At 71.0% G+C, this 57,671-nt stretch carries 44 protein-coding genes and 3 pseudogenes; 29 read left to right on the top strand and 18 right to left on the bottom strand.

The genetic code is table 11. The features are described from left to right. Positions 1 to 392 precede the first annotated feature (392 nt). Both OG875_RS06180 and OG875_RS06175 read left to right on the top strand, forming a co-directional pair. Positions 393 to 689 (top strand): DUF4193 domain-containing protein, encoded by a 297-nt coding sequence (locus OG875_RS06180; protein WP_023538148.1) that lies wholly within the window; start codon positions 393 to 395, stop codon positions 687 to 689. Between the two features lie 12 nt (positions 690 to 701). Beyond that, a pseudogene (locus OG875_RS06175) lies at positions 702 to 1,616 on the top strand (hypothetical protein); the annotation flags it as partial. A gap of 7 nt (positions 1,617 to 1,623) precedes the next feature. Here the strand turns inward: OG875_RS06175 and OG875_RS06170 are convergent. Continuing rightward, on the bottom strand, positions 1,624 to 2,151 hold the full coding sequence (locus OG875_RS06170; protein ID WP_330173222.1) for a DUF3093 domain-containing protein: 528 nt from the start codon (positions 2,149 to 2,151) through the stop codon (positions 1,624 to 1,626). Between the two features lie 66 nt (positions 2,152 to 2,217). Here OG875_RS06170 and OG875_RS06165 point away from each other — a divergent pair, with 66 nt between their 5' ends. The 7 genes from OG875_RS06165 (at position 2,218) to OG875_RS06135 (ending at position 8,921) form a co-directional block, all read left to right on the top strand. Next, the gene (locus tag OG875_RS06165; protein WP_330177614.1) at positions 2,218 to 2,829 is read left to right on the top strand and encodes a PaaI family thioesterase; all 612 of its coding nucleotides are present in this window, start codon (positions 2,218 to 2,220) and stop codon (positions 2,827 to 2,829) included. Further along, the gene (dut, locus tag OG875_RS06160; RefSeq protein ID WP_330173221.1) at positions 2,826 to 3,359 is read left to right on the top strand and encodes a dUTP diphosphatase; all 534 of its coding nucleotides are present in this window, start codon (positions 2,826 to 2,828) and stop codon (positions 3,357 to 3,359) included. The genes OG875_RS06165 and dut overlap by 4 nt, the downstream gene beginning before the upstream one ends. Position 3,360: 1 nt before the next feature. Then, positions 3,361 to 4,134: a DUF3710 domain-containing protein gene (locus OG875_RS06155; protein ID WP_330173220.1), complete on the top strand. Its 774-nt coding sequence runs from the start codon at positions 3,361 to 3,363 to the stop codon at positions 4,132 to 4,134. Between the two features lie 273 nt (positions 4,135 to 4,407). Beyond that, positions 4,408 to 6,951, top strand: a complete 2,544-nt coding sequence (locus OG875_RS06150) for a sensor histidine kinase KdpD (protein WP_330173219.1) — start codon at positions 4,408 to 4,410, stop codon at positions 6,949 to 6,951. Positions 6,952 to 6,980: 29 nt separating this feature from the next. Next, complete coding sequence (locus OG875_RS06145) at positions 6,981 to 7,703, top strand: response regulator (protein WP_330173218.1); 723 nt, start codon at positions 6,981 to 6,983, stop codon at positions 7,701 to 7,703. Between the two features lie 33 nt (positions 7,704 to 7,736). Further along, on the top strand, positions 7,737 to 8,123 hold the full coding sequence (locus OG875_RS06140; RefSeq protein WP_330173217.1) for an OB-fold nucleic acid binding domain-containing protein: 387 nt from the start codon (positions 7,737 to 7,739) through the stop codon (positions 8,121 to 8,123). A gap of 3 nt (positions 8,124 to 8,126) precedes the next feature. Then, positions 8,127 to 8,921, top strand: coding sequence for a DUF3159 domain-containing protein (locus OG875_RS06135; RefSeq protein WP_330173216.1), 795 nt, complete (start codon positions 8,127 to 8,129; stop codon positions 8,919 to 8,921). A gap of 479 nt (positions 8,922 to 9,400) precedes the next feature. On the opposite strand, the gene OG875_RS06130 is transcribed toward OG875_RS06135, so the two are convergent. Together OG875_RS06130 and OG875_RS06125 are read right to left on the bottom strand one after the other, a co-directional pair. Then, complete coding sequence (locus OG875_RS06130; protein ID WP_330173215.1) at positions 9,401 to 10,072, bottom strand: potassium channel family protein; 672 nt, start codon at positions 10,070 to 10,072, stop codon at positions 9,401 to 9,403. Further along, positions 10,072 to 10,740, bottom strand: a complete 669-nt coding sequence (locus OG875_RS06125) for a potassium channel family protein (RefSeq protein WP_330173214.1) — start codon at positions 10,738 to 10,740, stop codon at positions 10,072 to 10,074. The genes OG875_RS06130 and OG875_RS06125 overlap by 1 nt, the downstream gene beginning before the upstream one ends. 297 nt (positions 10,741 to 11,037) lie before the next feature. Between OG875_RS06125 and OG875_RS06120 the strand changes: the two genes are divergently transcribed. The 3 genes and pseudogenes from OG875_RS06120 to OG875_RS06110 all read left to right on the top strand — a co-directional run. Further along, positions 11,038 to 13,104, top strand: coding sequence for an APC family permease (locus OG875_RS06120; protein WP_330173213.1), 2,067 nt, complete (start codon positions 11,038 to 11,040; stop codon positions 13,102 to 13,104). Positions 13,105 to 13,164: 60 nt separating this feature from the next. Then, entirely contained in the window at positions 13,165 to 14,529 is a 1,365-nt protein-coding gene (locus OG875_RS06115; protein WP_330173212.1) for a class I SAM-dependent RNA methyltransferase, read from the top strand. Positions 14,530 to 14,928: 399 nt separating this feature from the next. After that, a pseudogene (locus OG875_RS06110) lies at positions 14,929 to 15,660 on the top strand (transcriptional regulator); the annotation flags it as partial. A gap of 63 nt (positions 15,661 to 15,723) precedes the next feature. On the opposite strand, the gene cutA reads toward OG875_RS06110, so the two are convergent. The 3 genes and pseudogenes from cutA to OG875_RS06095 all read right to left on the bottom strand — a co-directional run. Next, positions 15,724 to 16,050, bottom strand: coding sequence for a divalent-cation tolerance protein CutA (gene cutA / locus OG875_RS06105; RefSeq protein ID WP_330173211.1), 327 nt, complete (start codon positions 16,048 to 16,050; stop codon positions 15,724 to 15,726). Between the two features lie 326 nt (positions 16,051 to 16,376). Further along, positions 16,377 to 17,078 (bottom strand): hypothetical protein, encoded by a 702-nt coding sequence (locus OG875_RS06100; RefSeq protein WP_330173210.1) that lies wholly within the window; start codon positions 17,076 to 17,078, stop codon positions 16,377 to 16,379. Between the two features lie 83 nt (positions 17,079 to 17,161). Further along, a pseudogene (locus OG875_RS06095) lies at positions 17,162 to 17,650 on the bottom strand (transposase family protein); the annotation flags it as partial. Positions 17,651 to 18,212: 562 nt separating this feature from the next. On the opposite strand from OG875_RS06095, the gene OG875_RS06090 reads away from it, so the two are divergent. Then, positions 18,213 to 19,070, top strand: coding sequence for a hypothetical protein (locus OG875_RS06090; protein ID WP_330173209.1), 858 nt, complete (start codon positions 18,213 to 18,215; stop codon positions 19,068 to 19,070). 266 nt (positions 19,071 to 19,336) lie between these two features. Here OG875_RS06090 and OG875_RS06085 read toward each other — a convergent pair whose 3' ends face one another. From OG875_RS06085 to OG875_RS06065, 5 genes are read right to left on the bottom strand one after another with little or no spacing between them, the layout of a single operon-like run. Continuing rightward, a complete protein-coding gene (locus OG875_RS06085; protein ID WP_330173208.1) occupies positions 19,337 to 19,993 on the bottom strand; it encodes a contact-dependent growth inhibition system immunity protein in 657 nt (218 codons plus the stop codon). Between the two features lie 13 nt (positions 19,994 to 20,006). Continuing rightward, a complete protein-coding gene (locus tag OG875_RS06080; RefSeq protein WP_330173207.1) occupies positions 20,007 to 20,306 on the bottom strand; it encodes an RNase A-like domain-containing protein in 300 nt (99 codons plus the stop codon). Positions 20,307 to 20,364: 58 nt separating this feature from the next. Beyond that, the gene (locus tag OG875_RS06075; protein WP_330173206.1) at positions 20,365 to 20,925 is read right to left on the bottom strand and encodes a hypothetical protein; all 561 of its coding nucleotides are present in this window, start codon (positions 20,923 to 20,925) and stop codon (positions 20,365 to 20,367) included. 26 nt (positions 20,926 to 20,951) lie between these two features. Further along, a complete protein-coding gene (locus tag OG875_RS06070; protein ID WP_330173205.1) occupies positions 20,952 to 22,721 on the bottom strand; it encodes an RNase A-like domain-containing protein in 1,770 nt (589 codons plus the stop codon). Then, complete coding sequence (locus OG875_RS06065) at positions 22,721 to 23,026, bottom strand: WXG100 family type VII secretion target (RefSeq protein ID WP_330173204.1); 306 nt, start codon at positions 23,024 to 23,026, stop codon at positions 22,721 to 22,723. The genes OG875_RS06070 and OG875_RS06065 overlap by 1 nt, the downstream gene beginning before the upstream one ends. Positions 23,027 to 23,259: 233 nt before the next feature. Between OG875_RS06065 and OG875_RS06060 the strand changes: the two genes are divergently transcribed. After that, positions 23,260 to 23,646 carry a WXG100 family type VII secretion target gene (locus tag OG875_RS06060; protein ID WP_330173203.1) on the top strand — a complete coding sequence of 129 codons (387 nt, stop codon included), beginning with the start codon at positions 23,260 to 23,262 and terminating at the stop codon, positions 23,644 to 23,646. A 426-nt stretch (positions 23,647 to 24,072) separates the two neighbouring features. Here OG875_RS06060 and OG875_RS06050 read toward each other — a convergent pair whose 3' ends face one another. Beyond that, on the bottom strand, positions 24,073 to 25,065 hold the full coding sequence (locus OG875_RS06050; protein ID WP_330173202.1) for a LacI family DNA-binding transcriptional regulator: 993 nt from the start codon (positions 25,063 to 25,065) through the stop codon (positions 24,073 to 24,075). 327 nt (positions 25,066 to 25,392) lie between these two features. Here OG875_RS06050 and OG875_RS06045 point away from each other — a divergent pair, with 327 nt between their 5' ends. The 6 genes from OG875_RS06045 (at position 25,393) to OG875_RS06020 (ending at position 39,992) form a co-directional block, all read left to right on the top strand. Next, positions 25,393 to 27,117 carry a discoidin domain-containing protein gene (locus OG875_RS06045; RefSeq protein WP_330173201.1) on the top strand — a complete coding sequence of 575 codons (1,725 nt, stop codon included), beginning with the start codon at positions 25,393 to 25,395 and terminating at the stop codon, positions 27,115 to 27,117. A 171-nt stretch (positions 27,118 to 27,288) separates the two neighbouring features. Further along, the gene (locus OG875_RS06040; protein ID WP_330173200.1) at positions 27,289 to 28,659 is read left to right on the top strand and encodes a DUF1996 domain-containing protein; all 1,371 of its coding nucleotides are present in this window, start codon (positions 27,289 to 27,291) and stop codon (positions 28,657 to 28,659) included. An 859-nt stretch (positions 28,660 to 29,518) separates the two neighbouring features. After that, a complete protein-coding gene (locus OG875_RS06035) occupies positions 29,519 to 30,100 on the top strand; it encodes a beta family protein (RefSeq protein ID WP_330173199.1) in 582 nt (193 codons plus the stop codon). A gap of 613 nt (positions 30,101 to 30,713) precedes the next feature. Continuing rightward, positions 30,714 to 32,987 (top strand): hypothetical protein, encoded by a 2,274-nt coding sequence (locus tag OG875_RS06030; RefSeq protein WP_330173198.1) that lies wholly within the window; start codon positions 30,714 to 30,716, stop codon positions 32,985 to 32,987. Between the two features lie 88 nt (positions 32,988 to 33,075). After that, a complete protein-coding gene (locus OG875_RS06025; RefSeq protein WP_330173197.1) occupies positions 33,076 to 39,165 on the top strand; it encodes a hypothetical protein in 6,090 nt (2,029 codons plus the stop codon). A gap of 329 nt (positions 39,166 to 39,494) precedes the next feature. Beyond that, complete coding sequence (locus OG875_RS06020) at positions 39,495 to 39,992, top strand: GNAT family N-acetyltransferase (RefSeq protein ID WP_330173196.1); 498 nt, start codon at positions 39,495 to 39,497, stop codon at positions 39,990 to 39,992. A 214-nt stretch (positions 39,993 to 40,206) separates the two neighbouring features. Here the strand turns inward: OG875_RS06020 and OG875_RS06015 are convergent, their stop codons facing one another. Next, on the bottom strand, positions 40,207 to 41,208 hold the full coding sequence (locus OG875_RS06015; RefSeq protein ID WP_330173195.1) for an ArsR/SmtB family transcription factor: 1,002 nt from the start codon (positions 41,206 to 41,208) through the stop codon (positions 40,207 to 40,209). 334 nt (positions 41,209 to 41,542) lie between these two features. Between OG875_RS06015 and OG875_RS06010 the strand changes: the two genes are divergently transcribed. Together OG875_RS06010 and OG875_RS06005 are read left to right on the top strand one after the other, a co-directional pair. Further along, entirely contained in the window at positions 41,543 to 42,094 is a 552-nt protein-coding gene (locus OG875_RS06010) for a hypothetical protein (protein WP_330173194.1), read from the top strand. Positions 42,095 to 42,331: 237 nt separating this feature from the next. Further along, positions 42,332 to 43,189: an aldo/keto reductase gene (locus OG875_RS06005; RefSeq protein WP_330173193.1), complete on the top strand. Its 858-nt coding sequence runs from the start codon at positions 42,332 to 42,334 to the stop codon at positions 43,187 to 43,189. 40 nt (positions 43,190 to 43,229) lie between these two features. Here the strand turns inward: OG875_RS06005 and OG875_RS06000 are convergent, their stop codons facing one another. The 3 genes from OG875_RS06000 to OG875_RS05990 are packed head-to-tail and all read right to left on the bottom strand — an operon-like array spanning position 43,230 to position 47,660. After that, positions 43,230 to 44,705: an extracellular solute-binding protein gene (locus tag OG875_RS06000; RefSeq protein WP_330173192.1), complete on the bottom strand. Its 1,476-nt coding sequence runs from the start codon at positions 44,703 to 44,705 to the stop codon at positions 43,230 to 43,232. Continuing rightward, on the bottom strand, positions 44,702 to 47,185 hold the full coding sequence (locus OG875_RS05995) for a substrate-binding domain-containing protein (RefSeq protein ID WP_330173191.1): 2,484 nt from the start codon (positions 47,183 to 47,185) through the stop codon (positions 44,702 to 44,704). Before OG875_RS05995 ends, OG875_RS06000 begins: the two co-directional genes overlap by 4 nt. Positions 47,186 to 47,189: 4 nt before the next feature. Further along, a complete protein-coding gene (locus OG875_RS05990; protein ID WP_330173190.1) occupies positions 47,190 to 47,660 on the bottom strand; it encodes a hypothetical protein in 471 nt (156 codons plus the stop codon). A 188-nt stretch (positions 47,661 to 47,848) separates the two neighbouring features. On the opposite strand from OG875_RS05990, the gene OG875_RS05985 reads away from it, so the two are divergent. Both OG875_RS05985 and OG875_RS05980 read left to right on the top strand, forming a co-directional pair. After that, on the top strand, positions 47,849 to 48,460 hold the full coding sequence (locus OG875_RS05985; RefSeq protein WP_330173189.1) for a GNAT family N-acetyltransferase: 612 nt from the start codon (positions 47,849 to 47,851) through the stop codon (positions 48,458 to 48,460). Between the two features lie 326 nt (positions 48,461 to 48,786). Further along, positions 48,787 to 49,620: an NAD(P)H-binding protein gene (locus tag OG875_RS05980; protein WP_330173188.1), complete on the top strand. Its 834-nt coding sequence runs from the start codon at positions 48,787 to 48,789 to the stop codon at positions 49,618 to 49,620. Between the two features lie 334 nt (positions 49,621 to 49,954). On the opposite strand, the gene OG875_RS05975 is transcribed toward OG875_RS05980, so the two are convergent. Then, the gene (locus OG875_RS05975) at positions 49,955 to 50,341 is read right to left on the bottom strand and encodes an SH3 domain-containing protein (protein ID WP_330173187.1); all 387 of its coding nucleotides are present in this window, start codon (positions 50,339 to 50,341) and stop codon (positions 49,955 to 49,957) included. A 910-nt stretch (positions 50,342 to 51,251) separates the two neighbouring features. Here OG875_RS05975 and mptB point away from each other — a divergent pair. After that, a complete protein-coding gene (mptB, locus tag OG875_RS05970) occupies positions 51,252 to 52,685 on the top strand; it encodes a polyprenol phosphomannose-dependent alpha 1,6 mannosyltransferase MptB (RefSeq protein WP_330173186.1) in 1,434 nt (477 codons plus the stop codon). After that, a complete protein-coding gene (locus tag OG875_RS05965; protein WP_330173185.1) occupies positions 52,682 to 53,974 on the top strand; it encodes a glycosyltransferase 87 family protein in 1,293 nt (430 codons plus the stop codon). The genes mptB and OG875_RS05965 overlap by 4 nt, the downstream gene beginning before the upstream one ends. Here OG875_RS05965 and OG875_RS05960 read toward each other — a convergent pair. Further along, positions 53,904 to 54,854, bottom strand: coding sequence for a lysylphosphatidylglycerol synthase transmembrane domain-containing protein (locus OG875_RS05960; RefSeq protein WP_330177613.1), 951 nt, complete (start codon positions 54,852 to 54,854; stop codon positions 53,904 to 53,906). The two genes, OG875_RS05965 and OG875_RS05960, sit on opposite strands and share 71 nt — an antisense overlap. Positions 54,855 to 55,274: 420 nt before the next feature. On the opposite strand from OG875_RS05960, the gene OG875_RS05955 reads away from it, so the two are divergent. The 3 genes from OG875_RS05955 to OG875_RS05945 all read left to right on the top strand — a co-directional run bounded on the left by OG875_RS05955 (position 55,275) and on the right by OG875_RS05945 (position 57,495). Next, positions 55,275 to 55,742: a hypothetical protein gene (locus OG875_RS05955; RefSeq protein WP_330173184.1), complete on the top strand. Its 468-nt coding sequence runs from the start codon at positions 55,275 to 55,277 to the stop codon at positions 55,740 to 55,742. A 269-nt stretch (positions 55,743 to 56,011) separates the two neighbouring features. Then, entirely contained in the window at positions 56,012 to 56,665 is a 654-nt protein-coding gene (locus OG875_RS05950; RefSeq protein WP_330173183.1) for a hypothetical protein, read from the top strand. Positions 56,666 to 56,943: 278 nt separating this feature from the next. Continuing rightward, the gene (locus OG875_RS05945) at positions 56,944 to 57,495 is read left to right on the top strand and encodes a hypothetical protein (RefSeq protein ID WP_330173182.1); all 552 of its coding nucleotides are present in this window, start codon (positions 56,944 to 56,946) and stop codon (positions 57,493 to 57,495) included. Positions 57,496 to 57,671 lie beyond the last annotated feature (176 nt).

Genomic DNA, 57,671 nt, shown 5'->3' with positions numbered 1-57,671 from the left:
ATATTCGCTCCGAACCGGAGCGAAGTTCGCTATGCGCGGAATTTTCGGGACCCGGTCCTGGTTGGGGCCCTGTGTGATCGATCACAGGGGCGAATTCAAGCCTCGCACTCTCTGTGATCAAGCCCCGTATGGAAAGCCGGGAAAATCCTGGTTTCCAGGGGCGGTGATCACGGGAAGTACACGGGGTGGCGCCCGTGAAGTACGACATTCGGACCGTGTACGGTCCGGTTCGCCACCCAATACCGATCACTCGCGAAGTGTCCGGTTGGGTGTCGATTGAGTAACAGACCTTGATGTGAGGCAAAATCTCCGCCTCAGGTCGGGCACAAGTCCGGCCTCTCACGCGTTACGTGCGCTGAGACACCGATGACACCCAGAGGGGGAGAAGAGATATGGCAACGGATTACGACACCCCACGCAAGACCGATGACGACGTCGATTCCGACAGCCTTGAGGAACTGAAGGCCCGTCGGAACGACAAGTCGACATCCGCGGTCGACGTGGACGAGTTCGAGCAGGCCGAAGGGCTCGAACTGCCCGGGGCGGACCTCTCCAACGAGGAGCTGTCGGTTCGTGTACTGCCCAGGCAGGCCGACGAGTTCACCTGCATGAGCTGCTTCCTGGTCCACCACCGCAGTCAGCTGTCCCGGGAGAAGAACGGTCAGCCGATCTGCCGCGACTGCGACTGAGAGCGGTCGGCCGTGGCAGGTGACACCCCGTCCAGGAAACGGCGTTTCCGGCGCAAAGGCGCGCCGGAGGCGTACCAGCACGGCCAGGGCCCGGCAGATGGCGTCACGCCCGCTGCCGAGCACTCCGCCCTCCTGCCCCGCACCGGCGGCTCCGACGACGACGGGCGAGGTCTCCCGGCCTCGCTCGAATCCGCCCCCCGGGACCACGACGGGCCCGCCACCGGGCGCCTGAGCAGGGTCCGGCGGGGCATACAGAAGGGCGGCGCGAGCGCCAGGAGCGCGCTGGCGCATGTCGCCGACCGGATCATCGACAACACCCCGCGTATCCCCGTCCGTGATCTGGCCACGCTCCGGCGGCAGTTCCCGGGCCTCGGACCCGAGGAGCTGGCCGACAAACTCGTCGCGGGAGCGGCGAACAGCAGCTCGACGGTCGGCGCCGGGATCGGCGCCGTCGCGATGATGCCCGTACCGCCCGCGATGCCGGCCGAACTGGCCGCGGAGATCACGGCCGTCGCCGCGATCGAACTGAAACTCGTCGCCGAACTGCACGAGGTCTACGGGCTGCGACCGCCCGGCACCCTCAAGCAGCGCAGCACCGCCTATCTGACCGCGTGGACCGAGGAACGCGGCGTCGACCTCACCAAGCCCGCGACGCTCAACTCGGCGCTCACCGGCCGGATGAAGCGCGAACTGCGCCAGCAGATCATGAAGCGCACGATCCGCACCCTGCCGAACCTGATGCCGTTCATGATCGGCGCCGCCGTCGGCGCGATGATGAACCGGCGCGACACCCAGAAGGTCGCCGAACACATCCGCAAGGACCTGCGCACCCGGCAGGTCTCCTGGGACGCCCTGCCCGCCCTCCCGCCGCTGGAACAGCCGGAGGTGCTGCCGCCCCGAACTCCCGAAGGAGCTGGGCCGTTAGGGCCTGACGTCAGGCCCTGTCCTGCCGCGATTCCGGTCCGTCCGCCGTCCCCGCCCCGCCCGTCCGCGGCACGGCGCTCCCGGTGTCCCGTGCCGCCTCCAGGGCCGCCGCGAGCGCCCGGGGCCTGCGGGTCGACAGATAGAGGTACGGGGTCGGGTCGTCGGGGTCGTCGACCACCACCCGCAGCGCCGTCGGGACGTAGCTGCGCAGCAGCATGAAGGCGCGCGGATCGGCCTTGTACGTACGCCAGGCACGCGCCTCGTCGCCGCCCAGCACCTCCGCGTCGCCGAGCGCCGCCACCGGAATCCGCGCGTCGCCCGCCACGAGCGAGCCGGCCACCACCCGGATCCGCGCCGATCCGTACGAACTGACCGCCAGGGCCGCCAGCAGCCCCGTCACGACCAGCGCCCCCAGCATCGGCACCGTACCCAGCGGCATCAGGACGAGACCGCCCGCGAGACCGAACAGGGCACTGATCGCCCACCAGGACCCCGGTGCGGTGAGACGTTCGTCGAAAGGCGCCACGGCTTGCTCCATGGGCCAAGCTTGGCACGGTGCGACCGGCGGGTAGCCGCGCGGGTAAGGTCTGCGCCTGTGAGTACTGTGCCCTCCGGAGGGAAGTCCCTCCGATCCGCCGCCCGGTCCCCGGCCCTGACACCCCCGGCCGACGCCCAGGAGCCGCGACGGCACCCCGAGGCACCCGCCCCCGGCGAACCCCTCGGCTCGCACTACGCGCACTGCTTCGGCTGCGGCGACGAACAGCCCCACGGCCTCCATCTGCGCGCCACGGCCGGCGAAGGCGTCACGATCACCGCCGAGTTCACCGTCGGCCCCGCCCACCAGGGCGCCCCCGGACTCGCCCACGGCGGCGTGCTCGCCACCGCGCTCGACGAGTCGCTCGGCGCGCTCCACTGGCTGCTGCGCGTGGTCGCCGTCACCGGGAAGCTGGAGACCGACTACGTACGCCCCGTCCCCGTGGGCAGCACGCTGTTCCTGGAGGCCGAGGTGACCGCCGTGAGCGGCCGCAAGATCTTCTGCTCCGCCACCGGCCGCCTCGGCGGCCCCGGGGGGCCCGTCGCGCTGCGCGCCCACGCGCTCTTCGTCGAAGTCAAGATCGACCACTTCATCGACAACGGCCGCCAGGAGGAGATCCGGGCGACGATGGCCGATCCCGACCAGGTCAGGCGCGCCCGCGCCTTCGAGGTGAACCCGTGAACCGTGCCCCCGGCACCCCTGCCCCCCCTGTCGACGTGCTGATCCGCCGGACCGACCCGGAGGTGCCGCTGCCCGCGTACGCGCACCCGGGCGACGCCGGCCTGGACCTGGTGACCACGGAGGCCGCCGATCTCGCTCCGGGCGAACGCGCCGTTCTGCCCACCGGGGTTTCCCTCGCACTCCCCGACGGGTACGCCGCCTTCGTGCATCCCCGTTCCGGGCTCGCCGCCCGCTGCGGGGTGGCCATGGTGAATGCCCCGGGGACGGTGGATGCCGGGTACCGTGGGGAGATCAAGGTGATCGTGGTCAATCTCGACCCGCGCGAGACGGTGCGGTTCGAGCGGTTCGACCGGATTGCCCAACTGGTCGTCCAGCAGGTCGAGAAGGTGCGCTTCCACGAGGTCGCGGAGCTTCCCGGCTCGGCGCGGGCCGAGGGGGGCTTCGGGTCCACCGGCGGTCATGCCGCGGTGGGCGGTTCACAGGGCGGGAATCGATACGCATCGGTCGTATCCGACCGGGAAGGACAGTGACGTGTTCGGACGTCGCAAGAAGAGCGGAGCCGCCGAGGACACGGCGGGCGAGGCCGAGCAGGTCGTCGACGACATCGGCGCCGATGACGCGGAGGACGGGGCCGCCAAGCCCCGCCGGGTGAGTCTTCCCCCGGCTCCCCGGCCCGACGGGCCGTGGGACATCTCCGAGGTCTCCAGGCCCGACGAGGGCCGCGTCGACCTGGGCGGCATCTTCGTCCCCGGGGTCGACGGCATGGAGCTCCGCGTGGAGGTGGCGGGCGACGCGATCGTCGCGGCCACCGTCGTCGTGCGCGACAGCGCCGTACAGCTCCAGGCGTTCGCCGCCCCCAAGAAGGAGGGCATCTGGGGCGAGGTCCGCGAGGAGATCGCCTCGGGCATCACCCAGCAGGGCGGCATCATCGACGAGGTCGAGGGCCCCCTCGGCTGGGAGCTGCGCGCCCAGGTGCCCGTACAGCTCCCGGACGGCACCGGCGGCGTGCAGCTCGTACGCTTCGTCGGCGTCGACGGGCCGCGCTGGTTCCTGCGCGGCGTGATCTCCGGGCAGGGCGCGGTGCAGCCCGAGGCCGCCGGGCTGCTGGAGCAGATCTTCCGGGACACGGTCGTCGTACGCGGCGAGGGCCCGATGGCGCCCCGTGACCCGATCGTCCTGAAGCTGCCGGACGACGCGCAGATGGTTGCCGAGGGCGTCCAGCAGGCCGAGGAGCAGGAAGGTTCCCGCTTCGCCGGGGGCATGGGGCAGCTCCAGCGGGGCCCCGAGATCACCGAGGTGCGCTGAGCGGAGGACCCGGGCTCGCCCCCGTGACCCCCGCCGGGCACACTCCGGCACACGCGCCGTCGGGCCGCGCTCCCCACCGGGGGGCGCGGCCCGACGCCGTGCGGCCCCCGTCGTACGAGACGACGCCGGCCAGGGCACTCCGGGTCCGTCAGAATCGTGTCAAGACGTACCCCCGTCCCGCCGGATGTCCGATTTCGCCGCACTCCGGGCAGTACTTTCGGTCCGGTGAGGCCGTGACGGGACGCCGCGGCCCGGTGGGAAGACAATGGGGCCATGGCACGCGGCAAGCTGAGGATCTACCTGGGCGCGGCACCGGGCGTCGGCAAGACGTACGCGATGCTCTCCGAGGCGCACCGGCGCGTCGAGCGCGGTACCGACTGCGTCGTCGCGTTCGTCGAGCACCACAGCCGCCCGCGCACCGAGGTCATGCTCCAGGGCCTCGAACAGATCCCCCGCCGCGAACTCCCGCACCGGGGCACCGTCTTCACCGAGATGGACGTCGACGCGGTCCTGGAGCGCCGCCCCGCCGTCGCGCTGGTGGACGAGCTGGCCCATACCAATGTGCCGGGCTCCCGCAACGCCAAACGCTGGCAGGACGTCGAGGAACTCCTCCAGGCCGGCATCGACGTCGTCTCCACCGTCAACATCCAGCACCTGGAATCACTCGGCGATGTCGTCGAGTCGATAACGGGAGTACGGCAGCGGGAGACCGTCCCCGACGAGAAGGTCCGGCGCGCCGACCAGATCGAGCTGGTCGACATGTCGCCCCAGGCGCTGCGCCGCCGCATGGCGCACGGCAACATCTACCAGCCCGACAAGGTCGACGCCGCCCTCTCCCACTACTTCCGCCCCGGCAACCTCACCGCCCTCCGGGAACTCGCCCTGCTCTGGACCGCCGACCGGGTCGACGAATACCTCCAGCAGTACCGGGGCGAGCACAACATCCGCACCACCTGGCAGGCCCGTGAACGCATCGTCGTCGGCCTCACCGGGGGCCCCGAGGGCCGTACGCTCATCCGCCGCGCCGCCCGCATGGCCGCCAAGGGATCCGGCAGCGAGATCCTCGCCGTCTACATCGCCCGCAGCGACGGACTCACCTCCGCCTCGCCCAAGGAACTCGCCGTCCAGCGCACCCTCGTCGAAGACCTCGGCGGCACCTTCCACCACGTCATCGGCGACGACGTGCCCTCCGCGCTGCTGGAGTTCGCCCGCGGCGTCAACGCCACCCAGATCGTCCTCGGCTCCAGCCGCCGCAAGACCTGGCAGTACGTCTTCGGGCCCGGCGTCGGCGCCACCGTCGCCCGCGAGTCCGGCCCCGACCTCGACGTCCACATCGTCACCCACGAGGAGGCCGCCAAGGGCCGGGGACTGCCCGTCGCGCGCGGCGCCCGCCTCGGCCGCTCCCGGATCGTCTCCGGCTGGCTGGCCGGCGTCGTCGCCCCCGTCCTGCTGACCCTGCTGCTCACCGCCCTGGACGACACCCTGGGCCTGGCCAACGACGTCCTGCTCTTCCTCTTCCTGACCGTCCTCGCCGCGCTCCTCGGCGGGCTGCGCCCGGCCCTCGCGTCGGCCGCCGTCGGCTCGCTCCTGCTGAACTTCTACTTCACCCCGCCCACCCACAACCTCACCATCCAGGACCCCCGCAACCTGGTCGCCATCGTGATCTTCTTCGCCGTGGCGGTCGCCGTCGCCTCCGTGGTCGACCTCGCCGCCCGGCGCACCCACCAGGCCGCCCGGCTCCGCGCCGAGTCCGAGATCCTGTCGTTCCTGGCGGGCAGCGTGCTGCGCGGCGAGACCACCCTGGACGCCCTGCTGGAGCGGGTACGGGAGACGTTCTCCATGGAGTCCGTCGCCCTGCTCGAACGCGCCGGCGACGTCGACCCGTGGACCCGGGCCGGCAGCGTCGGACCCCGGCCCGTCGACCGCCCCGACGCCGCCGACGTCGACATGCCCGTCGGCGACCACATGGCCCTCGCGCTCTCCGGCCGGGTGCTGCCCGCCGAGGACCGGCGGGTGCTGTCCGCCTTCGCCGCCCAGGCCGCCGTCGTACTGGACCGCCAGCGCCTGGTCGGCCAGGCCGAGGACGCCCGCAGACTCGCGGAGGGCAACCGGATACGCACGGCCCTGCTCGCCGCCGTCAGCCACGACCTGCGCACCCCGCTCGCCGCCATCAAGGCCGCCGTCACCTCGCTGCGCTCCGACGACGTCGAATGGTCCGACGAGGACCGGGCCGAACTCCTCGAAGGCATCGAGAACGGCGCCGACCGGCTCGACCACCTCGTCGGCAACCTCCTCGACATGTCACGCCTCCAGACCGGCACCGTCACCCCGCTGATCCGCGAGATCGACCTGGACGAGGTCGTCCCCATGGCGCTCGGCGGGGTCCCGGAGGACAGCGTGGACCTGGACGTCCCCGAATCGCTGCCGATGGTCGCCGTCGACCCCGGACTGCTGGAGCGCGCCGTCGCCAACATCGTCGAGAACGCCGTCAAGTACAGCCCCCAGGACACCCGCGTCACCGTCGCCGCCAGCGCGCTCGGCGCCCGCGTCCAGGTCCGCGTGGTGGACCGGGGCCCCGGCGTCCCCGACGACGCCAAGGAACGCATCTTCGAGCCCTTCCAGCGCCACGGGGACGCCCCGCGCGGCGCCGGCGTGGGCCTCGGCCTCGCTGTCGCCCGGGGCTTCGTGGACGCCATGGACGGCACCCTGACCGCCGAGGACACCCCCGGCGGCGGACTGACCATGGTCATCGATCTCACGGCCGTACCGGGCCCCGCCCGGACCGGCCCCGAACTGCCCGCCCGGGTCGTCTCATGACCGGCGGCCCAGCAGAAAGGCAGGCCACCATGGCGCCTCCCGCCGGGGGAGAGACCCGCGCACCCGTGCGGGTGCTCGTGGTCGACGACGAGCCGCAGATCGTGCGCGCGCTCGTGATCAACCTGAAGGCCCGCAAGTACGAGGTCGACGCCGCCGCCGACGGCGCGAGCGCCCTGGAACTCGCCGCCGCCCGCCACCCCGACGTCGTCGTCCTCGACCTCGGCCTGCCCGACATGGACGGCGTGGAGGTCATCCGGGGCCTGCGCGGCTGGACCCGGGTACCGATCCTGGTGCTCTCCGCCCGCCAGACCTCCGACGAGAAGGTCGAGGCGCTGGACGCGGGCGCCGACGACTACGTCACCAAGCCGTTCGGCATGGACGAACTCCTCGCCCGGCTGCGCGCCGCCGTCCGCCGAGCGGAGCCCGTCGGCACGGCCGAGGACGGCGGTGTCGCGCTCGTCGAGACGGACGGCTTCACCGTCGACCTGGTGGCGAAGAAGGTGCACCGGGAGGGCCGCGACGTACGGCTCACCCCGACCGAGTGGCACCTGCTGGAGGTCCTCGTACGCAACACCGGCCGCCTCGTCAGCCAGAAACAGCTCCTCCAGGAGGTCTGGGGGCCCTCCTACGGCACGGAGACCAACTATCTGCGGGTCTACATGGCCCAGCTCCGCCGCAAGCTGGAGGCGGACCCCTCGCACCCCAGGCACTTCGTCACCGAGCCCGGCATGGGCTACCGGTTCGACCGATGATCCGGGCCCCGCGGACCCCGGTACGCTTCACCCATGAGTGCTGAGAAGCCGACCGGCCGCTTCCGCCGGATGCTCGACCGGCTCTCCAGCTCCCAGGAGGACCTGGAATCCGAGGAGCTGCGGTCGGACACGCGCGCGTCGGGCTGTACGCGCATCAGTGACTGCGGCGACCGCCAGATAGTCAAGGTGACTGGTACGTTGCGGACGGTCACCCTGCGCCCGCGGGCCGGTGTGCCCGCCCTGGAGGCCGAGTTGTTCGACGGCACCGCGCCGCTGGACGTGGTGTGGCTGGGCCGGCGCTCCATCGTGGGCATAGAGCCGGGCCGCAAGCTCATCGCCTCCGGCCGTATCTCCATGAGCCACGGCCGCAGGGTGCTGTTCAACCCCACATACGAACTCCGACCGCTCGGACAGGAGTAGCCGGTGACGTCCACCGACAAGCCAGCCGCGACCGACCCCACGCACGCGCCCGGCGCGCCCCACACGCCCGGAACGCCCGCCGACCCCGGGGGCGCCGACCGGCAGACCGACGCCGAGGCCAGGGCGGTGACCGAGGCCGCGCTCTTCGAGGCGTTCGGCGGCGTGCGCGGCATGGTGGAGACGGTCGTTCCCGGACTGCTCTTCGTCACGATCTTCACGATCAACAAGGACCTGCACGTCTCGGCGATCGCCGCGCTCGCGGTGTCGCTGCTGCTGGTCGTGGTCCGGCTGGTCCGCCGCGACACCGTGAAGCACGCCTTCAGCGGCGTCTTCGGGGTCGCGTTCGGCGTGGTCTTCGCGATGATGACCGGCAACGCCAAGGACTTCTACCTGCCGGGCATGCTCTACACCCTGGGTCTGGCGGTCGCGTACATCGCGACCAGCGCCGCCGGAGTTCCCCTGCTGGGGCTGATCCTGGGACCGGTCTTCAAGGAGAACCTGTCCTGGCGTACACGCAACCCGGGCCGCAAGTCGGCGTACACGAAGGCGAGTTACGCGTGGGGGTTCATCCTCCTCGCGAAGTGCGCGATCCTCTTCCCGCTCTACTGGTGGGCCGACACCACGCAGTTGGGCTGGGTGCTGGTGTCGCTGAAGATCCCGCCGTTCCTGCTGGCCGTGTATCTGACGTGGATCTTCCTGGCGAAGGCGCCGGCGCCGATCGACGTGTTCGCCGAGATGGAGGCGGAGGAGGAGGCGGAACGCGCGGCGAAGGCGGCGCGCGCCTCGGAGGAGCGGTAGCGGGACTGCGTTGGTGCGGGCGGGGTGCGGCGGCTCCGGAGGGATATGTCCGGACGGCGTGATGTACGGCGCGCGCATGGCTCGCCGGACCCGACGACCCCGCTTGTTCACGCGCCCCACATCGGCCTGAGTGTCCGAACACACCCTCCTGCGGCCCCCGCCCCCTCACGCCGTCACGGCGCGCCGTTCACGCCCCCCGGGGCCTGCGGGGTCGAAGGGGGACGCGCAGGGGTCGTGTCCGGACACTCAAGCGTGATGTGTGGCGACGCGGACCGTCACCACGTATGACCGCTGGGCGCCGTACATCATGCCGTCCGGACACGACCCCGGAGCGGCACCCGGCCACCACGGCAAGCACCCCGGCCCGGTCGGCGCTCGATGCCGAAACGACCCGTGCGGGCCCCGCTCCGGCACGCAGCACCCGCCTCCGCCCCGCCCCGCCCCGCCACAGCGCCAAGCACAGCGCCAAGCGCCAAGCGTCACGCGTCGTCGCGCCGCACCGACAGCAGCTCCTCCAGCTGCTCCTCCCGCGCCTGCGCCGCCACGAACAGCAGCTCGTCGCCCGCCTCCAGCGTCTCCTCCGGGTGCGGTGTCAGTACCCGCGAGCCCCGGATGATCGTCACCAGCGTCGTGTCCTCCGGCCAGGTCACGTCCCCGACCTGGGTGCCGGTCACCGCAGACTCCGGCGGCAGCGTCAGCTCCACGAGGTTCGCGTCGCCGTGGCTGAAGCGCAGCAGCCGTACGAGGTCGCCGACGCTCACCGCCTCCTCCACCAGCGCCGACATCAGACGCGGCGTCGACACGGCGACGTCCACGCCCCACGACTCGTTGAACAGCCATTCGTTCTTCGGGTTGTTGACGCGGGCGACCACCCTCGGTACGCCGTACTCCGTCTTGGCCAGCAGCGAGACGACCAGGTTGACCTTGTCGTCACCGGTCGCCGCGATCACGACGTTGCAGCGCTGGAGCGCCGCCTCGTCGAGCGAGGTGATCTCGCACGCGTCGGCCAGCAGCCACTCCGCCATCGGCACCCGCTCGACCGAGATGGCGGTGGGCGCCTTGTCGACCAGCAGGACCTCGTGGCCGTTCTCCAGCAGTTCTCCCGCGATGGACCGACCCACCGCGCCCGCTCCGGCAATCGCGACGCGCATCAGTGACCGCTCTCCTCAGGACCCTCGGCGAACGCCGCCTCGACCTTCTCGATGTCGTCCGTACGCATCATCACGTGGACGAGGTCGCCCTCCTGGAGAACCGTCTGCGAGGTGGGCAGCATCGCCTCGCCGAGCCGGGTGAGGAACGCGACACGTACGCCCGTCTCCTCCTGGAGGGTGCTGATCTTGTGCCCGATCCAGGCCGCCGACGTGTGGACCTCGGCGAGCTGGACGCCGCCGCTCGGGTCGCGCCACAGCGGTTCCGCGCCGGACGGCAGCAGCCGCCGCAGCATCTGGTCGGCGGTCCAGCGGACGGTCGCGACGGTCGGGATGCCGAGCCGCTGGTAGACCTCGGCCCGCCGGGGGTCGTAGATGCGCGCGGCGACGTTCTCGATGCCGAACATCTCGCGGGCCACCCGGGCCGCGATGATGTTCGAGTTGTCGCCGCTGCTGACCGCCGCGAAGGCGCCCGCGTCCTCGATGCCCGCGTCGCGCAGGGTGTCCTGGTCGAAGCCGACACCGTTGACACGCCGTCCGCCGAAGCCGGAGCCGAGCCGGCGGAACGCCGTGGGGTCCCGGTCGATCACCGCGACCGTGTGCCCCTGCCGCTCCAGGCTGGTGGCGAGCGCGGCTCCCACTCGGCCGCAGCCCATGATGACGATGTGCACGTCCTCTTTACCCCGCAGTCCTGTTCGCCGTGCTGACCTGCGTAAACACCTGGTTCACTCTTCCTTCTCCGGGCGCCGGGCCATGGACGGGACAACCGTACGGGGCGTCACCCGGTGATGAGCTTATGCGTCCGTGTCCGCCGCGCCGCCACCCGTGCCGGGCAGGGCGGCGGGGGACCGCGCCGCGGGGACCCGGCGGGAGCCCCACCCGTACCTCCGCACCCCGTGCCCCCGGCCCCGCCCCGGGGCGGGGTGGTGCTTCGTACCGCGTACGGCGGACCGCTTACCATCCTCATCGTGCCGAAACTGACCGACGTGCCCAAACGAATCCTGATCGGGCGGGCGCTGCGCAGCGACAGACTGGGAGAGACCCTTCTTCCCAAACGCATCGCGCTGCCCGTCTTCGCCTCCGACCCGCTGTCCTCGGTGGCCTACGCGCCGGGAGAAGTCCTCCTGGTGCTCTCCGTCGCGGGCGTCTCGGCGTACCACTTCAGCCCCTGGATCGCGGCGGCCGTCGTGGTCCTGATGTTCACCGTCGTCGCGTCCTACCGGCAGAACGTGCACGCCTACCCGAGCGGCGGCGGCGACTACGAGGTCGCCAACACCAACCTCGGCCCCAAGGCCGGCCTCACCGTCGCGAGCGCGCTGCTCGTCGACTACGTCCTCACCGTGGCCGTGTCCATCTCCTCCGGCGTGGAGAACCTCGGTTCGGCCGTCCCCTTCGTCATCGAGAACAAGGTCCTGTGCGCGATCGGGACCATCGTCATCCTGACGCTGATGAATCTGCGCGGCGTACGGGAGTCGGGCAAACTCTTCGCCATCCCGACGTACGTCTTCGTCGCCGGTGTCTTCCTCATGATCGTGTGGGGCGCCTACCGGGGGCTCGTCCTCAACGACACCATGCACGCGCCGACCTCCGACTTCGAGATCAAGGCGGAGCAGGGCGATCTGGCCGGCTTCGCGCTGATCTTCCTGCTGCTGCGCGCGTTCTCCTCCGGCTGCGCGGCGCTGACCGGCGTCGAGGCCATCAGCAACGGCGTGCCCGCCTTCCGCAAACCCAAGAGCAGGAACGCGGCCACGACCCTCGCGCTGATGGGCACCCTGGCCGTCACCATGTTCTGCGGCATCATCGGCCTCGCGATGGCCACCGATGTGAAGATGGCCGAGTTCCCGGGCCGGGACCTGCTCCGCGACGGTGTGCCGGTCGGCGACGGCTACGTCCAGGACCCGGTCATCAGCCAGGTCGCCGCCGCCGTCTTCGGCCAGGAGACCTTCTTCTTCGTGCTGCTCGCCGCCGCGACGGCGCTCGTCCTCTTCCTGGCCGCCAACACCGCGTACAACGGCTTCCCGCTGCTCGGCTCGATCCTCGCCCAGGACCGCTATCTGCCGCGCCAGCTCCACACCCGCGGCGACCGGCTCGCGTTCTCCAACGGCATCGTGCTGCTGGCCGGCGCCGCCATCCTCCTGGTGTGGGTGTACGGGGCGGACTCGACCAAGCTGATCCAGCTCTACATCGTCGGGGTCTTCGTCTCCTTCACCCTCAGCCAGACGGGCATGGTCCGGCACTGGAACCGCCATCTGCGCACCGAGAAGGACCGCGCCAAGCGCCGTCACATGATCCGCTCGCGCGCCATCAACGCCTTCGGCGCCTTCTTCACCGGGTTGGTCCTCGTCATCGTCCTGGCCACCAAGTTCACCCACGGGGCGTGGGTCGCCCTGCTCGGCATGGTGATCTTCTACGGGACGATGACCGCGATCCGCCGGCACTACGACCACGTGGCCGAGGAGATCGCCGTCGCCGAGGGGCCCGGCGAGGACAACGTACGGCCGTCCCGGGTGCACACCATCGTGCTGGTCTCCAAGGTCCACCGGCCGACGCTGCGCGCCCTCGCCTTCGCGAAGCTGACCCGCTCGGACCGGCTGGAGGCGCTGAGCATCAACGTCGACCCCGCCGAGACGAAACAGCTGAGGCAGGAGTGGGAACGGCGCGGCATCAATGTGCCGCTGAAGATCCTCGACTCCCCCTACCGCGAGATCACCCGCCCCGTCATCGAGTACGTGCGGAGCCTGCGTACCGAGAACCCGCGCGACGTCGTCAGCGTCTTCATCCCGGAGTACGTGGTCGGCCACTGGTTCGAGCAGGTGCTGCACAACCAGAGCGCGCTGCGGCTCAAGGGGCGGCTGCTGTTCACCCCGGGCGTGATGGTGACCTCGGTCCCGTACCAGCTGGAATCGTCCGAGGTCGCGAAGGTCCGCGCCCGACGCCGAGCGGACTGGACGGCACCGGGCTCGGTGCGGCGCGGCCCGGTGGACAACCGGCCCGGCCGGGAGCCGGCGGACAAGGAGCCGACGGAGAAGCGCTGAGGGGCACGTAGACTGATTGGCTGCCCCTCCGCGTCCCCCTTGTCTTGGAGCCACCCCGTCATGCAGACAGAACCGAAGCCCGAACCGCGTCCTTCCGAGCACACTCCGGAGCGGGCTTCACTGGTCGGGGAGGAGTACGAGGTCGAGGTCGGCCCCGTCGCGCACGGCGGCCACTGCATCGCCCGCACCGACGAGGGCCGGGTCCTCTTCGTACGGCACGCGCTGCCCGGCGAACGGATCGTCGCGCGCGTGACGGACGGCGACGAGGGCTCCCGCTATCTGCGCGCCGACGCCGTCACGGTGCTGGACGCCTCCAAGGACCGCGTCGAGGCACCCTGCCCGTACGCCGGCCCCGGCAGGTGCGGCGGCTGCGACTGGCAGCACGCCAAGCCGGGCGCCCAGCGGCGCCTCAAGGGCGAGGTCATCACCGAGCAGCTCAAGCGCCTGGCCGGGCTCACCCCCGAGGAGGCGGGCTGGGACGGCACGGTCGTCCCCGCGCCCGGCGACAAGCTGCCCGCCGGAGAGGTGCCCCGGTGGCGTACGCGCGTGCAGTACGCCGTCGACGCCGACGGCCGGGCCGGACTGCGCAAGCACCGCTCGCACGAGGTACAGCCGGTCGACGGCTGCCTGATCGCCTCCGAGGGCGTCGACGAACTGGGCGTCGAGAAGCGGGAATGGCCGCAGATGGCCACCGTCGAGGCCGTCGCGGCCTCCGGCTCCGGCGACCGCCAGGTCATCCTCGCCCCGCTCAAGGGCGGCCGGCTGCCGCTGGTCGAACTCGACAAGCCGGTCTCCGTGCTGCGCGTGGAGGAGCACGACGGGGGAGTGCACCGGGTCCACGGCCGCGCCTTCGTCCGCGAACGCGCCGACGACCGCACCTGGCGCATCGGCATGGGCGGCTTCTGGCAGGTCCACCCGAAGGCCCCCGAGGTCCTGGTGGAGGCCGTGATGCAGGGCCTGATGCCCCGCAAGGGCGAAACGGCGCTCGACCTCTACTGCGGGGTGGGCCTCTTCGCGGGGGCGATCGCCCAGCGGGTCGGCGAGACGGGCGCGGTACTCGGCATCGAGTCGGGCCGCCGCGCGGCGGAGGACGCCCAGTACAACCTCCGGGACCTGCCGCGCGTCCGCGTCGAACACGGCAAGGTCGACACGGTCCTGCCCCGCACCCAGATCACCGAGACGGACCTGATCGTCCTGGACCCCCCGCGCGCGGGAGCGGGCAAACAGGTGGTCACCCACCTCGCGACCCTGACCCCCCGCCGCATCGCCTACGTGGCCTGCGACCCGGCGGCCCTGGCCCGCGACCTGGCGTACTTCCGCGAGTCGGGCTACAAACCACGCACCCTGCGAGCGTTCGACCTGTTCCCGATGACGCACCACGTGGAGTGCGTGGCGATTTTGGAGCCGGTGGGGAAGGGCGCCTGAGGGTTTGGGTGGTGTGCACTACGTGCGCGGTGAGCGCCACGGGCGATGCCTTGACGCTGAAATGACGCTCTTGACGCTCGTTCTGACGGGATGTCACCCGACTGAATGTGCAGGTCGTGCCAGGTGGATGGCGCGTGCCCGCGGGCTGTCTTCGCAGGAACTCGAAGGAAGCTAGGCCGAGTTCCTGCATGCCGTAGTGCGGCGGGTCGGACGTTGGCGGAACGGGCGCTCAATAGGTCGGTCCGTAAGGGCTCCAGCGCCCGAGGAAGGGCCTTAGGTCGTCGGCTCGCGGTTCGGGGACTTCGGGCAACCGGGGTGGTGAGCTCAGCGGTTCGAGGCGCTCGACGGTGGTCGCTGCCCAGCTGATCCGTGCTTCGGCGTCGGTTCTGGCCTGCCCCGGCGGCTCTGCCTTGTGCCGGCGAGCACGAGCGGGCTCTCACTATCGCCGCCGGAGAACCGCCGCCCTGGCCGGTTGGGTGGCCTGGGACCTGGGTGAGCACGACAAGGCCGACGCCTACTACAAGGTCACGTCGCAGTGCGCGACGACCGCGGGGCACCCTCCGCTCCGAGCCCTGGCCCTGACCTACAGCAGCTACGGCGCCTCGACGCCACGGCGAAGTTGGAGTTGCTTTCCCAAGCGGCCAGCGATGCGCGAGGCCACGGCACGCTACTGCTGCCGCCTGGGTCCTCGGCAGGCACGCTGAGGAGGCTGCGGCGGCCGGCGACGAGATGGGGGCGCCGTTGGAGCGAGCACGCTTTGCCTACGACTTCGCGGATCACACCAGCGAGCAGGCGTGGGTCCGGTTCGTGACCCCGTACCGCATGGACTCGCTGGCCCTCTCTGTATACGGGCAGTTGGGGCGTCCCGAACTCACCGCTACCGCAGACATCGCAGTCGACCGCCTCGGAGACGAACTGCCGGACGGAGGCGTTGTGGTCCTCGGTGATCTCGCTTCGGCCCTGCTGCGTGGAGGTGACGTCGACCAAGGGGTCTACGTGTCACGCCAGTTCGCCGCCGCGGCACAGGCCAAGCCCAACACGATGGGCAAGGAGCGCGCATCGACTATCGCAGCGTCGCTCCCCGACCTAGAACAGGGCCTTGCCGTCTACCTGCGGCAGTTCGCCTCCTGAACCCCCTTGCGCCGGTACAGGGCCGAACTCAGGACGCGAACGCCGTCGTAGTCCCGTCGCTTCTCAGCCCTGTGCTGTCTCCTCAACAACCCAGGACAAATAGGCCTCCGACCCGCCGGTCACGTGCAGCGTGACCCACTGGGGGACGTCGTACGGGTGCTTCTCGTGCAGCCACGCCTCCAGTGCCGGGAGACGGTCCGTCGTAGTCATATACGAGATCCGCCACTCGTGCGCCGTCTCGACCTTCCCCTTCCACCAGTAGAAGGCTGTGATCGGCGCATCGATGTGAACGCCCGCTGCCAGCTTGCTCTCGACCGCGCCACGGGCCAGCGCCTTCGCCTGATCCTCGTTGTCGCTGGTCGTCTGCGCGATCACGATCTGGTTGGTCATGCAACTACCTCTCCAGCTCAGGTACCGCGACCCTACCCAGCCGTCAGGGGCACCCCGAAAGCCGGTCGCTACCGGTGAAGGAGACTACCCACCGGCCCGGATCAGACAGACGGCAGCGGGTCATTCTGGGTGGCGCGCCGTTGCGACACCACGGACCTGAAGGCGACCACGGCTCTGTTCAAGTCGCCGGTACGGCTTGAGGAGATGGATCAGAGGCACCCGCAGGCATGCGGGGAGATGCGGGCGGCGGACGTGAAGCTGGCCGAAGCGCGTGCCAACCTCTGACCGCCCTTCCCGCTGGGCGCGCACCGCATCGCCGTGCGTGCTCAGCTCTTGAGGGCTTGCTCGATCCGCTCGAAGTTCTCAGGGCTGAAGTTGCCCCGGCTGATCTGCACGCTCCGGCTTTGTTTCGGCGTCACCGCATTCGGATACGAACCCAGCTCCGGCACGGCGATCTTCCAGGTGGCCGCGATGCGCCCGAGGACGATCACCGCGTCACGGGACATGGCGCGGCGCACCAGGTAGAAGGCGAAGGACTGGGAGGGCAGTGTGTACGGGATCGGCCGCCACGATTGCGAGTGGTAGCCGTGGAACTGCACGGCAAGGATCTGCCGGGCGAGTTCGTCGTGAGTGTGCCCCTGCCTCGTCAGGCCGTTCAGGGTCCGGGACCACCACCGGAGTCCTGGATGGTCCTTGTCGGGGTGCGTCAGGAAGTGGTTGGGGGTCCCGCCGGCGTTCCCGATGTGTTGCAGGGTTCGCCCGGTCACGCCAGGCCGGGCGTAGGCGGCCGGGTCTGCGTCGCTCACGCCTGGGTTGGCCAGCAGCATGACCAGGGGCGCGTCGTGGAGGCCGATGAACGGTTCCGGCGGGAGTGTCAGGTTGAGCTGGTACGGCGCGTGCGAGGGGTGGACTTGGGTGTCGGCGAGGGCTTGCAAGTGGGGCAGGTCTTCGGGGACCGCGTACGGTGCGTTCCTGGTCGTGCGCGTCCACGGATTGAGCACCTGATCCCCCGTTATCCGCGTCGTCATGGCATGCAAGCCTACGAGCATCCTGCGAGCGGACCGTCACCGTGCCGGCCAGTCATCGGCGCAGGGAGCCCTTCCCATCCTGATCAGGTGGCGAGTTCGAGGGCAACGACGGCACGGACAGCGGCTGTGATCCGGGTGGTGCTGCGGCGGAGTTTCCGCAGGAGCCGCCAAGACTTGAGGATGGCCATGGCGCGTTCGCCGAGGCTGCGGATCTTGGCGTGATCGCGATTGTGACGTCGGCGCCAGCCGCGCAGGTGCTTGCCACGGATCGGGACACGGATCGCAGGGCCGGCGCCCTGGTACGCCTTGTCGGCCCAGCACTTGATGTCGTCTGCGGCGAAGGCGGCGGGTATGCCGTGGGTCCGGGCCGCGGTCAGGTCGTGTGTGGCTCCCGGCAGTGCGTCCGAGGCCCAGATCAGGCGTCCGGCGGGATCGGCGAGGACTTGCACGTTCATCCCGTGGTGATTCTTCTTCCCGGAGTAGTACGGCTGGTCGGCGGCGATGCGGTCGATTGGTAGCACGGTGCCGTCGAGGATCACGTACGCCTTCTTCCGGACGGTCGTCATGGCCTGTGCCCGTGGTGCGGTGCGTCGTAGTAGGCGGCCCGCCACCGGCCAGGTCGCGGCGGTTTCCGATGGGGTGCACATTCCACCCTCCCGTACACAGGTCGCCTGGGCACTGGAGCAACGGGGACTGATCAAGAGGAATTGGCGCGGCAGCGGTCACGTCGCCGTGGTGACTGCGGATGGCCGCTACATCTCAAGCACGGCAGGCATCCCGGCAAGTCCAGGTGGAGAAGGAACGGCTGACGGGTGACAGCGCTCAAGCTGCGCTCGCCCCGGCCGGCGGGGCATCACGCGGACGACGGCATCTGGTGTGCAGCCCCGCTGATCCTCCACGGGAACACTCCGGCACCGTCGGGCCGGGCGCTGCACGTTGTCCACCCCGTGCGTGCGCACGCCGACGCGGCATTCGCGGTGAGGCTGGCGCGCGCCGGAGTTCGCCCTCATGGGCGACGGGTGCGGTGACGCGCGCCCCCGTCCGTCCGCTACGTCGGGCTCCCGCAATCCCGATCCGGGATCGGAATGACCGATCCCAGGGATGCGGGTCACCCGTCTGCTGTACGTTCCCGGCATGGTCACGGGCAAAGTGAGCGAGAACGCGGAGTCGCGCTTTTCCGCTCTACTGGTCGGCGCGGCAAGGCTTCCGGGCGTGCGAATCGACAGGGAGGCGTACCTCCGGACGGCGCTGGCCCGTCATTGCTCGGAGGATGAACTGCGCAGAGCGACAGAAGAGACCCCCGCAGCGGCTGGTATCCCTCTCGCTGTTCTGGACAGGGTGGCCAACGAGTCCATTCGCTACGAAACCGCCAAGGTGAGCGCGGTCTCCGCGGCTGCTGGGATTCCTGGATTCATCGCCCTGCCCGCCACGGTACCGGCCGATGTGGGCCAATACGTCGCCCACATGCTGCGCATCGCGCAGAAGCTCGCCTACCTCTACAGCTGGCCCGATCTGTTCTCTGTCCACGAAGACGACCTGGATGACGCGACCAAAGGAGTGCTCACGCTCTTCTTCGGAGTGATGTTCGGAACCCAGTCCGCGAACGCCGCCGTGGGGAAGGTGGCGGGGATGATGTCGGAGCAGGTGGCCAAGAAGCTGCCTCAGCAGGCACTGACCAAGGGTGTCGTCTACCCCATCGTGAAGAAGATTGCCGGTTACCTCGGCGTCGAGATGACGAAGCAGACCTTCGCCAAGTCCGTCTCGAAGGCCATTCCCCTCGTCGGGGCTGTGGTGTCCGGCGGGCTCACCTTCGCGACCTTCCGCCTCATGTCCGGAAGGCTCAAGACGCACCTCTCCGGCCTGGAACTCGCCAAGCCTGCCGGCCAGGTCATCACGGGGGAAGTCGTTCAGGACGAGGGCTCCTCGACCACAGGCGGAGCGCGAATCCCGCAGCCGGGCCGTGGAAGGCGTGTCGTGAGGCGTGGTAGCTAGCGGATCAGGCCGTGGACAAGGGCGATCAGACGTCGTCGAGTTCACTGCGATTCCGCCGTAGCTGTGCGCTCGCCATTCCGACGCTCGGGTCCTGAATCCCGGGGTTCGAGCGTAGTGGAGCCTCCTCGCACTCGTTCGGGGACCGGGAAGGGCTCGGACCGACACCTGGCTTCGGGTCCCGAGGGCTGGGCTCGGCCGCGCGACGCGGTCCACGTTCGTGCCATCCTGCGGCTGTGGAGCGCCCGTCCCCCGACCGTCCAGCCGGATCAGACACCGGAGAGCGTCGCCGCCAGCGACTGGAACCAGGCGCCGTGGGAGAACGGCTCCGGCGGGCCCACCTCCATGCCGAGTTCGGCGGCAGCCAGGGCGTAGTCCCCGTCGTCCAAGGGAAGGGCGAGCAACTCGTGCAGTTCACCCACGAGACGGGCGACCAACTGCGGGTTTGTGGTGTCGGCGTAGTCGGCGGTTGCGGCGTCGTGGCCGGGGAAATCGTCGATGACGTCCTGCGAGAACCAGCCCCCCAGCAGTTGCGCGGTCTCCGGAAAACGCGCGTGCCACTCCCAGTGCGTCTGCGGGGACGATGGCTCCGGGACGTCGCCCTCCTCGACGCTCCTCTTGAGGTGGTCGGCCAGCACAATCAGCCAGCCGCCGATGTCCGACTGGGGCTTTCCGGTGTCCGGGATCGAGTAGAACTCACCCAGCTCCTGCCGGACGCGGCCCGGAGGATTGCGGCTGTACTCGCGCAGTTGGCGCTCCGCCTCCGCGACGGCCGAGGGGCGGGTATGCCAGGTATGACGGAGATACGCGTCCAGGGCGCGACTGCGCCGCTCTGGCGTGTCGTCGGCCGACTGACCCAGATACGCGCGCATCACGTGGTCCAACTCGCCATACCGCCGGTCGTGTTCGAGGGGCTTCATGGACATGTGCGTGTGCCCCCTACAGGTAGAACGGGACCGTCGTGTGTACGACGAAACCGAGCGGGCTCGTCACCTCGCGGCGCAGCACCACTCGCGCCGCGCGCACGTCGACGGGGCCGCGCCCGGCCAGCAGGTCGCCCTCCAACTGGACCCGGCCCACGGGCTCCTCACGGGACGGCCAGGCTGCCTCGAGGGTGAGGCGAGCCCGGGTGTTCTGGGCGAGCCAGCGGTGGACGGCCTGTTCGTTGGCGGTCACCACCTGCTGGGTGGCCCACTGGGCGGTCTCCCGGTCGGGATAGGAGGCGGAACGGGTCAACACAGGGGCATCCTCTCAGATCACCTTGTCAGAGGCCGGGCTCCTACGGGCGGCGGGCGGTTCAGTAGTCGGCGAAGTTCCAGAACATGCCTACCTCGGTGTCCGAGACGACGATCAGGCCGTAGTCCTCCGAGTACACGCTCAGCGGGCTGTACGCCCAGTTCGACGAGGTGAAGTCGAGCGTGTCGCTCGCGTGACCGGGCTTGTTGACGTTGGTGTGAAAACTGGCGGTTTCCCCGTATCGCGCGAGGATCGTGCGCGCCATCGCCCGCAGCTCCTCCTCGCTTTCGGTGAAGCGACTCAGGCTGGACAGGGTGCAGCTGTCGTCCGTAAGGGCGAGGAGCAGGTTCTCGGCACTGTCCCGATCGATCTCCTGGAGACGCCTCGCGATGTACTCCGGCGGGTGGGCGACGAAGGGATACGTGAGGGACGCCTCGCGCTCCGGGTTCTGAGCCGCGTCGTCGAGACCGGTCCAGCCGCGGGGGTCCGGGACCCGTGCCATCAGAGCAAGGACGTCGAGGACCCAGTTCTCGTGGCGACGCGGGCCCGTGGCGTCGTACGGGTACGCGTCCTCGTACAAGTGGCGTACCGCGGCTTCCCAGGACGTCTGGTCGACGGACATGTGGTGCTGGCCTTTCTCGGCTTTCGCTAGGTCTTGGAGGGCATCGACGTCATGACAGTGAACGGAGGGTTGCGGCTGCTGTCGTAGCGGATACGCGTGTCGACGCCACTCACGTCGTATGCCTGGGCATTCAGACCGCCCTGCTTGTATCCGGACAGCGGGTCGTTGGGGTCCAGCGGCTGCTTGCTCACGCTGCGGCCACTGGTCTCGCCGCTCGGCACCGTGTCGTAGAACGACTGGACGTCGCCGTCGGAGGCCGGCGGAGGCCCCTTGATCCATGCCTCGATGGCGGCCTTGTTCGTGTTGAGGTTGCGCTCGGTCAATTCCTCGGCGCGTTGGTAGTCCGGGAAGGCGGAGGAGCCGCTGGGCATCGGCTTTCCATGTGGCCAGGCCGCCGTCGGGCCGCCCGACTGCTGGTCACGCAGGCGCTGCGCCAGCTGTTCGTCCGTCTTGCCGACGTGCTTGTCCAAAGTATGGCCGTTCGCCATGTATTCGTTGGCGGCGAGGTTCAGGTTGTAGTTGCCGTTCGAATCTACCTTCAGCCAGACCTTCGAGTCCTTGAATTCCTCCAGGGCCCGGGTGCCGAAGCCGTGCGAACGGGCGACGCCGGCCTCGAACTTGGGTGCGCTCCGGAATGCCTCGTCCAGCGGCTCCCTCAGCGCCTCCATGCGCGTGGTGAGGCCCCCCAGAATGCCGGTGTACTTGTCGACGATCCCGTTCAGCTTGCTCGTGTCGATGTTCAGTACCGTCTTGACGTCGAACGACAGGATCAGGCCCGCGCCCTTGCCGATCACGGAGGTGACGGTGCCGAGGAGGCTCTTGGGGTCCTTGGACTTGGCGAGATCTTCGATGATCTCCTTGGCGGCTTTCCACATGGCGCGGTGGAGCTCGTCCGCGACATCGCGGTTGAGGTCGACGGCGGCCTCGGCGTACTCGCGCAGGACCGTGGCGATTCTGTCCGCAGTGTCCTTCAGCACGGCCAGAACCGGCTCACTGCCCGTGGGAACCCGCGGCGTGCCCGGACCTGAGTTGGCGGTCTGCCCCCATTGGTAGCCGTGCCGCTGCTGCCCCCACGCCGTCCCTCCCCACAGGGCGCTGCAGAAGGTCCGCATCGCGGCTTCCCACTCCGCCTGCTGGTGGTTGGTGACGGCACCCACCGCCTGGGTGAGCTGGTCCGCCCCCAACGTCGCGGTGATGGATACGTTCATCCAGCTGTGACAGAGCGAGTTGAGGTAGTGCTGTTGCGGGAAGGGGTGGACGTCCGCCACCCTTCCGATCCGGAACACGTTCTTGCACAGTGGCTGGAGGACGTCCCGGACGATTTCGGGTATGCCCTCCATCAGGCCGCGCAGGATGTCGTCGCCGCCGTCGTCGTCGCCCCACTTGATAGTGGGTACCGAATCGAAGTTCGGGTCCTTGTCGATGACCGCGGGCCGCGGGCGCTGCTCGGCCGTCTTCCCCGGCTTGGGGTGGGCCGCCGCGTCCGCCCGGGTGTAGGCGTTGGCCGTCTCGGTGAACCCGACCGCGACACCGCCGACGCTGAGCACGGACCGGCCCCAGACCTCCAGCCAGCGATTGCCGATCTTCTTGTAAGCCCGGGAGAATTTCTCGGCCTCGGCGCCGGCACCGCCCGCGTCGGGGTACTTGCCCAGCTCCTCGAGAAGCGTCCTGGCGCCGCGTACCAGGAAGTCCTGCTGCGCGGCGACCCGACCGGAGACCGACCAGAGGTCGCTCGGCTTGACGTCGATGGTGCCGCTACCACCCGTCGGCTGGGCGGGTGAGGAAGGGCCTGCCATCAGGCACCGCCTCCCCAGCCTTCGAGTACCGACCTGTTGGCCGCGGCGTAGTGCAGGTGCCCCTTCACCACGACCTCGTGGAGCCAAGCCTGGGTTGCCTTGAGGTCGTCGGCGGAGTGGCTCCACTTGTCCAGCTCGTCGATGAACGCTTCGCGTGCCTCACCGTCCCAGCTCAGCACGGCTTTGGCGGTTCGCTCGTACAACGTGTCCAGCTTCGCGTTGAGGACACGGAGGATGCCTTCCAGGTCACCCGAAAGCTGCTGCAAAGTAGCGAAGTCAACGGTGATGCGGTCTTCGTTCGGCACGGTGATGATCCCCCTGGAAGCAGTCACCAATGATGCTACTCATCACCTGAGCGGAGTCCGGTGCCCGCACCGGGGCGCATGTCGGCCACATGTCTGCCCAATTCGAAGCCTGGCCCCTCAGCGGCAGGAGTGATAGAGGTGTGCGTCTGCGTGACACTCCATGCCCGTGAAGTTGTGTCCGCGTTGCTAGGGTTGGTCGGCTTGCAACGCAGATTCGATCGTGGGGGACCGACATGGGTGATGAGCCCAAACTCGCCTATGCATCGTCGCAGTTGAAAAAGCTGGCGGACGATTTGGATGACATGCACGAGTATCTCGGCGAGCAGTTCAAGCGCATGGACGAGATCGTCGACGGCATCGAGACCGGCTGGCAGGGCCCCACTGCCACGTCTTATCGATCGCTCCACCGCGGCGCCGCGGAGGATGCCGTTCGCATCGGGCAGTCCATTCAATTCCTGGCGGAGGCCATTCGTCTGAGCGAAGGAGGCTTCACGGACCAAGAGCTCGAGACTCTTGAACAGTTCCGCAGAGTTCAGGTCGACATCGACGTAGAAGCAGCCGCAGACGCCCTGTCCACGCCGTCGAACCAGCAGCCGCGCAGTGGCCTGCAAGACCTCTGAGGCACAGGGGCCGTCCCCTCGATATCGCCGGAGGTCATCCACGGTGCCGTCTCCGGACGAGGTTGACCGGGTGTAATCGCCCGCGCCGCGCACCGGCCACTCGTGGGCGCGTAAGCCGGGACGGCGTACGCGCGTCGCACCTGGTGGCGGGTGCTGGGCGCCGCCATCGTGGGTGGATGACTCCACCGTCCGTTCCCACGACCGGCCAAGCACAACCCCTCGCGGCTGTGCTTCTCCGGCGGTTCAGCTCCACCCCGCGTGGCGCGCACCTCGCCCGGCGGCTCTTGCTGCACCAGCTCGACGCATGGGGCGTGCCGCACGGCAGCGAGGCATCCGACACCGCCGCGCTGCTTGTGGCGGCCGCCGTTCGGCGTGGCCGGATCGCAGCGGCCGGAGCGGTGCGGATTCAGCCACGCGGCCGGGACGTCAGGTCGATTCGCGTACCACGAGTTCGTTCGGCATGATCACCGGCCCGGTGGGGCCGCCGTCGATCAGGCCGAGGAGGAGGTGGACGGCCGCCGTCGCCTGGTCGGCCATCGGGCTGCGTACCGAGGTGAGCGCGGGACTGGTGTAGGACGCGGCTTCTATGTCGTCGAAGCCGATGACCGCCACGTCCTCGGGGACCCGTCGGCCCGCTTGGCGGAGCGTGCGCAGGGCGCCGATCGCCATCAGGTCGTTGGCCGCGAAAACCGCGTCGAGGTCGGGGTCGTCCTCCAGAAGCTGCCGCATGGCTTCGGCGCCGGAGGCGCGGGTGAACTCGCCCAGCGCCACGATGGAGCGACGGCCGGTGTCACGCAGCGTCCGGCGGTAGCCGTCGAGACGCTCACGTGCCTCGTGCAGTTCGAGCGGTCCGGTGATGGTGGCGATCCGGCGCCTGCCGCGTTCCAGGAGATGACGCACCGCCAGCGCCGCTCCGTCGGCGTTGTCCAGGGCCACGTACGGGACGTCCTGCGCGGAGGTGCGGTTGAAGGACACGACCGGCAGGCCCTGCCGGGCCAGTGCGGACGGCAGCGGATCCGTACCGTGCAGGGCGACCAGGAGCACGCCGTCGACGTGGCCGCCGGCGATGTACTCCACCACCCTGGTCCGGCTCTGGTCCGATTCCGCGAGCATGAGCACGAGCCGTTTGCCCGCCGTCTCCAGCTCTCTGCTGACGGCGCGGACCACGGCGGAGAAGAGGGGGTCGTCGGAGACGACTCCCTGCGGCGGATCGGAGACCACCACGGCGATCGTGTCCGTGCGCCGGGTGACGAGATTGCGGGCCGCCCCGTTGGGCACGTAGCCCAACTCCTGTACGGCGCGCATGACGACGTCCCGGATCTGCGGGGCGACCGTCGTCTCTCCGTTGATGACACGGGAGACGCTCGATTTGGACACGCCCGCCCGAGCGGCGACCACTTCGAGAGTGGGACGTTTCATGCCTGTCCGTCCTCCGTGCCGGTGGCCGGATCCGTGCGCGGAGCGGGTTCTCTCATCGGGGCGACCTCCGGCTCTGCGTCATGGCGATGCGAGCAGCGTATCCGCAGGTTGGGGCGGAACGGGCCCGCTCGGGAGTACATCTCCCTCGGCGCCACCCGGGGTGGCTCCCGCCGTGCCACCCAGTTTATGAGAGACCGCTCCCTGGTGTGTCGCAGGCGTTACGTCGCTGTTTTTTCAAGGTGAAAGAGGTCTTGACAGTCTTCCCCAGTCCCTCCATTCTCCCTCTCAGGGAGCGCTCCCCCACCTCCCCCGCTTGAGGAGTCGCCCATGCAAACGCTGCTGCGCCGCTTCAACTTATTCCTGGCCGTCACGGCCTCACTGCTCGCTTTCATCGCCCTCCCCGCCCCTTCCGCCCAGGCGGCGGAGGTCCTGCTCTCTCAGGGAAAACCCGCCACCGCGTCGAGTGCCGAGGGAGCCTTCGCCGCTCGCAACGCCGTCGACGGCGACCCCGGGACACGCTGGTCCAGCGCCTTCGCCGACCCGCAGTGGATTCAGATCGACCTCGGGGCAAGTACCGAGATCAGCCGGATCGTCCTCAACTGGGAGGCCGCGTACGGCACGGCGTTCAGGATCGAGGTGTCCAGCGACGCGCAGAGGTGGACAGCCGTCCACCAGACCGCCACGGGCACGGGCGGTACCCAGAACCTGACCGTTTCCGGCACCGGCCGCTATGTCCGTATGTACGGGACGCAGCGTGCCACCGCCTACGGCTTCTCGCTGTGGGAGTTCCAGGTGTACGGGACCACCGGTGGCGGCGGTCCCGGTGGCGGCACCGGCACACTGCTCTCCTACGGCAGGCCGGGCTCGGCCTCTTCCTCGCAGGCCGACGGGAACTGCTGGGAGTGCACGCCCGCCAGGGCCTTCGACCGGGATCCGGCCTCACGCTGGGCCACCAGCACCACCACGGGCTGGACCGATCCCGGCTGGATCTCCGTCGACCTCGGTGCGACGGCGCAGATCGACAAGGTCGTCCTGCAATGGGATCCCGCCTACGCCAAGTCCTTCCAGATCCAGGTCTCGCCGAACGGAACCGACTGGACGCCGATCTATTCGACGACGTCCGGGACGGGCTTCAAGCAGACGCTGGCCGTCTCCGGCACCGGCCGCTACGTGCGCATGTACGGGACGCAGCGTGCCACCCCGTACGGCTACTCGCTGTGGGAGTTCCAGGTGTACGGCACGGGCGGCGCCCCGATACAGCCGCCGCCCCTGCCGAGTGATCCCGCGAACCCGCCGCGCCTGGTGTGGGGCGACGACTTCGACGGCGCCGCAGGCGGCAGGCCCGACCCCTCGAAGTGGAGGGCGGACCCGGGCACCGGGCCGAACAACGAGCTGGAGTACTACACCGACAACCGCAACGCCTCACTCGACGGTGCGGGACACCTGGTGATGGAGGCACGCAAGGAGGTCACCGCCGGATCGACGTGCCCGCGCGACCCGCTGACCGGTAGCGGCACCTGCCAGTACACCTCGGCGCGGATGAACACCGGCGCGACGTTCCAGTTCACGTACGGGCGCGTCGAAGCACGCATCAAGGTCCCCAAGGGCAACGGTCTGTGGCCCGCGTTCTGGATGATGGGCGCCGACTTCCTGACCGGGCGGCCGTGGCCGTACAACGGCGAGATCGACATCGTGGAAGTCCTCGGCAAGGACGTGAAGACCGCCTACTCGACGGTCCACGCGCCCGCCTACAACGGCGGAGGCGGCATCGGCTCGCCGTACACCCTGCCCGGGAACGCCGACTTCTCCGACGACTTCCACACCTGGGCCGCCGACTGGAACAGCAAGGGCATCACCTACAGCCTGGACGGCCGGACCGTCTTCACCCTCGACAAGGACCAGGTGGAGCAGACACGCGGGCCGTGGATCTTCGACCATCCGCACTACATGATCCTCAACCTGGCGGTCGGAGGTGACTGGCCGGGCCCGACGGACGCCAGCACCCCCTTCCCCTCCAAGATGCTCGTCGACTACGTGCGGGTCTATCAGTAGGCCCCACTCCCCGGGCCGTCGGCGTCCGCGACGTTCCGGGCCGCCCCGCCCGCTCCCTCGGGGCGGCCCGGGGCGGCCGGGAATCGCGCCACCGCCCGGCCCCCCGCTCTCCCCATCGCCGCAATCCGGCACGAAGCGAGCCCCCACCCCCGATGCACGTGAGGACATGACATGCGCAGATATCCAGTCCATCTGTACACCCTGGTGGCGAACACCCTGGCGGTCGTGCTGGCCGCCGCGCTGAGCTTGACCGTCTCGACCCAGCAGGCGCAGGCCGCGACGGTCACCGTCCAGGCCGAGTCCTACGCGGCCCAGTCGGGTGTCACGTTGGAGGCGACCTCGGACACCGGAGGCGGGCAGAACGCCTCGTATCTCGCCGACGGCGACTGGCTGCGCTTCGACAACGTCGACCTCGGCGCGGCCGGCCGGCTGACCGTGTCGGCCCGCATCGCCTCCGCCGCGGGCTCCGGCACCGTGGAGCTGCGCACCGCCGGCCTGACCGGCCCGCTGCTCGCCGTCATACCGGTCTCCCCGACCGGCGGTTGGCAGAACTGGGCGACCCGGACCACCCAGGTCACCACCCACCCCACCGGTTCCCAGACGGTGTTCGCCGTGCTGCGCGGCGCGACCCCCGGTGACTTCGCCAACATCAACTGGTTCTCCTTCGTCGGCGAAGGCGACACCGCGGCGGCCGGATGGGTTCCGATCGACCAGGCCAAGTGGAACGCCCAGCTGGCGCAGTTCCGTGCCATGACACCGGCCGCGGTGCCCGCCGGAATCGTCCGGGTGCCGGAGTTCAACGCCACCTGCGAGTACAGCCACTCCAAGCCTGACGACCCCATCGTCTTCCCGGGCCTTCCCGGCGCGTCCCACATGCACAGCTTCTTCGGCAACAAGAGCACCAACGCGTTCTCCACGACCGATTCGCTGCTGGGCAACGCGCCGACCACTTGCACCCCCGCCAACGACCTCTCGGCGTACTGGATCCCCACCCTCTACGAGAACGACAAGGCCGTCGAGCCCGGGGAAATGATCGTCTACTACGGCTCCCGGCTCCCCGACCCGTCGGTGACCGTGCCCTTCCCGCAGGGATTCCGCATGATCGCGGGCAGCGCCCTGACCCAGTCGCCCACCCCGGCGGGATCGCCCGGCCAGTTCTGGTGCGCGGGTATCGGCGGTGAGATCGGCCGGAGCGCCGACGGCAACTGGCCGCGCTGCGCCCCGACCGCCCAGCTCACCCACCAGCTCGTCTTCCCCGACTGCTGGGACGGCAAGAACCTCGACAGCCCCGACCACAAGTCGCACGTGGCGTTCGCCTACGACGGCAAGTGCAGCGGCGCCTACCCCGTCGCCATCCCCAACCTCTCGTTCGTCACCAGCTACCCGACCAGCGGTACCACGGCGGGCTTCAAGCTGGCCTCGGGCATGGCATCGTCCATCCACGGTGACTTCTTCAACGCCTGGGACAACGCCGCTCTCGGACACCGGGTGAAGGACTGCATCAACCAGAAGGCCAAGTGCAACTCCGCGGGCACGTTCTGACCTGAGGTCGGCACACGCCACCGCGCTGTCGGCCGCCCCGCGCGGCCGACAGCCGGCACGTCCCCGCGACCGCCCTTCCGGGCCAAGGACACCGCGCCCGGATCCCGTTGACGATCCCCGGAGCCGTACGCGGTTCCTGACCGTACGGCTCCCTCCCGCACCACTGACCCCCGCCCGGCACCACGCCGGGCGGGGGTCAGCGACGTGCGGCGGCCCGTAGAGGACCCGGGACGACCAGGAGGACCGGCCGTCGACAGCGCCGGGTTGGGGGAGAACGACCTGCGCGGGGCCCGGACAACCGGCGCGCGCTCCACCGACGAGCCGGCCCCGGCGGCCGACGGTTCCCTGTCCGAGTGGCGGGCAAGAGACGCGAGGGTGATCTCCGGGCAGCGCGAACGGTGGCGGCGAAGGCCACTGGGTCTCTGCCGATGCGCCCGGACGCGGACGCCCGCCGACGGTGCCGACCGGAGCCCCGCCGGACAGTGGTGAAAGTGAACGGCTGCCTCGGCCTCACGAAGGACCCCGCCCGGATGCGGTGGGCGAGCGACGTACCGCGGCCGGGCGGCCTCGGCGGTCGTGATCGTCGGCGCGGGGACCGGACGGGTGTCTTCTGCGGACTCTCCTTGCCGCGGCCCCGCGACAAGATCACCCTGCGCCACGAGGATGAGGGCGATGTGGCGTTCACGGTTCGGGCCTGCGGCAGTACGCCACCCGCCCTGCGGCTGAACACCTGCGGTGGCACGTACGACAGCGCGCAGCGGCGAGGACCGACAGACTCGTCTTCCACGCGACACCGAGCCGGGAGCGCCGAGCCCGCACGTTGCGGCTCGTCGCTGTCACGGTTGTACGCCGTTGAGCCATGGAAGCCGTGCTCGATGACCGGCCCGACGCCGGGAAGGAGGCGCTGCGGGCCCTCGACGCACTCATACCCCTGACGGTCTGGCGGAGCGCCGTTCTCCTGGGAGGGGGTGTTCCCCGGGCCACCGCCGACATGCTGGAGGACAGTCCGTGGGAGGGGCCCCGGGCGGAGTGGCGTATGTGGCACGAGGTGCGTGCCATGGGCAGGGCCTATGCCTCGATGCTCCGTTACGGCGACTACGGCGTGCAGCATCCCAGTGCCCTGGCACAGGCTCTGGGAGTGACGAGGAAGGGCGGACCGCCCTGGGGTGTGCTGCGCTACACGACCGAGAGTTCATACCTTCTGTTCAAGGTGCTGACTCGCGGGGACGACCGGATCGCCGTCAATCGGGGCATGGCCCGGCAGATCATCGAACTGCCCGAGTTCCGGGGAACGGGTACGGGAGAGGGCGAGAGATGGCTGAGCGACTGCGCGCACGGGCCACTCTCGACCGGCAAGGACACGGGCGGGCCGGCCGAGTGGCTGTGGGCGGGAAACGTTCAGCACATGACGTATGTCGTGCGCAGTCTGTCCGGAGGCTGAGCGGGCGGACGGATCCAGTGGTTCGAGTTCCGGCAGTCCGAGTTCGTCCAGTAACTCCCTGACCGCACGCGGTATCTGGGCGTCGATGCCCTTCTGCCGGCCGGCTGCCCGCGAGCCCAGGTCCGCGTCACCCGTATCCAGGAGTTCCGCGACGACGCCGCTGTGGAGGGAGGCACGTCACTGGGCCGGAGCACGTCCCGGCCGCTTTCCGTCCGGAGCGAGCTCCATCTGCTGGTTGAGCAGCGGCGCCAGTTGGACCGTCGCACACCGCCCTCGTCCCGCTTCGCGCGCCGCGCTCAGCAGCAGTCCGACCGTCTCGGCGGACGTGCCGCCTTTTGCCGCCCGCGCTCGTCGGGCCGCCAGGCGCGGACACTTCCAGTCTGGCGGTGGGATCCAGTTCACCGAGCACGGCGAGGAGTTCGTGCGTCCTGTCCGTTCCGCAGCCGGTCCGTCACGGCTGCTTATGCTGCGGCGGGGAGCGATCCCAGCGGTGTGGGTCGGTGTCAACCGGTCGCGAAGTGTCAAAAGTGCCACGGGAGCACCACGCGCGGACATAGTCTGCGCAAACAACCGCGCACCGGGTCGAGGTGGCCCCCCGTGTGGTGGAGGTGACATGGGTGGGGACCCGTATGTTTCGGAACTGGCCGACGAGCGGCGGGAGATGTCGCCGCCGTGCGCGGATTCCTTGCCGGTGCCCGACCCGTACGGTGACCAGGCCCTTCTGACCCCGGCCATGACGCGGGGGTACGACTCCGTGCCCGGCCCGGAGCGGGAGCGGCTGGGGCGGTACCTCGACGCGGTCGTCTCGGCCCGCCGGGCGCCGGTGCACACCGACGTCGCCTTCAACGCCGTCTACTTCGGGTTCGACATCGGCGGTGACGGCTACGGCGCCAGCCCGCTGCGGCTCGACGACTTTCCCGTCATCACTCTCGGCGGTCCGGCCCCCGTGCTTCCCGTCGGGGCCATGGTGTGCGTCGTCACCGGGTCCGATCCGCTGTATGCCGAGATCGTCCACCGGGAGGGCGCCCACCCGGAGCTGGGCTCACTGGGAGATGTTCCCCCTTGGGTGTCGGGGGCGCCCGTGGGGGCCGAGGGGCCGGGCCGGCCGGGGCAGGATCCCCGGCCCCGGCGCAGGGAGTTACTGGTCCCGGACCTGCACGCCTTCGGTCCCGCGCTGAGCCCGTCCCCGGCGCAGCTCCACCGATTACGCACCCGCCGCCGCTGGATCAACGGGGACGGTCATGTGGTCGTCGACGTCTGTCACCCGTCCCCGGAAGCCGCCCGGCGGGACGAGCCGACAGCGTACGCGGAACATCTGCTGACGACGGCCCGGGAGCAGTTGCTCAGCCCCTTCGTGCCGGTCTCCCTCGCCGAACTGGTCGGCGGTACGGACGAGAACACGCTGCGCGCCGGGCTGTTCGGTCTCCTCGACACGGTGCGCGGAGTCCTCAACTCGCTTCCCGGGGCACGTACATGGGGGCATTACGCGATGTCCCGCACCGTGCTCGCGGACAGTGCGCGTGACACCGGACCGCTCGGCGGCGGTGATCTCGCGTCGTTCGTGGCGGCGCTGAAACGCGCGGCGACCCCGAATCGGCGGCGCCACGGCCTCGGCTCACCGGTCGCCGTGTACACGGCGACCGGTCCCGGGCTCCGTGGCTTCCCCGGCGCGGCTGATCCGCTCAAGGGAGTCGGCTACGCCACGGCGGTGTGCCGGGCCAACCTGGCGGTCGCCGACGCCTTACGACAGGTCGGTCGGTACGGGCTGTTCGACAACGGCACCCGGATCGCGCTGGACGACGCCTTCGAGGGCGGCGGGGTGTGGCGGTCCCACCATCCCGGTGACGCGGAAACTCCAGGAGATCCACTCTCCCCCGCCGGACACGGCTGGCTGTCCACCGTGGCCGTGGCCGAGGAGCCGGACGCCGAGCCGGTCGACATGGCCCCCGCCGACGATCCGTCCCTCGGGGCGGGCAGGCTGCTGCGGAGCGACGCCGACGAGATCGTCTGGCGCGCGCCGCTGCGGCTGGCCCACCTCGTCGGCGGCTGGTTCCCGCTCCCTCCGGAGGTCGCACCCGAACTTCCGGCCCTCCGCCTTTGCCTCGTGCTCGATCACGACGGGGAGCGGACGACCCACGAAGGCGTCGCCGAACTCGGCCGGGAAAGCGGCCGGTTGGCGCCGGTGGCCTGGCCCTCCGACTTCTTCCCCGGCCTGATCACCGAGTGCCGGTGGCGTCGCGGCGGGGCGCTGATCCACGTGGCCACGGTGCCGCTGGACGAGCCGGTGCGGGTCGACGAACGGGTGATCGGGCATTGTTACGACCCCCAGGTCCTCACCCGTGACGACGTACCCGGCAGCGGCCGGCAGGGCGACACGGCCGCCGGGCTCGCGCCTCGGCAGTTGGTGATGCGCGCCGTACGCCGCTGTGGACTGCTCACCCTCGACGGGCACGCCCTGCTGGACCCCTCCGTGCTGCCCGCCGTGGTGTACGGGCCCCGCCGGGCACCGGCGCAGACCGCGGCGCTGGAGGCGGCCGTGGCGGAACTCCTCGCGCGGCGCCTGCTGGAGCGGGCCCGGGGCAGCCGGGACGCCCGGGGGCAGCCGCACTTCCCCGCCCGCGAGGCCCAGGTGGTCATACCGCTCGTCCGTTATCGACCGGCCAGGCACCGGCTGATACGCCCCTGGGGCAGCACGGGCCTGGTCGCCGAACCGCTCCAGGCCGTCCAGTTCGTCCCCGGTCATCTGCGCAGGCTGCTGCCGGGCCGGTCACCCAGCGACGCGCAGCGGGTCGCCTTCCGCGAGCACTGCCGTCGGCTCGGCAAGGCGGACGGCTGGGAGCTGCCCGACGGCTACACCTTCGTCACCGAGCACACCCGGGGTCACTGACCCGGGCGCACCTGCCGCACCGCACGGCTCCCTCGCCGTCGAGGGAGCCCGTTCCGTACCACCAGCGAGAGAATCGGAGTTCGCGTACATGCAAGACCGCTACCACGTCCTGACGGGGCCACCGCTGTCCCCGCCGGGCGTCACGGCCCAGAGCCTCGAACCCCTGGCCGCCGCGCTCAACGCGCTGGAACAGCCCGCCGTCACCGCCCTCAACGACCTGACCGTCGGCATGGTGGAACTGGCCTTCAATTCCCTGCGGCCCAAGGAGCGGCAAGAGCTGCTCAGGGGCCTGGGAATCCGGATGTCCGCGCCGCGCCGGGCCGGGCCCGCCCTGTGCCGGGACGTGCTCGCGCGGCTGCGTCGCGAGGCGACGCAGAACGCGTGCACCTGTGGGCTTCTGCGCCTCACCAGCACCGTTATCAGCCAGGTGACCGCGTACATCTTCTCGCCGGACGGCGTGACGGTGCCGGAACCCGTCTCCCGGTGGGGCGAGACGCTGATCCGGATCACCGTGTACGTCTGGTCCAACGCGTCCGTCGGCGACGCGCACATCCTGCTGTGGGCCGGAGACCAGGACTGGTTCGCGGCAGCGGCCGACGAGAAGGAGAAGGCACGGTTCGACGCCGTCCTCGACGCGGCTCGGTCGGTCGCGGCGGCGCACCCCGATTTCGTCTTCGGCGGGACGGCGGAGCGTGCCGCGTCGCCCGGACGGGACATGGACGCCGGACGGACCGGCGATCACGACGGCCCGTCCGTGACCGTCCCGGAGACCGCCCCCGCGCTCCGGCGGTCGGATCCGGAGGCGGCCGATCCGGAGGCGGCCTGCCGAGCGCTGGAGTCCGCCGTGGCCGAGGCCCGGGAGGCCGCGGCGAGGGTGACCGAAGCGGTCCTGGACGGCCGTGCGCCGGGGGAGGAGCACCTCGCTCCGCTGACCGCGCTGGGCGCCGAGTTCACACGCGCGGAGGCGGTGTTCCGTGCGGCGGGACTCGGGGACGTACCGCCGCGCCTCGCGGACCTGGTCTCCGCCGCGCGGGCGCACCGGGAGGCGCGCGAACGTGACCTGCCGGTCCGCCGGACGCTGGAGGAACTGCTGCATGTCGCGGCCGGGCCGGACAGCCCCGCCGCCCCGGCGGCCGAGGCGGTGCGGGCCGCGGCCGGGCGCCTTCTGGCGTCGGCGACGTGGGAGGAGCCGCAGCGCCACGAGAGCGACGCGCTGGCGTCAGTGGCGCGGCTCGTCCGGCTGGGCGGCCGGGAGGACGCCGCGAAGGAGATCGTTTCCCTGATGGGGCACGTCGTCGGAGTGTGGCCGGAGTACGCCTCGGCGGCGGCCCTGGCACCGCAACTGACCTTGACGGGGGTGGCGGAGTCCGTTCCGGCACCGGCTGGGACCGGAACGGTCGGGCACCTCTCGGAGGAGACGGAGACGCCCCCCGGGGAGAAGACCGCCTCCCGGGCCCGGCCGGAGGCCGAAGCCGCCACCCCCGTCGTGGTGAACGGGGAGACCGCGCCCCCGTCGGCGGAGCAGGTCAAGAGCGGTGAGGGCGGCGACCAGGTTCACGACAGCGAGGCCAGGGCCGAGGCCGAGGTCACACCCTCCACCCCGCCGGTCGAGCCCGAGGCGGAGGCGGCGGTCGAGCCTGCGCCCCAGGTCGAGGCCGTGTCGTCCGACCCGGTGCCGTCCGGCGCGACGGCCGCGGACGCCACCGTGCCCGAGGCGGAGCGTCCCGCCCGGACCGAGACCGCCGCCGCCACCGAGGCCACCCGCGTGGCCGGGTCCTCCGTCGAACAGGCCCTCGTCCGGCTCATCGTGGAACGCCGGTTCGGCCTCGCCCACCACGTCGCGCGCGCCGCCGCGCACCCCGAGGCCCAGGTGGCGGCGCTGCGTCTGGCCGGTGCCGCCGCGCTGCTCACCTCGGGTGACAGCCAGGGTGCCCGGCTGACCGCCGACCTTCTCCAGCAGTACGACGGTCACGGCGGCCGGGACGCCGAGGGCGGCGAACTCCTGCTGCTGCCCGCCCTGTTGCGTACGGCCCTGATCACCGGCGACCACGTGGCGGGAGCCCAGCTCAGGGTGCTGGTGCCCCGGCTCCCCGAACGGCTCGGAGAGGTCGCGGCGGCCGTGGCCGACCGGGCGCTGAGCGGGGCGCTGATGATCGCCTCGCCGCTGGTCGTCATCGCCGACGCCGCCGGGACCGAGGCCCGGCTGCGGGAGCTGCGCGAACAGTGCCACGCCCTGCTGGCGCCGCCGAAGCTGCGCTTCGCGCGGGCGACGGAGATAGCCAAGCGGTGGCTGGCCGAGGACGGCATGCTCGGCGAACTGCTGACGAGCGTGGCCGAGGACGACCGCGAGACGGTGAACCGGGTACGCGAGCAGAGCGAACGCCTGTCCAAACTGGGTGAGATCAACAACGAGATCGACCGCATGGACCGCCGGCACCGAGGGTCCAGCGGCAAGCCGCTCCAGGGCTCCGGGCGCCAGGACCTGGTGCATCTCGTGGAGCGGGTGACCGGCCTGCTCAAGGAGTGGTGCCTGATGGCGGAGGCCGCCCACCACCGCAAGCGCTCCGACGGTGACCGGGCGGTCAAGGACATCGGCGCGCTGCGCCGGTCCCTGCTGGACGGGAAGGAGGCGGTCCTCGGCGAACTGGCGCAACTGGCCCGCCGCTCTGGCACGTTCGCCACCGCGACGGCGTGGGCGGCCCGCGACTCGATGGAGGAGCTGTTCGCCCTGCTGGCCGGCGACACCGGGAGCGCGCGCCCCGGCGGCTCCGTCGCCCCGGAGATCCTGCTGGACATCGAACTGCTCAAGGTGTGCGACCGACGGGGCGAGACGGCGCCGCTGGACCAGCTCGTCGTCGCCGTCGGGCGGAACTGGGCGGAGGCACTGGCCGAACGGCTCGCGCACGACGCCTTCGCCGCCGCCCGTACGATCATCGAGCTGGCCGCGCTGGAACTGCTGCCCGCCACCCGCGCCGGGGAATTCACCCCGCCGCCGCTCGACGAGATCGAGGAGCGGGAGGCCGTACGGCGTGCCGAACTGCGGCGCACGCGGGAGGAACTCGTCTCCGAACTGCACCGCGCCCAGGCCGACGGCGCCGTGACCGACGACCAGGACCTGCGGCTCCAGGAGATGCTGGCGGACGCCCGCAACCGGCTGGAGGGCGCCGACACACCCGACCTGGTCGACGTACGCAGGGCGCTCGACACCGTACGGGGCGACCTGCCGCTCTTCCGACAGCAGGCCACCGACCGGATCAGGGCCCGCCTCGACGCGCTCGAGACCACCGCCCCCGAGCGCGCGCAGGTACTGCGCCATCTCGACACCGGGGGGCTGGCCACCGCCGCCGACCTGGTCTACTTCCTGGAGATCGGGGAGCAGGTTCCGGAGATCGAGACCGGTGACCCCTATCTGACCGAGTTCTTCCCGGCGGTGCCCGGCGGGCTGCCGGAGGGCATCGACCAGGCGCTCGTCGCGCTCGTCCGGAGGGGCGGTACCCACCCGACGCTGCCGGTACTGGACTACGCCGCGCTCTCCCCCGACGAGGCGGCACTCGCCGCCGACGCGCTCGACGCGTGGCGCGAGCTGGGCGCGATCGAGCCCCGGGACCGGCTGGAGGTGTCCGGGCGGCGCCAGCTTCCGCCGCTGCTCAAGCTGCTGGGCTACGAGGCCAAGGGCGCCAGGCCCACCGACGAGCGGGCTCCGCACACGCGTCGGCGTGAGTACCGCCTCTTCGAGGCCGAGGTGGAGACCAACGGCAAGGCGAAGGTGCCCGCCTTCGGCTCGGAGATCAAGGAACAGGGCGGCATCCTGCGGGTGCTGATGGTCTGGGGCCGGCCGTCCGCCCAGTTCGTGATGAGCCTGGCGGAGCGTGACACCACCGGGCCGAGCCTGCTGGTCGTCTACTTCGGCACGCTCAGTCCCGAGGCCCGGGTCGAACTCGCCGCCGGATCTGACCAGTTGCAGCCGCTGCTCGTGGTGGACGATGCCGCGCTGGCCTATCTCGCCGCCCGGGGAAACCGGCAGATCAGCACGGCGACCCAGACTCTGCTGCCGTTCTCCGGTGTCAACCCGTACATCCGGGAGAAGCGCGGCCGGATCGGCGGCGAGATGTTCTACGGGCGCGACGCCGAACGCCAGAGCATCATCGACCCGCGCGGCACGCAGGTCATCTTCGGCGGCCGTGGTCTGGGCAAGTCGGCCCTGCTCGCGGACGCCGGGGAGCGGTTCGCCGAGCGGCGCCCCGGCTACCAGCAGGCGGTGTACGTCAACCTCGACCACGAGAACATCGGCAAGGGCAGCGCGTTGGGACCGGAAGCGCTGTGGAGCGTGCTGGACCGGGAACTGACCGCCGCCCAGGTGCTGGACCGGCTGCCGAACCGGAAGGCGAAGCAGAACATCTCGGACCGGGTCCGCGCCGGAATCCGGCGCTGGCTGGAGGGGGACTCACGCCGAAGGCTGCTGATCCTGCTGGACGAGTGCGACCAGTTCTTCGAGGCCGACGCCCCCCGCTTCGACCAGACCAAGCGGCTCAAGGGGCTCGGCTCCGACACGAAGGACCGGGCCAAGGTCGTCTTCGCCGGGCTCCACTCGGTGCAGCGGTTCGCCAAGCTGGCGAGCAACGGCCCGTTCGGCCATCTCGCGCAGACGCCGAAGGTCATCGGTCCGCTCGCCCCGCAGTTCGCCGCCGACCTGCTGGTCGAGCCGATGCGGGTGCTCGGCTTCGAGTTCAAGGACCTCGACCTGGTCAACCGGGTGCTGGGCTACTGCTCGTACCAGCCGTTCCTGCTCCAGATGTTCGGACACCGGCTGGTCGAGGTCATGCACCGCAAGCGGGCGAAGCGGGGGGTGGCGGTACCCCCGTACACCGTGGAGGACTCCGACATCGAGACGGTGGAGTCGGACTCCGGGCTCCGGGACGCGATCTCGGCGGCCTTCAAGGACACCCTCAGCCTCGACCACCGCTACGACGTGATCGCCAACGTGCTGGCCCGGCACGCCCGCCACCGCGGTCTTGAGGTGCGGCTGACCGACACCGAACTGCGGGAGGAGTGCGAGACGTTCTGGCGCGCGGGTTTCCAGCAGCTCGACACCGAGGGCTTCCGCGCCTACCTCTCCGAGATGGTGGGACTCGGTGTCCTCGCGCCCAACCACGACGGTCAGGGCTGGCATCTGCGGGGACCGAACGCCCTGCGCATGATCGGCACCTCGCACGAGGTGGAGGAACGGCTGCTGCGCGCCGACCAGGACTGTGAACTCCAGGAGAGCATCGTCCAGGAGGGCCGCCCCGAACTGTCCGACGGCCGGTCCGCCCCGCTCACCATCACCCAGCTGGACGATCTGCTGGGCGAACGGGCCAATCAGACGAAGGTGGTCCTCGGCACCCTCGCCACCGGCGTGAAGGACGTCGGCAACACCCTGCGGACCATCGCCGGGCGCATCGCCGACTGGACTCTGCCCCCCGTCGGCAGCCCGAAGGTCTACAAGCAGGAGCTGACGGGCGGACGCCCACGGGAACGGCGCGTCATCATCCACGACTTCGCCACCTACCCGGCGAAGCCTGAGGCGTGCCGGGAGGCCGTCGACTGGGCGGAGACACTGCTGCCGGTGACGCCGGGGGTGACCCGTGCGGTCGTGCTGGTCACCGATCCCGACCAGCTGGAGTTGTGGCGTACCCAGCTGACGGGCGCCGAACACACCTCGGCCACGCCTGTCGTGCTGCGCCGTCACGACCGGCGCAGCCTGCGGGGCTGGACGCAGCGGGTCGAGATGTTCCACACGGAGGACCGCCTCGAGCGGCTGTACGAACTCACCGGCGGCTGGCCGCTCCTGGTGGACCGGGCCCACCGGCTGCACGGTGAACTCGGCGACCCGGACGAGGTGTTGCGGCGCCTGGCCGGTCTGGTCATGGATCAGGTGGAGGCGCGTGCCTTCGCCGAGGCGACCGGTGTCTACGCGGACCGGCTGCTCGCGACCGCGTACCGGGCGCTGGACGAGGAGTTCACGGACGGCACGTTCGACCTGGAGAGCGCGGTGACGGCCGTGGCGGTGCGGATCGACTCCGAGGACGAGGCGCGCTGGCTGGTCAGCTTCCTCGACGCGCTTCAGGTGTTCGACCGCGAGGGGACGCAACTGCGTCTGGAACGGCTGCTCCGCCGCTGCCTGACCCCGCCCGCCTGATCCCGGGCGGCGCACGGCTCCGGCCGACGGTATGTGCCGTCGGCCGGAGCCGTGACCCGTCGCTCCGCGGTCAGGGCCGCAGGCGCTTCGCGAGTTCCGTGAGGACTCCCCGGGCCGCCGTTGGGGCTCGTGGTGGGGGACTTGGGGGACGAGGAGTCCGTCGGGCTGGTCACCGGGGCCCTCGGCGGCCCCTCTCTGCTGGGACTGCTCTGGCGGGAGAAACGGGGCGGGGCCCCTCGCCTGTGACACCCCGGGTGCCTCTGCCGCCGACCGCTCCGCGAGGAGGTCGGCCCGGGACCTGCGCCGGCCGCGTGGCTACGCTTCCCGGCATGAATCCTGTGATCGACGTCCTGACGTCTTCCGAGGTGGACCGCCTGGAGCGGCTGTGGGGGCAACTCCTGGCCCATCACAGCCGGGAGGCGGCACACCTGGCGGCTCTCGGCCCCGTTCGTCCCCCCGAGGACTCGTGGCTTCTGCGGCGGGCACAGTACCTCGCGTGGCTGCGGGAGCCGCTCGCCGCGGTACTCGTCGCCCGGGACGGAGACCAGCTGCTCGGCTACGCGGTCGTACGCGTCCTGGACTCCCCGGGGTCGTGGCAGTGGGGGGACCGGGTCGGCGTACTGGAAACCCTCGTCGTCGACGACGAGGCGCGCGGCAGCGGGGTCGGACAGGCCCTGATCGGGGCCGTGCGCGCACGTCTCGCCGAGTCCGGTGTCCAGGTCATGAAGATCTCCGTCGTCGCGGGCAACGAGGGCGCCCTGCGCTTCTACCGGCGGGAAGGGGCCGTCGACTTCATGACCACGCTCGTCATGCCCGTCCCGGAATGAGGGCGCGGACCGGAGCGACAACCGGTGAGTCCGGCCGAACGGCCGGACGAGGGACCGTGTGCGGCTCGGCGACGTGCCAACAGCCCATGCGCACAACTCACTTCAGGAGCGGCCCGCGAAGCGCCCGGTCGACCAGGGCCCGCTCGGAAAGTTCCGTACGCCGTGGACGTGCCCCCTGTTCCGATCCCCGCGAAGCGAGTTGGCCGCGTGCGCGTCAGGGCGGCCCGGCACCCAGCAGGGCGCGCCCGAGGGGGGTGAGCGCGTGGCGGACACGGTTGCCGTCCCGTCGCGTGGTCACCAGGCCCGCCGCGCGCAGCACACCCGTGTGGTGGCTCGCCGTCGCGTCGGAGATGCCGGTGCGGCGGGCCAGCTCGGACGTGCTCGCGGCGGTCTCCACCGCCCGCAGCACGCGTGCGCGTGTGGTGCCCAGCAGCGCGGCGAGCCCGCCGTCGGGGCCCGGGAGGGCCGAAGGCGCCCACACCGCGCGGTGATCGGCGAGTTCGTGTACGACGGGGTAGCGCAGCACCAGGGGACGTCCGGGGTCGGCGTTGTCGACCAGGGCCAGCGGCTTCGGCCAGAAGAAGGTCGGCACCAGCAGGACGCCGCTGCCCGCCAGCCGCAGATCGCCGTCCGACTCGCAGGGAACGTGCAGGACGGGTGAGGCCCACCGGATGTCCGGGTGGAGCCCCGAGAGGAGCCCGTCGACCCCGGAGTCGGCCAGGGCCGCCGCGCGGCCGGCGCGGTCGCTGCGCGCGGCGGCCGTCAGCTGCGCCCAGTAGGGGGTGATGGCCATGGCGTGGTAACGCGACAGGGCCCCGCGTACGAGCCCGCCCCACTCCCGGTCGCCGTGGTGCAGGGCGTGGATCCACCGGGGTGCGCGCGGACGCAGCTGATCCGTGGCACGGAGGTCGGCCGCCCACTGGCGGCGCGGCAGCGACCAGGTGTGGTCGATGCCGTCCGCGAGGGTGACGCCGGTGGCGTGGGCGAACACCTCGGGCACGTACTCCCCGGGCCCGGCCGGTGCCAGCTCCAGCAACGGCCGCAGCGCGGGCACCCACCCCGCACGGGTCCGCTCGCGCCACCCCGACAGCGCGACACCGTGCCCGCCCGCCGACTGGAGAGCGGGCAGGCTCAGGATCGTCTCGGCGAGCGGATCCGGGTGCGCCGCGATGCGCACGCGTGCGAGGTCGTCGGGGGAGAAGTGGACGCGCAGCACGTGCTTTTCCCTCCAAGGCTCGTGCGTACGGCGGCGCCGACGGCCGCCAACTCGTGAGTAGGGCCACGCCAGACGCCGCCAACTCGTGCGTAGGGCCGCGCCGGACGCCGTCAACTCGTGCGTACGGCCACGCTAGACGCCGCCGCCGGGGGACGTTCGCCATGCCGTTGATCTGGCCGGGAGGCGGCGGTTGTCGCACGGTGCGCTGTCCGGATTCGACGGGCGTCGAAGGACCTCGCGCGCCACCGTCGGCCGTGCCGAGACTGGGCCTGCCGCCGCACGGTGGCGGGCGTGCCCGGCCACGCTCATTCCGACGCAGAGGAGAACATCCGTCATGAAGTCTTCGCGCTCGTTCGTCCCCCTCGCAGGCACCGCCCTGGGAGCGTTGGCGGCGGCCGTCGGGCTGCTGACCGGCCCGGCGCAGGCCGCGCCCGCCGCGTCCGGCGGGTCCCCGTCCGTGACGGCGGCCCGTTCGGCCGACGCCACCGAGACGATCATCCCCGCCACTTCGCGGCTGGCCCGCGGGGAGAGCTGGTCCTCGCCCGACGGGAGCACCGTCCTGCGGCAGCAGGACGACGGGCACGTGGTGCTCTACCGCGACGGTGTCGCCATCTGGACCGCCGTCGGCACCCACGGAGTGGGCACGTACTTCTACGTCCAGGCCGACGGCAACCTCACCGCCTACGACGCCGCTTTCCGCCCCCTGTGGGAGAGCCGCACCGGAGGCAGTCCGGGCGCGTACCTGACGATCCAGAACGCCGGGAACCTGGTCGTCCGCCTCAACGGCCGGCCCCTGTGGTGGTCCAACTTCCACCCGGGTTCGGGCCCGGTGGACCCGGGCGACCCGGGGGAGTGCCAGCCGCGGCCGAACCAACTCTGCCCCTGAGAGGACGGCCGGGCCGCGTCCGGACCGAACTCCCGCCGAACACCCGGGACTTGTCCGAACAGTCGTGTCCCCGGCCCGACCACGCGGGCGCCCCCGGACCGGTCCTTCGCCGACAGGACACGCGCGTTCACCTCTCCGCCCGACGGGTAGGGAACGCCCCACCGGGCAGGAGCCACACCCGAAGGAGCCCGCCGGGACCCCGGTGGGGCGTGTCAGCGGCAAGGAGAACGAGACACCATGAAGACCCGCCGTATAGGTGACGCCGAGGTCGGCGCGATCGGACTGGGCGGTATGCCGATGTCGATCGAGGGGCGGCCCGACGAGGCCCGGTCCCTGGCCACCGTCCACGCGGCGCTGGACGCCGGAGTGACGCTGATCGACACGGCGGACGCCTACCACGTGCACGCCGACGAGGTGGGCCACAACGAGTCCCTGATCGCGAAGGCGCTGGCGTCGCACAGCCGGGGCTCCGAGGTCCTGGTCGCCACCAAGGGCGGTCATCTGCGGCCGGGCGACGGCTCCTGGACGCTGGACGGCTCGCCCGAGCACCTCCGGCGCGCCTGCGAGGCGTCGCTCGGCCGGCTCGGGGTGGAGGCGATCGGGCTGTACCAGTTCCACCGCCCCGACCCGGGGGTGCCGTACGAGGAGTCCGTCGGCGCCCTGCGGGACCTGCTCGACGAGGGCAAGATCCAGCAGGCCGGCATCTCCAACGCGAATCCGGAGCAGATCCGACTGGCCTACGACATCCTCGGCGGCCGGCTCGCCGCCGTACAGAATCAGTTCTCACCGGCGTTCCGTTCCAGCGAACCGGAGTTGGAGCTGTGCGCGGAGCTGGGGGTCGCGTTTCTGCCGTGGAGTCCGTTCGGCGGCATCAGGAACGCCGGTGGACTCGGCTCCTCGCACTCCCCGTTCCAGAGCGTCGCCGACGCGCACGGAGTGAGCCCGCAGCGTGTCTGTCTGGCCTGGCTGCTGGCCAAGTCGCCCGCGGTGGTGCCGATTCCGGGCTCCAGCCGCCCGGAGACGGTGGCCGACTCGACCGCCGCCGCCGACCTCGAACTCACCGCCGCCGAGGTGGCACAACTGGACGCTGTCTGACGCATCGTCAGTTCTTCACCCATCGGTGTCCGACCACACGTCAGTCGGCGGTGGGCATCGCCTCGCGCAACGCCTTGTCCAGCGCCTTCGCGAGCACCTTGTCCTTCGGACGACTGTCGAGGAAGAGCGGGTCGAGCGCGCTGGTGAACGCCTGGGTGAACGCGCCGTAGTACGGAGTACGGGGGCGCTGCGCCGCGTTCCGCAGGGCGGTCAGCAGCGTCCCGGTCGCGTACTCCGGGCGGCCGAACGCGTCGCGCGGCATGGGGTCGGCGCTCTCACCCGAGCCGGAGGGCGACGCGGAAGGGGGCGAGGCGGAGGCGTCGCCCCCGGTCCCGTCCCGGCAGTCGGCCGGGTTCGCGGCGTAGGCGGACTTCCTGGTCGCCGCGAACCCCGCCCGCAGCAGGCGGCATTGGCTCTTCGCGGCGGTGAGGAAGGTGACGAGATCCCGGGCCGCCGCCGCGTGCTCGGAATTGCTGCTCACGGCGAGATTCTGGCCGCCCAGGACGGCCTTGCCGGGCAGGGGTATCACCCCGAGCTGCTCGGCCTCGAAGGTCTGGTGCAGGGTGGCGTAGGCGGTCGGCCAGTGACGCAGGAAAGCGGTCCTGCCCGCCGTGAAGTCCGACAGCGACTCCGTCTCGTCCGACTCCTCGGCACGGTCGAGAATGAGCGGCTGGGTTGTACGGTCGAGCAGTTCGCCCACACCGCCGACCAGGCTGTCCGTGCTCCCCGTGTAGCGACCCTCGCCGTCGGTGAGAGCCGGAGCGCCGTCCACGGACGCGAACGCCTCGATCGCGTTGACCGTTCGCCCCTCGTAACGGCCGAGCTGCGTCGTCCACCCCTTCTCGTACAACGGCGGGGGCTTCTCCGCCTCGTTGATGTCGTTCATCACCGCCTGGAGGTCACTCCAGGTCTTCACCTTCCCGTCCAGCTCCACGCTGTTCAGACCCACCTGCTTCAGGTAGTCACGCCGGTAGAACAGGAGCCCGACGTCGCTGTTGAACGGCGCCGCGTAGACCTTGCCGTTCCAGCGCCCCGTACGGGCCACGGAATCGATCACGTCGCTGTCGAGCAGATTGTCGTCCAGGGGGCTGATGAGGCCCGCCGCGGCGAACTCCGGTACCCACGTCACATCGAGATTGATCACGTCGTACGTCGCACTGCCCGACTGGAGCGCGCCCAGCAGCTGACTGCGCTGCTGGTCGGCCGAGCCCGGCAGTTCCACCAGGTGGGCGCGGAAGACGGGCCCGCCCGCCTTCTCCTTCTTCTTCCGCGCGGTGTTCCAGTCGTCCACGAGCTGCTGGCGGATACCGCCCTTGCCGGTGACATCACGTCCGCTGGCCACCCAGATGTGGCCGCCGCCGGAGTCCTGGGCGGTCGTGCCCGCACCACCGCCGACGCTCTCCTGCCCGCCGTCCGCGCCGCCGCCGACACAGGCGGTGGTGACCGAGAGCGCGAGTGCGGCGACGAACGCCGCCGCGCGGAATCGTACGGGGCGCCGGGCGCGGGACGGCATCATCTCTGGTCTCCTGATCCGGTCCTGGCGACCTCGTCCGACAGCGCGGCGATGACGTCACCGCTGGTGCCGTCGAGGCAGCGTCCCCCGCTTGCGTCCGCGATCCTCCGATCGGGACGGTCCTTGAGGCACGCGTCGGCCTTCAGCGACACCACGACGACCGGGATCTCCTTGTCCTTGGCCGACGCGAGCAGCCTGGACAGCCCGGCGCCGGTCAGCCGGTCGTTGTCCTCGTCGTCCGTGAGATAGACGATCAGCCGGGGACCCCGGTCGTCGGTACTTTTCTCCGCCATGTCGTCGAGGGCGGCGGAGAGCGCCCGGTACGGGTCGGCCTCGGCATCCCTCACCTGCGCGTTCTCGTCGATCCTGTCCCTCGCCTCCGTGTTCGTGTGCGAGCCGAAGCGGAGCACCTCGGTGTACGGCCCGGGGCCCGTGTCGGCGACCGCCCACACCCCGTACACGTCCTGCTTGCCGAGTCCGGCGAGCGACTGCTTCAGCATCCCGGGGGCGCCGCTCGGACCCTCCCAGGACTTCCGCATCGAGCCGGAGCTGTCGAGCAGGAAGAGCACACGGCCCGGGCCGCTCGCGTTGCGGTACGTGTCGAGGACCTCGTCCAGCTCCTCACCGGTCGCGGGTCCGGCGAGCGGGTCCGGATCGGGCAGCGTCCCGGCCCCGGCCCCGGACGGGCCCTTCGCCTCACCGGCGCCGGTCTCACCGTCCACGGCGCCCCGGAATCCGTCCGCGCCGAATATCGCGGCCCCGCCCTTGCCGGTCAGCCACTCCCGGAAACCGTCCGCCGCCGCGCTCCTGGCCTTGGCGTCCAGATCCGCGTCCTTCCAGGTCACCCGGACGAAGACCGGGTCGAGGCCCGGCACGTCGGCCGGGTACAGGGCGACGCGAGGGGCACGTCTCTCCTTCTCGCAGTCGACACCGGTCGTGAGCAGATGCTCGGGCACGATCGCCGCCGTACGGTCGTCCACCTCCCCTTCGAGGTCCGGCAGTTGGCAGAGCAGGTCCCGTCCGGTGAGCGCGGGCAGCCCCACGTGCGCGACCTGCTGCTCGCCGTTCTTGCCGGAGCCCGCCGCACCGTAGAGCCCCTCGGTGGCCAGCAGGGCGGCGGCGGTGAACTCCGGATCCGCGCGCCGCACTTGGGCGCCGGATTCCGCGGCGATGAACGCCGTGACCAGGTCGGCGAGCTTCCGCCCCTCCCGCTGACCGGGCAGCCGTTTCGCGGACTCCTTCGGGACGGCGAGCACGATCGGCGAGGAAGCCAGCGGGACGGGCGTGCCCATCGACGCGGCGACCCGCCCGCTCTTCGAAGCGGCGCGCCGCACATCCGCCGAGGCGGACGGGATCCAGATGTCCGGCTGCGCCCCTATGTCACGCTGCGGATTGACGGTCGACTCGACGTCCGACGGCTCCTGCCAGGCCGTGGAGTTGTCACGGAACGCCACGACGGCGTCGGCGGCGCCCGCGCTGTACGTCGTGATCCCGCTGCGCCGGCAGCCCTCGCTCGTACGGTTCGCGTCGGAGGTCATGTAGGACGCGGCTGCCTTGCGCACGGTGGGCTCGATGTCGGGATCGGTGAGCAGCCGCAGTTCCAGGGGCGGCGCGCAGCTGGGCGGGCCCGGAACCGCGGTCAGGAAGTACACGCCCAGGACGAGAGCCGTCACCAGCGCCGCGGCCACGGCGACGAGGAACGGTTTCCGGCGCCACCGCGGGAGCGGTGGCGGCGACGGCGGTGGCGGGAGCGGAATGTCGGTGGCGAGCAGTACGTCCGTACCGGAGGTGCCGGGGCGGCTCTGCGGCTCCCACACCTCGGAGCGCTTCGTCCGGTGCTTGGACATGCGCGCCCGGATCTCCTCCGACAGGGTCCGGAAGCTGACATCGCCCCCCTGCTTGCCCACTCCCTCCTTCAGGATCCGCACGAGTTGTTCGGTGAAGGGGGTCGGCTTCGTCCCCGGACCCGCGCCGATCTCGTGGTTGGCCTGCACACACATGAGCTGTGAGATGCGCCCCTTGTGCTCCAGCGCCTCCCAGGCGCTCCCGGCGTTGCCCGCGTGGCAGCAGTCGAGAACGACGACGATCTGCTTCGCCTTGCTGCTGGCCAGCGTGCTGAGCACATGGGTCCACGACTGGGCACCCTGGAACACGACGCCCTTGACGACGTGCGCGTTGCGCATCTGGAGCCACAGCTCGTCCCCGCCGCTGGGGACGGCCCCGTGCCCCGCGAAGTAGAACAGCAGCAGGCCCTCGGCCTCTTCGACGGCCTTGTTGAGCACGGTGGTGAACGCGTCCACCCCCACGGGACTACAGGTGACGACCTCCTTGTCGCCGAAGATCCGGCCCGCTTTCAGCGCCTCCGAGAGCTCCGTGAGGTTCTCGGCCACGCCCGGCAGATTGCCCTTGGGCAATGTCTCGTACTCGGACACCCCGATCAGCAGTGCCCGATTCGCCCTCCCCCTCGGGTCGAACCGTGACACCAGGTCACTCCTCCCCGTCGGCCCGCGTGCCTGGACCGCCCTCGGGCGGGTCGATCGGGGGGATCTCGCCCCCGGGCGGGTCGATCGGGGTGGTCCCGTCCCCCGGTGGCTCGATCGGGGTGATCTCGACCTCGGGCGGGTCGCCGGGCTCCACGGACCGGCGGTTGTTCCGCCAGGCCTCGACTCCCGATTTGGTCTTGGCGAGCAGCAGATCGAAGAGGCGGGGCGACACGGCCCCGGTCAGCACCAGCACGATGTCCATGGCCGCGCCCATGGCGGGACCGTCGTCGCCCGTCTCGCCGCCGTCGGGCTGCGGCTGTTCGTAGATGCTCAGTTCTTCGTCGCCGACCAGGACTTCCAGGCCGCGCTCGCGCTCCAGCCACTTTCTCAGCGCGTGCACATCGACGTTGCCCGCCGCACCTCCGGAGAGTCTGACGCGAATCGAGCTGTATCCCCCGTGCTCTCCTGCCGTCATAACTCCGCATCATGGCACGGCAGTTGTGGTTCACGTGGTGTCGAAATCACGTATTGTGACCACTCTGTAACAGATCATGACCCCGCGTCCGGGCTTGTCGTGGATGGTCTCGTACGCGAACATCGGCCGGTGGGCCGTTCGTGGCCGAGGCGGCCGGGGCGCCGGACCGGCCGGCATGTGGAGGGACCGTGAGCGACAGCGCGACAGGCGATACGTCCACCCCCGCCCCTTTCCTCACCAGGCCGCTGGACGGGGACACCTGGCCGGCCTTCGCCCGACTGGTCGAGGCGCACCACGGTGTGTGGGGCGGCTGCTGGTGCATGGGCTTCCACGTCAAGCTCGGCAAGGGGCAGGGGCGTACCTCCGAGCAGAACCGTGCCGAGAAGGAACAGCGCGTGCGTGCGGGCCGCGCCCATGCCGCGCTCGTCTTCGCCGGGGACGACTGCGTGGGCTGGTGCCAGTTCGGCCCGCCCGCCGAACTGCCGGAGATCAAGAGCAGGCGGCGGTACGAGAAGGAACTGGTGACGCTGCCGGACTGGCGCGTCACCTGCTTCTTCACCGGGAAGGGGTGGCGCGGTCGCGGTGTCGCCCATGCCGCGCTCGGTGGAGCGCTGGCCGGTATCGCCCGGGGCGGTGGGGGCACGGTCGAGGGCTGCCCGGAGGAGACCGACGACCGCTCGGTGCCGGGTTCCTTCCTGCACACGGGCCCGATGGCCGTCTTCGAGGCCCACGGGTTCGCACGCGTCCGGCCGATCTCGCCGCATCGCTGGGTCGTCCAACGCTGCGTGGACCCGGCCTGACGTGACGCGGCGGGTCGCGAGGGTGACGGCGGTCCTGGGGCCGGTCGTTCGGATCGTGCCGGGCTCGCGTGCCCCGGCACCACGCGTCGCCGCCGTTGACGGCGCTGGAGGGAGGCACGGCCTCCGCCGGGCCTCCCTCCAGCGCCTTGCGACCACGGCACCCACGTGACATCGGCCGCCGACACGGCGGGCGCTCACCGATCCGGACTGATCCGAACGACAGAACCCCAGCCCCGACGTGCCCCCGCTTTCCCTTGACCTGAAGTTCGGTTGAGGTTCTAGCGTCGCGGCATGTTGATCAGCGGCCGACGGCGGGAGAAGACCTCATGATCCTCGTGACCGGAGCCACCGGACACATAGGAAGTGCTCTCGTACGGGAGCTCCGGGCGTTCGGCGCGGGCCCGCTGCGAGGGCTCACCCGGGACGTCGGACGAGCCGCGTTCCCGGACGGGGTCGAAGCCGTCACGGGCGACTTCGCCGATACGGCCTCGATGAAGCCCGCGCTCGAAGGGGCCGGCTCGCTGTTTCTGGTCTCCCGCATCGGTACGGACGCGGAGATCGTCGAGGCGGCCCGGCAGGCGGGCGTGGCGCACGTGGTGCTGGTCTCGTCGATCACCGTCCAGACCCATCCGCATCTGGGCCCCGCCGGCGCCAACCAGTCCGTCGAGCAGGTGCTCAAGGACAGCGGCATGGCGTGGACGATCCTGCGGCCGACGGAGTTCGCCTCGAACGCCCTGTGGTGGGCGGAGGCGATCCGCGGGCGCGGCACGGTCCGGGTGCCCTACACGGACATCGGCCTCCCCACGATCCACCCGGCGGACATCGCGTCGGTGGCACGCGTGGCGCTCACCGAACCCGGGCACCGGGGGGCGACGTACGCGCTGACCGGCCCGGAGAGGATCACGCCCCGGCAGCGGGTGGCGGCGATCGCGGACGTCCTGGGGAGGAGCGTCCCGCTCACGGAGATCAGCCGGCAGGAAGCCCGTCGTGGGATGGCGGGCATTCTGGGCGACGAGGCCGCCGACGCGGTGCTCGACCTGACAGGTGGCGACGTCAACGACGAACTGCTCAGGGTGCGCGACACCGTTCCCCGGATCACCGGCGCGTCCCCGAGGACGTTTCGGCAGTGGGCCGCGGAGAACGCCGCCGCGTTCCGCTGAGGCGCGCCGTGGGCCGGAACGACGTTCACGGTTCACGTACGCGGCTGTCCCGGCTGCTGCTTCGTGGGCCACCGCCCGAACGCGAGGTCGGGCCCGTTCGGGCTTCCGGCCGCCGGAACGACGTTCACGGTTCATGTACGTGGCTGTCCCGGCTGCTGCTTCGTGGGCCACCGCCCGAACGCCGTTCGAGGTCAGGCCCGTTCGGGCTTTCGGCCGCCGGCCCGGCGCCGGACGGACCGGCACCGGGCCGGCGGCCGAAATCATGCCGGACAAAAACTGTGCCCTCCCGCCCGGCGGAGAGCCGCCGTGGCGAGAGGGCACAGAGGTCAGTGCGTCACGCGCGGCACCACGGCGGGATGCCGTTCACGTTCTCGACCCAGCGGGCGGAGACCCAGCCGCCGTTCTTGAGCAGGTACCAACGGGGGTTGCCGTCGATGACCTCGCCGTTGACCTTGCACTTGATGTCGATGTAGGTGCCGAACGGGATCTCCCCGATCGGGGGGTGGTTCCGGTTCGGGGTCTTGCGCACGAGGACCGACGGGTGGGCGATGACCCGGCCCCTGGCGTACGCGGCAGCCTGGGCCTGGTCGTCCTGCGCGGTGACGGAGGCCGGGCCGGGCCGGTGGTCGTCGGCGACGGCGGGGGCGGCCAGCGCCGTCCCGGCCAGCAGAACCCCGGCGAACACGGAGGCGATCCGGTGCCCGGCGTGCGGTGCGGTCATGGTGATGTCCTTCTTGTGTTCGGTGAGCGTCCGGATTTTCCCCGGTCGCACCACCTTCATGACACGGGTCGGCCACGGCGGAGCACCGTCCACGTGCGAGAAACGCCCGTTCCACCCGGATGGCCGAGCCGGCACAGAGCCGACCGGCCGATCCGGGCCGACCGGTCCCGACCTTGCCGCCCTGGCCCTGACGGCCGCCGCACTCACCGCGCCGGTGCCCGCCGCCCCGACGGCGCCGGGCCGCCGAACCCCCGAGCGGTGCACCCGCCGGAGCCCTGACCTGTCCGCGCTCCCACCGCAAGCCGACCCCGCCGGCGAACCCCACCAGCGGCGGGGCCACCAGCACCGGCATCGCCCGCCGCAGCGGCCCGCACCCGGCCTGCGGCGGCAACGCGGTGGGCGGCGTCGTCCTCGACCACCACTGCTCGACGAACAACGAGTCGGGCAACAAGGGGACCTGCGTGACGGTCCGCGGCAGCGGCGCCTCCGGCCGGGTCTACAGCGAGAACCTCGCCGACGGCGGCAGCGAGGACGAATGCCGACCCGAGAGCGGGCGGTGTCCGACGGCCGCCCGGCACAACGGCGTCCGGCCCGGCCGCCGGCAGCCGCCGACAGCCTTCGACGCGGGGAACCTTCCCCGCCGTCCGCGAGCGATCGCCCAGCCCCGTCGCGTACGCCTGCGCACCGGTGTCCCGGACCTCGCAGGTCCGGGACACCGGCGTCGTCATCTCCCCACCAACACCCCACCGCACGGCGGCAGACGAAAACCCGGACCGGCGGGCCCGAGGAACCCGTCCCCGGCCCGACGATCGCCGGCACGGTCACCTCGCAGAGTGCCCGACATGTCCCGGACTCCCTCCCGCGTCCCGCACGTCGCCTTCCCGCCACCGGCCACCGGCAGGCTCCCTTCGTGCTGACCCCGGGCGACGAATCGCATATACGCAGCTGCCGACTACTGGGGCTCACCGGTTCCGCCGCCGTGGCCGTCGGCGGCGCGAGTGCCGGCGCCCTGCCCGTCGGGGAGGCACTCGCGATCTCGTCCGAAGCGGCGGCGGTGGGTCTCGTCGCCGCCTACTTCGGGCTCGTGCTGCTCGTCGCCGCCTGGGCCCGGCTGGGCCGCGCCGTACACGGACCACGACCGCCCGACACCCGCGCCATGGTGGTCACCCTCCTGGTGTGGGCCGCACCCCTGGTGCTCGCCCCACCGCTGTTCAGCCGCGACGTGTACAGCTATCTGGCGCAGGGCGCGATGGTGGACGCCCGGATCGACGTGTACACCCACGGTCCCGACCAGCTCGGTGGCCCGCTCGCCGCGCAGGTCCCGCCCATCTGGCAGGACACCCCGACCCCGTACGGCCCGCTGTTCCTGTCGTTCGCCTCGCTCGTCGCGCGCGCCTCGGGCGCGGAACTCCCCGCCGGGGTACTCGGCATGCGGCTGGTCGCGCTGCTCGGCGTCGGCCTGATGGTGGTGTCGCTGGTGCTGCTCGCCCGCCGGGGCGGGACCGCCCCGGCCGCCGCGCTGTGGCTGGGCGCGCTCAACCCGCTGCTCCTGCTGCACCTGGTGGCGGGCGCGCACAACGACGCCGTGATGCTGGGTCTGCTCGGCATGGCGCTGGTGGCCGCGAGGGGCCGCTTCCCCTGGCTGGGCGCGGTCCTGATGACGCTCGCCGCGCTGGTCAAGGCGCCCGCCGCGCTGGGCCTCGCGGCAGTCGCCGTGTTCTGGGCCGGCGGGCTCACCGGCCGCTACCGATGGCTCCGGGCGGCCTGCTCGGTCACCGGTGTCGCCCTCGCGACGACCGTCGTGGTGACGGCGGTCACCGGCACCGGCTACGGCTGGATCGGCGCCCTCAACACCCCGGTCTCCCGGCACAATTGGGCCCTCACCTCGCTCCTCGGCCGCATGACCGCGTCGGTCCTGCGCCGCGCGGACAGCGAATGGGCACCGTACGCCCTGGACGCCTGGCGCGCGGCCGGCCTGGCGGCGACGGCCGTCGCGGTGCTGCTGGTGTGGCTGCGCCGCCCTCGGCACAGCCCCGTGTACGCGCTGGGCCTCAGCCTGATCGCGGTCGCCGTCCTCGGCCCGGCGATCCGACCCTGGTACGTGCTGTGGGGCCTGTTCCCGCTGGCCGCCGCCGCCCCGCCGGGACCGGCGCGCCGGGTGGTGGCCGTCGCCAGCGGGGTGCTCGCCCTGGCCCAACTGCCCAGCGGGCTCGCCGCCGACGGCCTCCAGCTGGCGCTCGCGACGTGCGGCGGGCTGTTCGCGGTGGTCGCCCTCTGGTGGGCGCGCGAGATGTCGGGCGACGACATGACCCTGACCGCGCGGGAACCGGGGAGAACGGCATGACGGGACCGGGCAGGACCGGACGGGGCGCGACGGGGCAGGACCCGACGGGGTGGCGGGGCGCGTCGCGGCGCCGCCGACGGCTGCTCCTGGGCGTGCTGTGCGCGGGCGTGACCGCGTTCGTCGCCACCGTCCCGTACCACCGCGACTGGTTCGACCTGTGGGTCTACTACGACGCGGTGCGCCACTGGACCGGCGCCCGGGACGGGCTGCGCGGCGCCGGGCTGTACGACTACCGGGTGCCCGGCCAGACGTACGGGTTCACCTACCCGCCCTTCGCCGCCCTCTGCGTACTGCCGCTGTCACTCCTCGGCTGGCCCGCCGCGCTCACCGCGGGCATCGTGGCGAACCTCGGCGCCCTCGCCCTGATCCTGCGCCGCCTCGCCGAGCCGATCGTCCGCCGCCACGGCCTGGACCGGTGGACCTCCTACACCCTGATCCTGTGCATGCTCGCCCTGCTGGAACCGGTCTACGACAGCGTCAGCTTCGGCCAGGTCAACCTCCTCCTGCTGGCTCTCGTCCTCACCGACGCCCGTCTGCTGTCCACCGGCGGCCGGTGGGCGGGCATCGGCATCGGACTCGCGGCGGCGATCAAGCTGACCCCCGCGATCTTCATCGGCTGGCTCGTCGTCACCCGCCGCCGGCGTGCCGCCGGCACGGCCGCCGCCGTCGCCGTGGGCGCGACCCTGCTCGCCCTGTGGCTCGCACCGGGCGCCTCGCACGCGTACTGGACGTCCGCCCTCTGGGACACCAGCCGCATCGGCGACCTGTCGTACATCTCCAACCAGTCCTGGCAGGGCGTCCTCGCCCGGCTCTCCGCACCGGCCGAACCCGGACGCCTCTGGTGGGCCTGCGGCGTCGTCGCCGTCGTCGGCGCCTGGGCGTACCGGGTCGACAAGGCCCGAGCCGTGGGCGACGTGCGCGGCGGCATCGCGCTCACCGGCGCCGCCGCGTGCCTCATCAGCCCGGTCACCTGGGTCCATCACCTGGTGTGGCTGCTCCCGGCGCTCGCCGTCCTCGCCGACCGGGCCCTCGAACCGCCGCGCCGGGCCCGCCCGTTGACCGTGGCGCTCGGGGTGTACGTGATCCTGTGCAGCTACGTCGTCTGGCTGTGGCGGTACGACGCGAGCGGCGTCGACGGCTTCGTCGGCGGCAACGCGTTCGTCTGGACGGAGCTGGCCCTGCTGCTGACGCTCCCCGTCCGGCCGCCGTACCCGGTGTTCAGAGGACCTTCCGGCGGACCAGTACGGCCAGCACCAGAGCCCCGGGGAGCAGCGGCAACCACACCGTGACGAGGCGGAATCCGAGGACCGCGGCGGTCGCCACGTGGACCGGTGAGCCCGCGCCGACGAGGGCGACGAGCAGTGCCGCCTCGACGGAACCGATCCCGCCCGGGGTCGGCACGATCCCGGCGACGATGCCCGCGGCCAGGTAGGCGATCATGACGTCGACGGTGGGCACCGGCATCTGGAGCGCCCGGGTCACCGTGACCATGACGCAGGCCTGGAGCGCGGGGAAGGCGAGCGCCCCGGTCCACAGGGCGATCGCCCGGGAGGGTCTCGCGTGCAGGGCGCGCGCGTCGGTCAGCGCGGTCCGCAGGAAGTCCTGGACGAAGCCGCGCAGCGGCCGTACCGACCAGAGCGCCAGCGCCACCAGCGTGAGCCCGCCGATCAGCAGGAGCAGCGCGAGCATCCCGTACTCGGCCGGCAGCAGTCCGCCCAGGGGGATGGCGCCGGGGCAGGCGGCCATGAGCGTGAGCAGCAGGGTGTACCGGCCGACGGGCTGGGCCAGCGAGTAGAGGGCGAGCGCGGCCACGGACCGGGCGGTGGACAGCCCGCAGCGCTGGAGGAACCGCAGCGTCACCATGTGCGCGCCGAGCCCGGCGGGCAGCAGATGGTTCGCCGATCCGGCCGCGACCTGGGAGGCGAACAGCCGCCCGGCGGGCAGCCGTTCCATGACGGTGCCCTGGCGCAGCAGGCAGACCGGAATCCAGCACGCCCCGGTCAGGACGACCGCGGCCAGCAGCCAGTTGCGGTCCGCGCCACGCAGCTCGTCGAGGCCCGAGAGGATCACCGGCCAGTTCCCGGCGACCCAGGCGGCCACGAGGAGAAGGAAGACGAGACAGACCAACCGCCGCAGGGGCAGCCGCCGCAGCGCGGAGGGCAGGGTCATCGACACGGTGCGGCCGTCCTTCCATGACGCGCCGGGGGCCGGGGGGACGGGGGCCGGGGCGCGGGCGGGGGTTACCCACAAGCATTCCCCGCTCCGCGCGACCGTGCGGTGTCGTCCGCCCGTCGACTGGCGGAACGGCCCGAGCCATGTGCCGGCTCCCCGGGCCGGGGGAGCCGGCCGGACGAGGCCGCTCGCGCGCGTGTCGCTTCCCGGATTGATGCCCGCGCATACGCGAGAAAGGCCGAATCCCGCACGGTTTTCTGCGGCAGAAAAAAGGATGATAGGGAATTTCTTGTTTCTGGCCCTCTTCCCTTATGGCTCAAATGCTTCTGTGGTCCTCGCTGTTGGTCCTGGCATCGTGAGTCGTGCTTCGACCCACCCGAGAATTCGGGAAATTCCTACGACAGGAAAAGAGGAGCAATGAAGATCTCACGTAACGTCGCCACCACCACGGCGGCCATGGCGCTGATGCTGGGCTCGCTGGCCGTCACCAGTGCCTCCGCCGCGCCCACCGGCGATACCGAACTCCAGAGGAACGTGGCGGCGTACAAGGCCGCCGACCCGGCCGCGAAACAGGTCGACGCCGACACCCTGAGAATCCCGGGCGGCACGGTCACCCTGCCGGGCAGGGCCGCCGCGAACACCGCCGCGATTTCCTGCGCGAACGGCCATCTCTGTATTCGGGACGGCAACAACCGGTACTACGACTACTACCAGTGCGGGTACTACTCGTTCAGCGGTGTGGGCAACGGCGAGTTCAACAACAACCAGACCTCCGGAACCCGCGCCCGGTTCTACAACTCCAACGGCAGCGAGCGGTGGTCCAACGTGGCCAAGGACAGCGGCACCGCCTCGTGGACACCGGTCCACTACATCCGCCCCTGCTAGAGGTCTCCCCGGCCAGGGGTTCCGGCGGCACCGACCGACCGTCGGTCCACCTGGGGTTCATGGCGCCGCCCCTGCCACATCGGGGGGCGGCGCCGCGTCGGCGGCCGTGATGAAAATCCGCGCTTTGCGCGCGGGCGTACGTCGTCGGTAACGGTCCCCACCCTGGCGCTCCCTGAACGGATGGTTCTCGCGCGAGTTCGTGTCTCTTTCCGATCGGGCTCCGTTCTCGTAATCCGAGGCGGTGCGCGCGGCGGAGGAAGGGAGCGGACATGAGCGGTGAAGGGGGAGCGGGAGGCGAGAGTGCGGGGAGCGCCGGCGGTGCGCCCGCCGCACGGACTTCCTGGTGGGAAAGGAATCCGATCGCCGCCAACGGGGTGGTGGCCGTTGTCGTCGCCGTCATCGGTGTTCTGGGGACCATTCTTGTCTCCGGAACGGACGGCCCGGGACGGCACGGCGGCAAGAACATGGGCCGTGACGACAACAGACCGCCCGGCCCACCACCGTGGCCACCGCCTTTCGGGGGAAATCCACAGCCCACCGTGGATATCGACCAGGAGGACGGTTCCGGACTCGGGGCGACCTTGAGGATTTCCGGGATGGTGAACGGGCTGCCCGATTCGCATGCCCTGTGGGCGGTCGTGCGGGACCCGGCCGAGGATGTGTACTTCATTCCCGGTGAGCCGTGCACGGTGTCGAGAGCCACGTCGTTCACGACATGGAAATGCGAGGACATTCCCGCCGGGCTGAATTCCTCACCGGGCACGGCCTATTGGGTCTACGTCGCGGTTGTGGACGCCTACGGCGCGCACGCCATCGCCGAGTACGAGAGCGAGCTTCGCCTCGGCGAGCGCCGAGCCGGGCTGGACAGGCTGTCCGACCACATCGAACTCCTGGAGCATGTCGTGACCAGACGTACCCGTTAGCGGAGAGGGATGCCGCCCTGGCCCTGACAGCCGCCGCACTCACGGCGCCGCTGACGGCCTCCCCCATGTCAACAGAGCGCGTCGACACGTCCGTTGTGGTCGACGCGTCCGTCGCACGCGAGCGCCGGGCGCGGGCATCGGCTCGTGGTGCTCCCCAGGCGTCAACTCGGGCGCCCGGAGGGGTCTTTGGCCGGGATTCGGCGGACGGCCGCCGCATCTGACGTCTACTCTACGGAGGCATCGCGCTACTCACTGCTGTCAGTCGAGGAGGAATTCCTGTGCCATCGTCCTGTGACCCCGGGGACGCGCCCGCCGGTGATGTGGGCGGCGCCCTCATGATGATCGACTCGCGGCTCAAGAGCGTCTACGACGGCAAGACCGAGACCGACGCCGAACAGAAGGCGCTGGTCGACCAGTTCGCCGCGTCCCTGGGCCCCAAGGGCGCCCGCGACATGATCGACGGTGTGTGCACGCTCATCTTCATGTTCATGCAGTGGCTGCGCATGGCCTACGAGGACCACGACAAGGACCCCCTCGAAAATGTGGTCGCCAGCCTCGTGGCCACGATGCGGAGGATGCCCAAGAGCATGCGCCCCGAGGTCATCCCCACCATGGCCGGTCTGGTCGTCGCCGCGGGCACCGGCCTGAGCCCGAGCCTGTGGCGCAAGCAGTACGGGTTCTGGACCCCGGAGGAGCTGACCGCCCTGGAGGTCACCGCGTTTCTCCTCGCGGAGCACATCAACCGCCTCACCGAGGACCGCGACTTCGCCACCCGCATGATCACCGAGGCGCTGTTCAGCGCGGAGGAGGCGTACGGGGAGGAGGTGTGAGGACCGGACCGTGCGGCGGGCCCCGCCCGACCGACGGGCGCGTGGGCCTCGTCAGGAGGGCCAAGCGCGCTGGATTGGGGGGAACTTGCGTACGTTCCCGATCCTCCGGATGAACAGTCGTACCCGACCGCTGAACATTCATTGACCACGCTTTGCGGCAGTGCCAACCGGTCCCG

Source organism: Streptomyces sp. NBC_01498, from assembly GCF_036327775.1.
In the GTDB taxonomy this organism is placed as follows: domain Bacteria; phylum Actinomycetota; class Actinomycetes; order Streptomycetales; family Streptomycetaceae; genus Streptomyces.
The sequence above is the reverse complement of the archived record's forward strand: the minus strand, read 5'-3'. Positions and strand labels throughout refer to the sequence as shown.

What these genes read in the sequence shown, in the direction of transcription:
- OG875_RS06140 (WP_330173217.1), top strand. Translation starts at nt 7,737, where the DNA reads ATGAGTGCTGAGAAGCCGACCGGCCGCTTCCGCCGGATGCTCGACCGG.
- OG875_RS06020 (WP_330173196.1), top strand. Translation starts at nt 39,495, where the DNA reads ATGAATCCTGTGATCGACGTCCTGACGTCTTCCGAGGTGGACCGCCTG.
- OG875_RS06085 (WP_330173208.1), bottom strand. Translation starts at nt 19,993, where the DNA reads ATGTCCATGAAGCCCCTCGAACACGACCGGCGGTATGGCGAGTTGGAC.
- OG875_RS06010 (WP_330173194.1), top strand. Translation starts at nt 41,543, where the DNA reads ATGAAGTCTTCGCGCTCGTTCGTCCCCCTCGCAGGCACCGCCCTGGGA.
- OG875_RS06070 (WP_330173205.1), bottom strand. Translation starts at nt 22,721, where the DNA reads ATGGCAGGCCCTTCCTCACCCGCCCAGCCGACGGGTGGTAGCGGCACC.
- OG875_RS06050 (WP_330173202.1), bottom strand. Translation starts at nt 25,065, where the DNA reads ATGAAACGTCCCACTCTCGAAGTGGTCGCCGCTCGGGCGGGCGTGTCC.
- OG875_RS05965 (WP_330173185.1), top strand. Translation starts at nt 52,682, where the DNA reads ATGACGGGACCGGGCAGGACCGGACGGGGCGCGACGGGGCAGGACCCG.
- OG875_RS05955 (WP_330173184.1), top strand. Translation starts at nt 55,275, where the DNA reads ATGAAGATCTCACGTAACGTCGCCACCACCACGGCGGCCATGGCGCTG.
- OG875_RS06090 (WP_330173209.1), top strand. Translation starts at nt 18,213, where the DNA reads ATGGTCACGGGCAAAGTGAGCGAGAACGCGGAGTCGCGCTTTTCCGCT.
- OG875_RS06170 (WP_330173222.1), bottom strand. Translation starts at nt 2,151, where the DNA reads ATGGAGCAAGCCGTGGCGCCTTTCGACGAACGTCTCACCGCACCGGGG.
- OG875_RS06005 (WP_330173193.1), top strand. Translation starts at nt 42,332, where the DNA reads ATGAAGACCCGCCGTATAGGTGACGCCGAGGTCGGCGCGATCGGACTG.
- OG875_RS05990 (WP_330173190.1), bottom strand. Translation starts at nt 47,660, where the DNA reads ATGACGGCAGGAGAGCACGGGGGATACAGCTCGATTCGCGTCAGACTC.
- OG875_RS06040 (WP_330173200.1), top strand. Translation starts at nt 27,289, where the DNA reads ATGCGCAGATATCCAGTCCATCTGTACACCCTGGTGGCGAACACCCTG.
- OG875_RS06100 (WP_330173210.1), bottom strand. Translation starts at nt 17,078, where the DNA reads ATGACGACGCGGATAACGGGGGATCAGGTGCTCAATCCGTGGACGCGC.
- OG875_RS06000 (WP_330173192.1), bottom strand. Translation starts at nt 44,705, where the DNA reads ATGATGCCGTCCCGCGCCCGGCGCCCCGTACGATTCCGCGCGGCGGCG.
- OG875_RS06025 (WP_330173197.1), top strand. Translation starts at nt 33,076, where the DNA reads ATGCAAGACCGCTACCACGTCCTGACGGGGCCACCGCTGTCCCCGCCG.
- OG875_RS06115 (WP_330173212.1), top strand. Translation starts at nt 13,165, where the DNA reads ATGCAGACAGAACCGAAGCCCGAACCGCGTCCTTCCGAGCACACTCCG.
- OG875_RS06035 (WP_330173199.1), top strand. Translation starts at nt 29,519, where the DNA reads ATGGAAGCCGTGCTCGATGACCGGCCCGACGCCGGGAAGGAGGCGCTG.
- OG875_RS05960 (WP_330177613.1), bottom strand. Translation starts at nt 54,854, where the DNA reads ATGACCCTGCCCTCCGCGCTGCGGCGGCTGCCCCTGCGGCGGTTGGTC.
- OG875_RS06045 (WP_330173201.1), top strand. Translation starts at nt 25,393, where the DNA reads ATGCAAACGCTGCTGCGCCGCTTCAACTTATTCCTGGCCGTCACGGCC.
- OG875_RS06060 (WP_330173203.1), top strand. Translation starts at nt 23,260, where the DNA reads ATGGGTGATGAGCCCAAACTCGCCTATGCATCGTCGCAGTTGAAAAAG.
- OG875_RS05975 (WP_330173187.1), bottom strand. Translation starts at nt 50,341, where the DNA reads ATGACCGCACCGCACGCCGGGCACCGGATCGCCTCCGTGTTCGCCGGG.
- OG875_RS06030 (WP_330173198.1), top strand. Translation starts at nt 30,714, where the DNA reads ATGGGTGGGGACCCGTATGTTTCGGAACTGGCCGACGAGCGGCGGGAG.
- OG875_RS06180 (WP_023538148.1), top strand. Translation starts at nt 393, where the DNA reads ATGGCAACGGATTACGACACCCCACGCAAGACCGATGACGACGTCGAT.
- cutA (WP_330173211.1), bottom strand. Translation starts at nt 16,050, where the DNA reads ATGACCAACCAGATCGTGATCGCGCAGACGACCAGCGACAACGAGGAT.
- OG875_RS06150 (WP_330173219.1), top strand. Translation starts at nt 4,408, where the DNA reads ATGGCACGCGGCAAGCTGAGGATCTACCTGGGCGCGGCACCGGGCGTC.
- OG875_RS05950 (WP_330173183.1), top strand. Translation starts at nt 56,012, where the DNA reads ATGAGCGGTGAAGGGGGAGCGGGAGGCGAGAGTGCGGGGAGCGCCGGC.
- OG875_RS06145 (WP_330173218.1), top strand. Translation starts at nt 6,981, where the DNA reads ATGGCGCCTCCCGCCGGGGGAGAGACCCGCGCACCCGTGCGGGTGCTC.
- OG875_RS06075 (WP_330173206.1), bottom strand. Translation starts at nt 20,925, where the DNA reads ATGTCCGTCGACCAGACGTCCTGGGAAGCCGCGGTACGCCACTTGTAC.
- OG875_RS05980 (WP_330173188.1), top strand. Translation starts at nt 48,787, where the DNA reads ATGATCCTCGTGACCGGAGCCACCGGACACATAGGAAGTGCTCTCGTA.
- OG875_RS06130 (WP_330173215.1), bottom strand. Translation starts at nt 10,072, where the DNA reads ATGCGCGTCGCGATTGCCGGAGCGGGCGCGGTGGGTCGGTCCATCGCG.